Annotated in this window: 53 protein-coding genes and 1 tRNA gene (2 of these 54 cut by a window edge); 11 read left to right on the forward strand and 43 right to left on the reverse strand. The window is 46.5% G+C overall.

What is annotated here, in order from left to right; all coding sequences use genetic code 11:
- From AUP42_RS06910 to dnaJ, 3 genes are all read left to right on the forward strand, one after another.
- On the forward strand, window positions 1–409 hold the 3' portion of the coding sequence (locus AUP42_RS06910) for a DUF2244 domain-containing protein (RefSeq protein ID WP_062950169.1). It extends 101 nt beyond the left edge of the window; only the last 409 of its 510 coding nucleotides appear in the window; the start codon falls outside the window, past its left edge; the stop codon is at window positions 407–409.
- Window positions 410–774: 365 nt separating this feature from the next.
- Window positions 775–2,688: a molecular chaperone DnaK gene (gene dnaK, locus AUP42_RS06915; RefSeq protein WP_062950171.1), complete on the forward strand. Its 1,914-nt coding sequence runs from the start codon at window positions 775–777 to the stop codon at window positions 2,686–2,688.
- 104 nt (window positions 2,689–2,792) lie between these two features.
- The gene (gene dnaJ / locus AUP42_RS06920) at window positions 2,793–3,938 is read left to right on the forward strand and encodes a molecular chaperone DnaJ (RefSeq protein ID WP_007088588.1); all 1,146 of its coding nucleotides are present in this window, start codon (window positions 2,793–2,795) and stop codon (window positions 3,936–3,938) included.
- 55 nt (window positions 3,939–3,993) lie between these two features.
- On the opposite strand, the gene AUP42_RS06925 is transcribed toward dnaJ, so the two are convergent.
- Window positions 3,994–4,932 carry a LysR family transcriptional regulator gene (locus AUP42_RS06925; RefSeq protein ID WP_062950172.1) on the reverse strand — a complete coding sequence of 313 codons (939 nt, stop codon included), beginning with the start codon at window positions 4,930–4,932 and terminating at the stop codon, window positions 3,994–3,996.
- A 108-nt stretch (window positions 4,933–5,040) separates the two neighbouring features.
- On the opposite strand from AUP42_RS06925, the gene AUP42_RS06930 reads away from it, so the two are divergent.
- Both AUP42_RS06930 and dapB read left to right on the forward strand, forming a co-directional pair.
- Entirely contained in the window at window positions 5,041–5,925 is an 885-nt protein-coding gene (locus AUP42_RS06930; protein ID WP_062950173.1) for an aldo/keto reductase family oxidoreductase, read from the forward strand.
- A gap of 104 nt (window positions 5,926–6,029) precedes the next feature.
- Window positions 6,030–6,830, forward strand: coding sequence for a 4-hydroxy-tetrahydrodipicolinate reductase (gene dapB, locus AUP42_RS06935; RefSeq protein WP_062950174.1), 801 nt, complete (start codon window positions 6,030–6,032; stop codon window positions 6,828–6,830).
- An 88-nt stretch (window positions 6,831–6,918) separates the two neighbouring features.
- On the opposite strand, the gene polA is transcribed toward dapB, so the two are convergent.
- Window positions 6,919–9,744 carry a DNA polymerase I gene (gene polA / locus AUP42_RS06940; protein ID WP_062950176.1) on the reverse strand — a complete coding sequence of 942 codons (2,826 nt, stop codon included), beginning with the start codon at window positions 9,742–9,744 and terminating at the stop codon, window positions 6,919–6,921.
- A gap of 315 nt (window positions 9,745–10,059) precedes the next feature.
- On the opposite strand from polA, the gene AUP42_RS06945 reads away from it, so the two are divergent.
- The gene (locus tag AUP42_RS06945) at window positions 10,060–10,842 is read left to right on the forward strand and encodes a hypothetical protein (protein WP_231858185.1); all 783 of its coding nucleotides are present in this window, start codon (window positions 10,060–10,062) and stop codon (window positions 10,840–10,842) included.
- Between the two features lie 17 nt (window positions 10,843–10,859).
- On the opposite strand, the gene AUP42_RS06950 is transcribed toward AUP42_RS06945, so the two are convergent.
- From AUP42_RS06950 to AUP42_RS06970, 5 genes are all read right to left on the reverse strand, one after another.
- Window positions 10,860–12,155: a bifunctional folylpolyglutamate synthase/dihydrofolate synthase gene (locus AUP42_RS06950; RefSeq protein WP_082824684.1), complete on the reverse strand. Its 1,296-nt coding sequence runs from the start codon at window positions 12,153–12,155 to the stop codon at window positions 10,860–10,862.
- Window positions 12,136–13,071, reverse strand: a complete 936-nt coding sequence (gene accD, locus AUP42_RS06955; protein WP_062950184.1) for an acetyl-CoA carboxylase, carboxyltransferase subunit beta — start codon at window positions 13,069–13,071, stop codon at window positions 12,136–12,138. Before accD ends, AUP42_RS06950 begins: the two co-directional genes overlap by 20 nt.
- 57 nt (window positions 13,072–13,128) lie before the next feature.
- Window positions 13,129–13,977: a tryptophan synthase subunit alpha gene (gene trpA / locus AUP42_RS06960; RefSeq protein WP_062950186.1), complete on the reverse strand. Its 849-nt coding sequence runs from the start codon at window positions 13,975–13,977 to the stop codon at window positions 13,129–13,131.
- Window positions 13,974–15,197, reverse strand: coding sequence for a tryptophan synthase subunit beta (gene trpB / locus AUP42_RS06965; RefSeq protein ID WP_062950188.1), 1,224 nt, complete (start codon window positions 15,195–15,197; stop codon window positions 13,974–13,976). The genes trpA and trpB overlap by 4 nt, the downstream gene beginning before the upstream one ends.
- Before the next feature lie 143 nt (window positions 15,198–15,340).
- The gene (locus AUP42_RS06970) at window positions 15,341–15,520 is read right to left on the reverse strand and encodes a zinc-finger domain-containing protein (RefSeq protein ID WP_007088596.1); all 180 of its coding nucleotides are present in this window, start codon (window positions 15,518–15,520) and stop codon (window positions 15,341–15,343) included.
- A gap of 185 nt (window positions 15,521–15,705) precedes the next feature.
- Here AUP42_RS06970 and AUP42_RS06975 point away from each other — a divergent pair, with 185 nt between their 5' ends.
- The 5 genes from AUP42_RS06975 to AUP42_RS06995 all read left to right on the forward strand — a co-directional run bounded on the left by AUP42_RS06975 (window position 15,706) and on the right by AUP42_RS06995 (window position 20,623).
- Window positions 15,706–16,668, forward strand: a complete 963-nt coding sequence (locus tag AUP42_RS06975) for an ABC transporter ATP-binding protein (protein ID WP_156484572.1) — start codon at window positions 15,706–15,708, stop codon at window positions 16,666–16,668.
- A 122-nt stretch (window positions 16,669–16,790) separates the two neighbouring features.
- Window positions 16,791–17,759 (forward strand): alpha/beta hydrolase, encoded by a 969-nt coding sequence (locus AUP42_RS06980; protein WP_231858186.1) that lies wholly within the window; start codon window positions 16,791–16,793, stop codon window positions 17,757–17,759.
- Window positions 17,760–17,918: 159 nt separating this feature from the next.
- The gene (locus AUP42_RS06985) at window positions 17,919–19,655 is read left to right on the forward strand and encodes an adenylate/guanylate cyclase domain-containing protein (protein ID WP_062950194.1); all 1,737 of its coding nucleotides are present in this window, start codon (window positions 17,919–17,921) and stop codon (window positions 19,653–19,655) included.
- Window positions 19,656–19,796: 141 nt separating this feature from the next.
- Window positions 19,797–19,873 (forward strand) — tRNA-Arg (locus tag AUP42_RS06990).
- Between the two features lie 102 nt (window positions 19,874–19,975).
- Window positions 19,976–20,623, forward strand: a complete 648-nt coding sequence (locus tag AUP42_RS06995) for a 5'-methylthioadenosine/S-adenosylhomocysteine nucleosidase (protein WP_062950196.1) — start codon at window positions 19,976–19,978, stop codon at window positions 20,621–20,623.
- Here the strand turns inward: AUP42_RS06995 and AUP42_RS21170 are convergent.
- From AUP42_RS21170 to AUP42_RS07175, 36 genes are all read right to left on the reverse strand, one after another.
- The gene (locus AUP42_RS21170) at window positions 20,612–21,790 is read right to left on the reverse strand and encodes a glycosyltransferase family 4 protein (protein ID WP_082824685.1); all 1,179 of its coding nucleotides are present in this window, start codon (window positions 21,788–21,790) and stop codon (window positions 20,612–20,614) included. The two genes, AUP42_RS06995 and AUP42_RS21170, sit on opposite strands and share 12 nt — an antisense overlap.
- A 253-nt stretch (window positions 21,791–22,043) precedes the next feature.
- Complete coding sequence (locus tag AUP42_RS07005) at window positions 22,044–22,922, reverse strand: alpha-1,2-fucosyltransferase (RefSeq protein WP_062950199.1); 879 nt, start codon at window positions 22,920–22,922, stop codon at window positions 22,044–22,046.
- A complete protein-coding gene (locus AUP42_RS22050; RefSeq protein WP_062950201.1) occupies window positions 22,919–23,752 on the reverse strand; it encodes a glycosyltransferase family 2 protein in 834 nt (277 codons plus the stop codon). The genes AUP42_RS07005 and AUP42_RS22050 overlap by 4 nt, the downstream gene beginning before the upstream one ends.
- Window positions 23,753–23,873: 121 nt before the next feature.
- On the reverse strand, window positions 23,874–24,971 hold the full coding sequence (locus AUP42_RS07015) for a glycosyltransferase family 4 protein (RefSeq protein WP_082824686.1): 1,098 nt from the start codon (window positions 24,969–24,971) through the stop codon (window positions 23,874–23,876).
- Window positions 24,972–24,989: 18 nt separating this feature from the next.
- Window positions 24,990–25,961, reverse strand: a complete 972-nt coding sequence (locus AUP42_RS07020) for a GDP-mannose 4,6-dehydratase (RefSeq protein ID WP_062950565.1) — start codon at window positions 25,959–25,961, stop codon at window positions 24,990–24,992.
- Window positions 25,962–25,966: 5 nt separating this feature from the next.
- Window positions 25,967–26,962: a hypothetical protein gene (locus AUP42_RS07025; RefSeq protein ID WP_062950205.1), complete on the reverse strand. Its 996-nt coding sequence runs from the start codon at window positions 26,960–26,962 to the stop codon at window positions 25,967–25,969.
- Between the two features lie 4 nt (window positions 26,963–26,966).
- Window positions 26,967–27,839, reverse strand: coding sequence for a glycosyltransferase family 2 protein (locus tag AUP42_RS07030; RefSeq protein WP_156484573.1), 873 nt, complete (start codon window positions 27,837–27,839; stop codon window positions 26,967–26,969).
- 22 nt (window positions 27,840–27,861) lie between these two features.
- Window positions 27,862–28,632 (reverse strand): cephalosporin hydroxylase family protein, encoded by a 771-nt coding sequence (locus tag AUP42_RS07035; protein WP_062950212.1) that lies wholly within the window; start codon window positions 28,630–28,632, stop codon window positions 27,862–27,864.
- A complete protein-coding gene (locus AUP42_RS07040) occupies window positions 28,625–29,680 on the reverse strand; it encodes a class I SAM-dependent methyltransferase (protein WP_231858187.1) in 1,056 nt (351 codons plus the stop codon). Before AUP42_RS07040 ends, AUP42_RS07035 begins: the two co-directional genes overlap by 8 nt.
- 58 nt (window positions 29,681–29,738) lie before the next feature.
- Complete coding sequence (locus AUP42_RS07045; protein ID WP_197468250.1) at window positions 29,739–31,373, reverse strand: hypothetical protein; 1,635 nt, start codon at window positions 31,371–31,373, stop codon at window positions 29,739–29,741.
- 38 nt (window positions 31,374–31,411) lie between these two features.
- Window positions 31,412–31,945, reverse strand: a complete 534-nt coding sequence (locus tag AUP42_RS07050; RefSeq protein ID WP_082824687.1) for a GNAT family N-acetyltransferase — start codon at window positions 31,943–31,945, stop codon at window positions 31,412–31,414.
- 22 nt (window positions 31,946–31,967) lie between these two features.
- Window positions 31,968–32,726, reverse strand: coding sequence for an imidazole glycerol phosphate synthase subunit HisF (hisF, locus tag AUP42_RS07055; RefSeq protein WP_062950218.1), 759 nt, complete (start codon window positions 32,724–32,726; stop codon window positions 31,968–31,970).
- Window positions 32,720–33,337: an imidazole glycerol phosphate synthase subunit HisH gene (gene hisH, locus AUP42_RS22055; protein ID WP_062950222.1), complete on the reverse strand. Its 618-nt coding sequence runs from the start codon at window positions 33,335–33,337 to the stop codon at window positions 32,720–32,722. The genes hisF and hisH overlap by 7 nt, the downstream gene beginning before the upstream one ends.
- A gap of 31 nt (window positions 33,338–33,368) precedes the next feature.
- On the reverse strand, window positions 33,369–34,550 hold the full coding sequence (locus AUP42_RS07065; RefSeq protein ID WP_062950225.1) for an N-acetyl sugar amidotransferase: 1,182 nt from the start codon (window positions 34,548–34,550) through the stop codon (window positions 33,369–33,371).
- A gap of 58 nt (window positions 34,551–34,608) precedes the next feature.
- Window positions 34,609–35,505 carry a hypothetical protein gene (locus AUP42_RS07070; protein WP_062950229.1) on the reverse strand — a complete coding sequence of 299 codons (897 nt, stop codon included), beginning with the start codon at window positions 35,503–35,505 and terminating at the stop codon, window positions 34,609–34,611.
- Window positions 35,502–36,050 (reverse strand): GNAT family N-acetyltransferase, encoded by a 549-nt coding sequence (locus AUP42_RS07075; RefSeq protein WP_062950230.1) that lies wholly within the window; start codon window positions 36,048–36,050, stop codon window positions 35,502–35,504. The genes AUP42_RS07070 and AUP42_RS07075 overlap by 4 nt, the downstream gene beginning before the upstream one ends.
- Window positions 36,047–37,339 (reverse strand): DegT/DnrJ/EryC1/StrS family aminotransferase, encoded by a 1,293-nt coding sequence (locus tag AUP42_RS07080; protein ID WP_062950231.1) that lies wholly within the window; start codon window positions 37,337–37,339, stop codon window positions 36,047–36,049. The genes AUP42_RS07075 and AUP42_RS07080 overlap by 4 nt, the downstream gene beginning before the upstream one ends.
- On the reverse strand, window positions 37,336–38,301 hold the full coding sequence (locus AUP42_RS07085; RefSeq protein ID WP_062950232.1) for a Gfo/Idh/MocA family protein: 966 nt from the start codon (window positions 38,299–38,301) through the stop codon (window positions 37,336–37,338). Before AUP42_RS07085 ends, AUP42_RS07080 begins: the two co-directional genes overlap by 4 nt.
- Window positions 38,298–39,038 carry a cytidylyltransferase domain-containing protein gene (locus AUP42_RS07090; RefSeq protein WP_197468251.1) on the reverse strand — a complete coding sequence of 247 codons (741 nt, stop codon included), beginning with the start codon at window positions 39,036–39,038 and terminating at the stop codon, window positions 38,298–38,300. The genes AUP42_RS07085 and AUP42_RS07090 overlap by 4 nt, the downstream gene beginning before the upstream one ends.
- Before the next feature lies 1 nt (window position 39,039).
- Window positions 39,040–39,759, reverse strand: a complete 720-nt coding sequence (locus tag AUP42_RS07095) for a cytidylyltransferase domain-containing protein (RefSeq protein WP_062950235.1) — start codon at window positions 39,757–39,759, stop codon at window positions 39,040–39,042.
- Entirely contained in the window at window positions 39,756–40,460 is a 705-nt protein-coding gene (locus tag AUP42_RS07100) for a WbqC family protein (RefSeq protein WP_062950237.1), read from the reverse strand. Before AUP42_RS07100 ends, AUP42_RS07095 begins: the two co-directional genes overlap by 4 nt.
- Window positions 40,457–41,371, reverse strand: a complete 915-nt coding sequence (locus AUP42_RS07105) for a hypothetical protein (RefSeq protein WP_062950241.1) — start codon at window positions 41,369–41,371, stop codon at window positions 40,457–40,459. The genes AUP42_RS07100 and AUP42_RS07105 overlap by 4 nt, the downstream gene beginning before the upstream one ends.
- A 2-nt stretch (window positions 41,372–41,373) precedes the next feature.
- On the reverse strand, window positions 41,374–42,060 hold the full coding sequence (locus AUP42_RS07110) for an acetyltransferase (protein ID WP_062950243.1): 687 nt from the start codon (window positions 42,058–42,060) through the stop codon (window positions 41,374–41,376).
- Between the two features lie 80 nt (window positions 42,061–42,140).
- A complete protein-coding gene (locus AUP42_RS07115) occupies window positions 42,141–43,163 on the reverse strand; it encodes an N-acetylneuraminate synthase family protein (RefSeq protein WP_062950244.1) in 1,023 nt (340 codons plus the stop codon).
- Entirely contained in the window at window positions 43,157–44,236 is a 1,080-nt protein-coding gene (locus tag AUP42_RS07120; protein ID WP_062950245.1) for a PseG/SpsG family protein, read from the reverse strand. Before AUP42_RS07120 ends, AUP42_RS07115 begins: the two co-directional genes overlap by 7 nt.
- 7 nt (window positions 44,237–44,243) lie before the next feature.
- Window positions 44,244–45,548 carry an aminotransferase class III-fold pyridoxal phosphate-dependent enzyme gene (locus tag AUP42_RS07125; RefSeq protein ID WP_062950246.1) on the reverse strand — a complete coding sequence of 435 codons (1,305 nt, stop codon included), beginning with the start codon at window positions 45,546–45,548 and terminating at the stop codon, window positions 44,244–44,246.
- Window positions 45,549–45,604: 56 nt separating this feature from the next.
- Entirely contained in the window at window positions 45,605–46,492 is an 888-nt protein-coding gene (locus tag AUP42_RS07130) for an aldo/keto reductase (RefSeq protein WP_062950248.1), read from the reverse strand.
- A complete protein-coding gene (pseC, locus tag AUP42_RS07135) occupies window positions 46,492–47,643 on the reverse strand; it encodes a UDP-4-amino-4,6-dideoxy-N-acetyl-beta-L-altrosamine transaminase (RefSeq protein WP_062950250.1) in 1,152 nt (383 codons plus the stop codon). Before pseC ends, AUP42_RS07130 begins: the two co-directional genes overlap by 1 nt.
- Window positions 47,643–48,641, reverse strand: a complete 999-nt coding sequence (gene pseB, locus AUP42_RS07140; protein ID WP_062950252.1) for a UDP-N-acetylglucosamine 4,6-dehydratase (inverting) — start codon at window positions 48,639–48,641, stop codon at window positions 47,643–47,645. The genes pseC and pseB overlap by 1 nt, the downstream gene beginning before the upstream one ends.
- Before the next feature lie 12 nt (window positions 48,642–48,653).
- Window positions 48,654–50,381: an ABC transporter ATP-binding protein gene (locus tag AUP42_RS07145; RefSeq protein WP_197468252.1), complete on the reverse strand. Its 1,728-nt coding sequence runs from the start codon at window positions 50,379–50,381 to the stop codon at window positions 48,654–48,656.
- A gap of 106 nt (window positions 50,382–50,487) precedes the next feature.
- Window positions 50,488–51,582: a GDP-mannose 4,6-dehydratase gene (gene gmd, locus AUP42_RS07150; protein WP_062950255.1), complete on the reverse strand. Its 1,095-nt coding sequence runs from the start codon at window positions 51,580–51,582 to the stop codon at window positions 50,488–50,490.
- A gap of 1 nt (window position 51,583) precedes the next feature.
- Window positions 51,584–52,564 carry a GDP-L-fucose synthase family protein gene (locus AUP42_RS07155; protein ID WP_062950256.1) on the reverse strand — a complete coding sequence of 327 codons (981 nt, stop codon included), beginning with the start codon at window positions 52,562–52,564 and terminating at the stop codon, window positions 51,584–51,586.
- On the reverse strand, window positions 52,565–53,575 hold the full coding sequence (galE, locus tag AUP42_RS07160) for a UDP-glucose 4-epimerase GalE (protein WP_062950257.1): 1,011 nt from the start codon (window positions 53,573–53,575) through the stop codon (window positions 52,565–52,567).
- 198 nt (window positions 53,576–53,773) lie between these two features.
- Window positions 53,774–55,441: a thiamine pyrophosphate-binding protein gene (locus AUP42_RS07165; RefSeq protein ID WP_062950258.1), complete on the reverse strand. Its 1,668-nt coding sequence runs from the start codon at window positions 55,439–55,441 to the stop codon at window positions 53,774–53,776.
- 228 nt (window positions 55,442–55,669) lie between these two features.
- Entirely contained in the window at window positions 55,670–56,608 is a 939-nt protein-coding gene (locus AUP42_RS07170; RefSeq protein ID WP_062950260.1) for an AEC family transporter, read from the reverse strand.
- A gap of 98 nt (window positions 56,609–56,706) precedes the next feature.
- Window positions 56,707–57,671: the 3' portion of a tripartite tricarboxylate transporter permease gene (locus tag AUP42_RS07175; protein WP_062950262.1), read on the reverse strand. Its footprint extends 550 nt past the window's final position; only the last 965 of its 1,515 coding nucleotides appear in the window; its start codon lies beyond the right edge, outside the window — the gene reads right to left on this strand; it ends in the stop codon at window positions 56,707–56,709.

Consider the following 57,671-nt stretch of genomic DNA (forward strand, 5'->3'; position numbering starts at 1 on the left):
TGCATGCGTCACGACATCAATCGGTTTGATTTTCTGGGCTGTTGGTGCGTGGCCGGTAATCGGATTTCTGGGCATTGATGTGATATTGCTGGCGCTGGCTTTTCATTTCAGTTTTCGCGCGGCAAGAGCAGAAGAGCGGATCGAACTCCGTCGGGGCAATTTGCGTGTCATCAGAATTTCTGCGCGGGGTACGCGGCAGGAATTTGATTTTCAGCCCTATTGGCTTCAGGTGGTGCTGGAACGGGGTGAGGATGATCAATGCGAACTTTATTTGCGATCGCACGGCAAGCGTTTCGAGATCGCGGGGTTCTTGGGGGCCGAGGAAAAGACGGATCTGGCCGGAAAGCTTGATCGTTTGCTGCGTCAGGCACGATGCCATCCTGACCTACAGCCCGCGGGATTATCCTGAAATCAAGGCGCGGCGGCGCTTTTCCCCAATTTCCAGACTGCTTTGCAGTCTTGGTATCCCCGATATGCTTTGGGTGAATTCCCCCATAATTAATTGCGAAAACAGTCTGAAAAGATGCAATTTTGGCCGTGAAATCGCTTCGGGAACGGGTTCCGGATACTGGATTCCGCGTTTCAGAGTAAAATTCACCCGAGATTCCCCGTTTTCACCGCTTGCGAGTTTTTGATGACTTTCATATATAGGTGCGCGGGGTAATTACCCCACGAAATTTGAGACTATTACAACCATTGGTCCCAGGAGGTCCTGCGCAGCGCTTAGATCGTGAAGGCTGCGGGACGGACCGGCCGCTAAAAGAGGAACTTACTATGGGCAAGATTATCGGTATCGACCTTGGCACCACCAACTCCTGCGTCGCAGTCATGGACGGCAAAGAAGGCCGCGTGATCGAGAACAGCGAAGGTGCCCGTACCACGCCGTCGATGGTCGCTTTCACCAATGACGGTGAGCGCCTTGTCGGTCAGCCTGCGAAACGTCAGGCTGTGACCAACCCGGAAAACACCCTGTTTGCGATTAAACGTCTGATCGGCCGTCGTTACGGCGACCCGGAAGTCGAAAAAGACAAAGACCTTGTCCCGTATAAAATCGTCGCTGGCGAGAATGGTGACGCATGGGTTGAAGTTAATGGCGAGAAAATGGCACCGAGCCAGATCGCAGCCATGGTGCTTCAGAAAATGAAGGAAACCGCAGAAGCCCATCTGGGTGAGCCGGTAACCGAAGCCGTTATTACCGTTCCGGCATATTTCAACGACAGCCAGCGTCAGGCAACCAAGGATGCCGGTAAAATTGCCGGTCTTGAAGTCAAGCGCATCATCAACGAGCCGACCGCAGCAGCACTGGCTTATGGTCTGGACAAGAAAGATGGTGGCACCGTGGTCGTTTATGACCTTGGTGGCGGTACCTTTGACGTGTCGGTTCTTGAAATCGGTGACGGTGTCTTCGAAGTTAAATCGACCAACGGCGATACCTTCCTTGGTGGTGAAGACTTCGATAAAAACATCATCGATTACCTTGCGGACGAGTTCAAAAAAGAACAGCAGATCGACCTGCGTAAAGATCGTCTTGCCCTGCAGCGTCTGAAAGAAGCCGCAGAGAAAGCCAAGATCGAGCTTTCCTCGTCGATGCAGACCGAAGTGAACCTGCCGTTTATCACCGCTGACGCATCAGGCCCGAAACACCTGAATATCAAGCTGTCGCGTGCGAAGCTTGAAAGCCTTGTTGGTGACCTGATCGAACGCACGATGACCCCGTGCAAAGCGGCCCTGAAAGACGCCGGTATCACCGCAGGTGAAATCGACGACGTGATCCTGGTTGGCGGCATGACCCGTATGCCGAAGGTTCAGGAACGCGTGAAGGAATTCTTTGGCCGTGATCCGCACAAGGGTGTGAACCCGGATGAAGTGGTTGCACTTGGTGCCGCGATTCAGGGCGGTGTCCTGCAGGGTGATGTCAAAGACGTTCTTCTGCTTGACGTGACTCCGCTGTCGCTGGGTATTGAAACCCTTGGTGGCGTATTCACCCGACTGATCGACCGCAACACCACGATCCCGACCCGCAAGTCGCAGACTTTCTCGACCGCGGAAGACAACCAGACGGCTGTTACCATCCGTGTCTTCCAGGGTGAACGCGAAATGGCTGCCGACAACAAGATGCTTGGCCAGTTCGATCTGGTCGGTATCCCGCCGGCACCGCGCGGTGTTCCGCAGATTGAGGTGACTTTCGACATTGATGCCAACGGTATCGTCAACGTGTCTGCCAAAGACAAGGCGACCAACAAGGAACAGCAGATCCGCATTCAGGCATCTGGTGGTCTTGGCGATGACGAAATCGAAAAAATGGTCAAGGACGCCGAAGCCAACGCGGAATCCGATAAAAAGCGTAAAGCGCTTGTCGAAGCCCGTAACCAGGCAGAAGCCGTTATCCATTCGACCGAGAAAAACCTTGCCGAACACGGTGACAAGGTTGATGCCGGTGCGAAATCGATGATCGAAGAGGCTCTGTCGGCGCTTAAAGAAGCCAAGGACGGCGAAGATCCGGAAGCGATCACCGCGAAGGTCAACGAACTTCAGCAGGCTGCGATGAAACTTGGTGAAGCCATGTATCAGGCACAGCAGGCCGAAGAAGGTGGCGAAGGTGAAACTGCCGGCGCATCTGCACAGGCCGATGACGGTGTTGTTGACGCCGACTTTGAAGAAGTCGATGACAGCAAAAAAGACAAGTAAGGCGACCGCAGAGGTCGTCTTGAACGACGCCCTGTAAATAAAAATCGGGCCGTTCCGGACGCAGATAATTGCGGGAACGGCCCGACCGTGTTTCGGAGTTACAGATGGCGAAAGAAGATTATTACGAGCTGTTGGGTGTTGGCAAAGATGCCGACGCAGCCGCGCTCAAAAGCGCCTATCGTAAACAGGCGATGAAGTACCATCCGGATAAAAATCCGGGCGATACCGAAGCCGAAGTAAAATTCAAGCAAGTCAACGAAGCCTATGAAGTCCTGAAAGATCAGGAAAAGCGTGCTGCCTATGACCGGTTTGGTCATGCTGCGTTTGAGCAAGGCGGACCGGGCGGTGCCGGTGGTTTCGGTGGCGGCTTTGGCGGTGGTTTCGGCGGTGGCGGATTTGCCGACGTTTTCGACGAGATTTTCGGGGCCATGGGTGGTGGTCGCCGTGGCGGTGGATCGTCGCGCGGTGCCGACCTTCGTTACAATATGGCCATCTCGCTTGAAGAAGCGTTTGAAGGCAAAAAGGCCGAGATCACCATTCCGGGCTCGGTTGCCTGCGAAGAATGCCATGGCAGCGGTGCGGAGGCAGGTTCTCAGCCGGTAACCTGTCCGACCTGTAATGGTCATGGCAAGGTCCGCGCGCAGCAGGGCTTCTTTACGATCGAGCGTACCTGCCCGAGCTGTCATGGCAAAGGCAAAATCATCAAGAATCCGTGTAAATCCTGCCATGGTGTCGGTCGTGTTGAACAGGAAAAGACCCTGTCGGTGACGATTCCGGCCGGGGTTGAGGATGGAACGCGTATCCGTCTGGCGGGCGAAGGTGAAGCGGGTGCCAATGGCGCACCAGCGGGTGATCTGTATATCTTCCTTGATATCCAGAATCATCGCTTCTTCCAGCGTGATGGGGCGAACCTGTATTGCCGGATTCCGATCCCGATGAGCAAGGCAGCCCTTGGCGGCACCATCGAGGTGCCGACAATTGAGGGAACTCGCACTCGGATCAACATCCCGGAAGGTACGCAATCGGGACAGCAATTGCGTCTGCGTGGCAAGGGCATGACCATCCTGCGGTCGCAGGCACGTGGTGACATGTTCGTTGAAATCAGTGTCGAAACCCCGGTCAGACTGACCGAGCGGCAGAAAGAGCTTTTGAAAGAGTTTGACGAGATTTCGCGCGAAGAAGGCAGTAACCCGGAAAGCGAGGGGTTCTTTTCCAAGATGAAGGAAATCTGGAAAGATCTGACGGATTAGGTGCTGCACCAGATCGTTCCGATTTCGGAACGAAATATATTTTAACCCCGTTCTGTTATTCCGAGCGGGGTTTCTCTTTGGCTTGATCGTTTGGCCACGGACGGCTTTTGACGAAATCGATGAAGGTCCGCAACGGTGTGGGGACAAGGCGTCGCCCCGGATAATACAGTTTGGGACCCGGAAACCGCGGCCACCAGTCCGCAAGCACCGGGACGAGCGCACCGCTATCAAAATAGGGCTGAAGCCAGTCTTCAAACAGGTAAACGATGCCCGTGCCCATACAGGCGGCGTGAGTCGCAAGGTCAGTTCCCCCGCCGGGGCGCACAAGCAACGGCCCGCCGGGGTTTAGTTCAATGGTTTCATCACCGCGCTCAAATTCCCACGAGATCATGGTCCCGCTTGCAAAGCGTCCGCGCAGGCAGGCATGTTCGAGAAGATCGCGGGGATGTTCTGGCATACCGTGTTTTTCCAGATATCCGGGTGACGCCGCGGCAGCAAAACGCTGGGTGCGCGGGCCAATCGGAACTGCGATCATGTCCAGTTCCAGACTTTCGTCATAACGAATACCGGCATCGCATCCTTCGGCCAGAACATCGACGAAGTTTTCCTCGGTAATGACCTCGACGCGGATATCGGGATAGGCAGCAAGAAAAGGTGGAATAAAGTGTGGTAGAACAAGGCGTGCCGCACTTACAGGCACGTTCAGTTTCAGAGTCCCTGTCGGACGGCTGCGGAAGCTGTTCACCACATCAAGAGCCAGTTCCATTTCATCAAGGGCAGGAGAAAGCCGGTTTAACAATCCTTCACCGGCTTCGGTCAGCGCAACACTGCGTGTGCTGCGGTTAAACAGCCTTACGCCAAGCTCGGCTTCCAGTCGTCTGACCTGATCGCTTAGACGTGACGCACTGCCACCACTGATACGGGCACCTTCACGGAAACCGCCTGCTCGGGCGACGGTGACGAATGCGGTGATATTGGGCAGATCAAGTTTCATTGTTTTGAATCCCGTACAGCTTGTTCTGATTGTACCGGATTGTTGATCAAAACAGTAGGGTCTAGCTTCGGGACAGAGATCGGATGTCTGACATGAAAGGAGATTTCCATGTCCAGTATAGAGCAGGCCGGAAATTTTAAGATCGGTGATCTAAGCGTTAAACGTATGGGCTATGGCGCGATGCAGTTGGCCGGGCCTGGTGTTTATGGCCCACCCAAAGATCGCGACAGTGCGATCAGGGTGCTGCGCAAGGCGGTCGAAGCGGGCGTCAATCATATTGATACCAGCGACTTTTATGGCCCGCACATTACCAACCAGCTGATTCGTGAAGCCCTTCGTCCTTATCAAGATGATCTTGTGATCGTGACAAAGATCAGTGCAAAGCGTGGCGATGACGGGTCGTGGTTGCCGGCACTGTCGGCTGCTGAATTGACATCCGCAGTGCATGATAATCTTCGCAATCTGGGGATTGATGTGATTGATGTTGTCAATTTTCGATCAATGCACGGGCTGCACGGACCAGCGGAAGGTTCAATTGAAGAACAGCTTAGCGTTTTGGCCAAATTGCAGCAGCAGGGATTGATCCGACATATCGGATTGTCGAATGTGACACCGATCCAGATCGAGGAAGGGCGCAAGATTTGTGACATCGTCTGTGTGCAGAATCAGTACAATCTGGCGCATCGCGATGATGACGGATTGATCGATAGCCTTGCGGCTGATGGCATTCCCTATGTGCCGTTTTTCCCACTTGGCGGTTTTTCGCCATTACAGTCAGAAACCCTTTCACAGGTTGCCAGGCGCCTTGACGCAACGCCGATGCAGGTTGCCCTTGCCTGGTTGTTGCAGCGTTCGGCCAATATCCTGTTGATTCCGGGAACGTCATCGTTCGAGCATTTGATGCAGAACCTTGCGGCGGCCAGCCTTAAGCTTCCGGTTGACGCCGTTGCCGAACTTGACGGGATTGCAGCGCAATCCGCGACAATAGGCTGAATGTTGATTTGTCCGACATTTGGACATTTCCGATGATTTCATCGCAGGGCGGCATGTGCTAAAGCAATGACACGTTTGAAATTGCTTGCCGGAGGAGACCGGAAATGAAAATCGGGATTGTCGGATGTGCCGGCCGTATGGGGCGCATGCTGGTCAATGAAACGTTCAAAACCAACGGCTGCGAGGTTGGCGGTGGTACCGATCTGCCAGACAGCCCGTTTGTCGGCAAGGACGTCACCCTGATTGCTGGTCTGGAAGAAAGTGGCGTTCTGGTCGGTGACGATCCCAGGGCATTGTTTAAAGCTGTTGATGCGGTGATTGATTTCACCGCACCGGCTGCGACCATGAACCATGCCAAACTGGCAGCTGAAACCGGCAAAATCCTGGTGATCGGTACGACCGGGCTTTCAAACGATCAGAAAGCGGAGCTTAAGGCTGCAGCCAAAACAGCAACCATCATTTTCGCACCGAATATGAGTGTCGGTGTGAACCTTGCCTTTGCACTGGTCGAGAAGGTTGCAGCGGTCCTCGATAAGGATACGGCTGATATCGAAATCGTCGAAATGCATCACAAACATAAAGTTGATGCACCATCAGGCACGGCACTTGGCCTTGGTGAAGCGGCGGCAAAGGGTCGTGGGGTCGATCTGGATGCGGTTTCGGTGCGGTCACGCGACGGGCATACCGGTGCACGTGAAAACGGCACCATCGGCTTTGCAACACTGCGTGGTGGCGATGTTGTGGGCGATCACACGGTTGTTTTTGCCTGCGAGGGAGAGCGGATCGAAATTACACACAAGGCATCATCACGCGAAGTTTTCGCCAAAGGTGCGGTGCGTGCCGCGAAATGGGCCGAAGGCAAGAAACCTGGTCTTTATTCGATGCGCGACGTTCTGGGCCTTTAAGCCAGTTCTGATCCAGTCACTTTATGCAAAAGCCCCGGCAGCACTGCCGGGGCTTCTGTTTTGCTGAAGTATCGGGATATTGATCCGATCAATGGGCATCCGCCCAGCTATCCCCGATACCGGCATCCGCGATAAGCGGTACGGACAGCTGTGCGGCATTTTCCATGACCTCACGGATCACCTTGACGGCCTTTTCTGTTTCGTCTTCAGGGGCTTCAAAGATCAATTCATCGTGGACCTGAAGCAGCATGCGGGTTTTAAGCCCCGCATCAAGAAGCGCACCCGGAACGGCAATCATCGCGCGTTTGATGATGTCAGCAGCACCGCCCTGAATCGGGGCGTTGATTGCGGCACGTTCGCCAAAGCTTCGGCGCATGCCGTTTTTATCATTGATGCCGTTGATATGAATCTGGCGGCCAAACAGGGTTCTGACAAAGCCATGCTTCTTGGCGAAGTCTTTGGCCTGTTCCATGTAATCGCGAATGCCGGGATAGATTTCGAAATAGGCTTCGATAAACGCCTTGGCTTCTTTTTGCGGGATACCAAGCTGATTGGCGAGGCCAAAGGCTGAAATCCCGTAAATGATGCCGAAATTGATGGCCTTGGCTTTCCGGCGGACCATCGGATCCATGCCTTCGATTGGTACGCCGAATACCTTGGATGCCGTCGCGGCGTGGATATCCTCACCATCTTTGAACGCATCGCGTAGGGTGTCGATTTCGGCGACATGCGCCAGAAGACGCAATTCAATCTGCGAATAGTCGGCAGAAATCAGTTTGCAACCGGGTTCCGAGATAAAGGCAGTGCGGATTTTACGGCCTTCCTCGCTTCTGATCGGAATGTTTTGCAGGTTCGGGTCGTTTGACGACAGACGACCGGTATTCACATTGGTCTGGCCGTAACTTGTGTGGACGCGGCCAGTCTCCGGATTAATATGATGGGCAAGCGCGTCGGTATAAGTGCTTTTAAGCTTTGAAAGCTGCCGCCATTCAAGGATTTTGGTCGGCAGGTCATGTCCCTGGGCCGCCAATGCTTCAAGAACATCCGCGCCGGTCTGCCACGCACCGGTTTTGGTCTTTTTCCCGCCCGGCAGGCTCATCTTTTCAAACAGGATTTCGCCAAGCTGTTTGGGGCTGCCCAGATTGAACGGTTCACCGGCCATTTCATGGATGGTTTCTTCAAGGGCGGCCATCCGTTTGGCAAAATCGTTCGATAGGGTTTTGAGCTTGTCCGCGTCAATACGGATGCCGAGGCTTTCCATTTTGGCCAGTACCGGTACAAGCGGCCGATCCAGCGTTTCATAGACGCTGGCCATATGTTCCTGCGCAATGCGGGGTTTCAGAAGCCGGTGCAGGCGCAATGTGATATCGGCGTCTTCGGCAGCGTAATCAAGCGCCTTGTCGAGCGGGACCTGATCAAAGGTGATCTGGGTCTTGCCCGATCCGCAAACATCGGAAAACTTGATTGGTTTGTAATCCAGATGCAGTTCGGCCAATTCATCCATGCCATGGCCGTGGCTTGTGCCGTCCAGAACATAGGACAGCACCATGGTGTCGTCTATCGGGGCGACATTGATGCCATGACGGGACAATACGATCATATCGTATTTCAGGTTCTGGCCGACCTTAAGAACGCCCGGGTCTTCCAGAAGGGGTTTGAGTAAGGCAATCGCGCGATCAAGCGGGATTTGCTTTGGGACATCTATTTTTGCCGGTGCCTCGGCAGGGGCATCGAAATCGAAACCACCCTGTGCTTCGCCACTTTCGCCATGACCCTGTCCGTGCCCGACAGGGATATAACAGCCATTGCCCGGTTCGGTCGAAAGCGAAATGCCAACCAGCTTGGCCTGATGGGCATTAAGCGATGTGGTTTCGGTATCGACAGCAACCGTACCGGCATATTCAGCCATTGAAATCCAGTGCCTTAGGCGGTCTTCATCCTGCACCAGTTCATATTCTGCCTTTTCAACACTGATATTATTGACACCGGTTCCGGGTTCGACAATGCCGTCGGCATCAACAGAACCACCGAATTTCGCCTTTATTTTAGAAATCAGTGATTTAAAGCCGTGTGTTGAAACAAAGCTTAAAAGAACATCCGGATCAGGTTCGCGCAGTTCGAAACCATCAAGTTTCTCGACAACCGGAACGTCGGTTTTGAGGGTCACCAGATCGCGCGAAATGCGGGCCAGTTCGGCATTCTCGATCAGTTTCTCACGGCGTTTGGGTTGCTTGATTTCTCCTGCACGTTCCAGCAAACCATCCAGATCGCCATATTCATCAATCAGTTGGGCTGCGGTTTTGATACCGATGCCAGGTACACCGGGTACGTTATCAACGGAATCGCCAGCCAATGCCTGAATATCTATGACCTTATCCGGTGTGACGCCGAATTTTTCCAGAACCTCTGGTGCGCCAATGGTGCGATTCTTCATCGCATCAAACATTTGCACCCGGTCCGTGACAAGTTGCATCAGGTCCTTGTCCGAAGACACGATAATCACATCGGAACCTTCGGCCTCAGCCTGTCGGGCGTAGGTCGCGATCAGATCATCGGCCTCGTATCCTTCGAGTTCGATCGAAGGCAGGTTGAAGGCACGCGTCGCATCACGGATAAGCCCGAACTGGGGGACCAGTTCTTCGGGCGGCGGCGGACGGTGCGCTTTGTATTCGGGATAGAAGTCGTTTCTGAACGACTTACCCTTGGTATCGAAGATAACCGCCATATGATCGGGCTTGGTATCTTCGCGCAATTTCATCAGCATTGTACAGAAACCATACACCGCATTCACCGGCGTACCATCCGGACTGGTCATCGGTGGCAAGGCATGGAAGGCCCGGAAAATAAAGCCCGATCCGTCAACCAGAACAACGCGACGGGGGGATTTACCGGTGGATGGCGCAGAATCTGTCATGCGTCTAATGCTCATTTATTCGTGTGATTTGATGGCCCGCAGAATGCCCGATCCAGCGGGCTAAGTCGAGTGGGGCATCGCCGAAAGCGGGAATATATTGGCTGTTTCCGGCTTTACTACTGACAGGAGACTGTCAGGAGAGAGCAAGAATTTTGATTATCGTGTCGATATCAAAATGAAAACTTCGATCATGATCGTATTCTGAGCATTTATGGCAGGATGTCGCTTTGGGCTTATCAGGACGCACAGGGATTGATATGGTCTATCGCAGTGCAACTTCCCTTCGGGAAACGGGAGAACCGGTCATTGCCGGCGATGGAAGATAAACCGGTTTTCAAGCCACAAGGCATCGGCATTGAAACCGCAGAACCGACGCGCGAGCTGCATGACGACATGAAGCTGGCAACTCGGCGCAAGAAGGCCAAAAAAGCCGAACGGGTTGCGCGGTCTAACGGATCGGGATGGCGCAGGTTCTTTCGTGCGTCCTCATGGATGCGCTTTCTTATTACGTTCGGAATTTTCGGGCTTTTCCTGCACGGTTTGTTCGTTGTCTTTGGCGTTTATGACCGTAACCAGCGTCTTCCGGCGGTCGACCATTTCGTGCTGCTGATCAAACTCGTGGTGTTCATCGCACTGATGTACCTGTTTTACGCGATGCTGATGCATTACGGGCCGATCCGCCACAAGGTGCGCGGGATATTCTTCCTTGCACTCGCCCCCGTGGCGGCGGTTTGCATTTTCATGATTTATGGCGGTGGGCAGCTATTCGGCAGTTTCCTTCCGGTTTTACAGTTCCTGACCCTTACCATTGGCGTAGGGGGATTCCTGCTTTATGTGTTGGGTTACACATGGGTTACCGGTCGCACTGTTCGGCGCGAAGCAGATCGTTATGACCGGATGGAGCATGTAGGGAACCAGATTTCGAAAGAGGGTGCCTCTGCCGGATTGCCGCCCGGTGTGGCCGGGGATCGGCGCAAGGTGCACAAAGCTGGCAGTCTTCGCCTGCGCAAGGATGATGACGGATCATCCAACGGCAGTGGCACGGGGGGTGGCAGTTCGTCAGCAGTAAACAATAAAGTGCGGTTACCGGAAATCTGATCGCGAGACGCGCCAGATCAGGCGTGATTTTCCAGTACAACACCTGCCAGATAAAGCGACCCCAAAATCAAAACTCTTTTGGGTTTTGCAACAGCGTTCTTCAGAACGGCCAACGCATCATCCAGGGTTTCGCAGGCATGTGCATTTGCGATTCCTGCCTTGGCGGCAGCATCACGCAACGTATCGGCGCTGTGAACTTCGTGATCTCCCGGTATCGGAATGCCGGCAAATGATGTGATATGAGGGGCCAGCGGTTGGAGAAATGCGACCGGGTCCCTGTTATCAAGCATTCCCATGATCGCGACGGTATCGCCTTTGGGCTGCCGGGACAGCCAGTCTGCGATGACTTCGGCAGCTGCGATATTGTGTCCCCCATCCAGAATAAGCTCGCACCCCTCAGGCAGGGCATCACAAAGTGGTCCGGTGATCAGCTTCTGAAGGCGTGCGGGCCAGCTGGCTTGGCTGATTCCGCGCGCTACTATTGCCAAATCCGGGCCTGTGATGTCGGGAATACCGGCGTAGCGTGCAGCGGTTATGGCGGTCGCGGCATTGATAAATTGATGGCGCCCCGGCAAGGCAGGCAAAGGCAAATCAAATTCTTCTTCGGTAATGCGAAGCGTAAAGCCGTCCTCGCGTTCGGCGGTGATGCCGAAATTCGTGATCAGGGGGCTGCCGATATCGTTGGCGTGGCGGGCAAGCGTATCAAAGGCCTCAAGGCTTTGAGGTGCAAGCACACACGGTACACCCGGCTTCATGATCCCGGCCTTTTCAAAGGCGATCTTGGCAATGGTATCGCCAAGGAAGCCCTGATGATCAAGCGAGATTGGTGTAATAACGGTCAGAGCCGGTTTATCAATCACGTTTGATGCATCAACCCGCCCGCCAAGACCGGTTTCAAGCAGGACAACGTCTGCCGGAACCCGTGAATAGGCCAGAAAAGCTGCTGCCTGGGTGATTTCAAAAAATGTTATCTGTTCGCCGTCATTGATTGCTTCGACTTCTTCAAGAAGGTCGCACAGCACGTCTTCGGTGATCAGTTCACCGGCCAGACGTATGCGTTCGTGAAAGCGAACAAGATGGGGGGAAGTCGATGTATGAACACGAAGACCCGCAGCCTCATAGATGGCACGCAGGTAGGCCAATGTCGATCCCTTGCCATTGGTTCCGGCCAGATGAATGACGGGTGGCAAATTCAGGTGCGGATTACCCAGCTTGGCGAGCAAGCGGGTAATCCGACCCAATGAAAGATCGATCACTTTTGGATGAAGCTGGCCCAGACGCGCAAGAATCGCGTCACTTCTTGGCGTTGTCACCTTCGGTCTCGGCCTTTTTCGCGGGTTTCTTCTTCGCATCCTTGATCGGAACGATCGCGGCACCCGGCTTGGTGCGGCGGATCATATCGATCAGGTGACCGATGGTTTCATTCAGTTCACCGCGCGGTACGACCATATCGACCATCCCGTGTTCCAGAAGATATTCGGCTGTCTGGAAATCATCGGGAAGTTTTTCACGAATGGTATTTTCAATCACGCGACGACCGGCAAAACCGATCTGTGCACCCGGCTCGGCAATCTGGATATCACCCAGCATGGCGAAGGATGCCGAAACACCACCGGTGGTCGGATCGGTTAGAAGGACGAAATAGGGCAGACCCTTTTCCTTGACCTTCTCGATCGCGGCCGTGGTGCGCGCCATTTGCATCAGGCTTAGAATGCCTTCCTGCATACGTGCACCGCCCGACGCCGGAACGATGATAAGGGCCGCATCCTGAACCGTTGCGAGCTCGGCCGCGGCAACGATGCCTTCGCCAACGGCGGTGCCCATCGATCCGCCCATGAAGGAAAAATCAAAGACCGCAACGACGGTTGCATGACCGCCGACATCGCCATGGGCAACAGCCAGGGCATCCTTGTAGGTTGCCTTGGCCTGTGCCGCTTTCAGGCGATCGGTGTATTTTTTCTGGTCGCGGAATTTCAGCGGATCGACCGGAACGCTCGGCAGTTCTATGAGCTGATATTTGCCCTCATCGAACAGGAGTTCAAGACGGTCCTTGGCTGAAATGCGCATATGATGGCCGCAATGCTGGCAAACATGTTTGTTCTTTGCCAGGTCACGGTGGAAGATCATCTGTTCGCACGACGGGCACTTATGCCAGAGATTTTCGGGCACATCGGTGCGGCGAACAAGTTTCTGAATCTTGGGACGGACGAATTCTGTCAGCCACGACATATCGGATACTGATCCTTGGTTTTGCCTATATCGGTCATTTCACAGTAACGCACAGCATTAGTTGCGCGCGTTGCGTACCCCGTCTGCAAGTTCGCGAACAAGGCCTGTGACCATAGAGGCGGTCTTATCGGTGGCCTTGCCGTTTTCGTCAAGACTTTCGGCAATTTTTGATACGATTGCCGACCCGACCACAGCAGCATCCGCCTGCCGGGCAACTTCTGCGGCCTGGGTCGCGTTCTTGATACCGAAACCAACGGCAATCGGCAAATCTGTATGGCGACGCAGGCGTGCCATGGCTTCGACAATCTGGTCATTGGTTGCCGACCCAGCACCTGTAACACCAGCAACCGAGACATAATAAACAAAGCCTGACGTATTCTGAACGAGTTTCGGCAGGCGTTTGTCATCGGATGTCGGGGTTGTCAGTCGAATGAAGGACAAACCTTTTTCCACGGTCGGGACACAAAGTTCGGCATCCTCTTCGGGCGGCAGATCTACGACAATCAGGCCATCAACCCCTGCATTGCGTGCATCTTCAAGGAATTCGGTAACGCCATAGATATAGATCGGGTTATAATAGCCCATCAGAATAATGGGCGTTTCGTGATCCTGATCGCGGAAACCGCGAACCAGCGACAGGGTCTTGCGCATATGCATGCCGGCTGCCAATGCACGGATTGAGGCTTCCTGAATTGCCGGGCCATCGGCCATCGGATCGGTAAATGGCATACCAAGTTCGATCACATCCGCACCGGCTTCGGGCAGGGCTTTGAGGATTTCGAACGATGCTTCCGGGTCCGGGTCACCTGCGGTGATAAAGGTCACCAGACCGGCACGACCTTCTTCCCTGAGCTTGGCGAAACGTTTGGCAATGCGGTCCTGGCCGCCGATGATTGCGTCGCTCACAGTTCTACTCCCAGTGCTTCGGCCACGGTAAAGATGTCCTTGTCACCCCGGCCACTCAGACACATGAGGATGATCTTGTCCTTGCCCATTTTCGGTGCTTCTTTCATCACCTGAGCAATGGCATGGCTGCATTCCAGCGCCGGAATGATGCCTTCGAGTTCGGAACAGAGCTTAAAGGCCTCAAGCGCCTCTTTGTCTCCAATCGGCTCGTACCGAGCGCGCCCGATATCCTTGAGCCAGCTATGTTCGGGGCCGATACCTGGATAATCCAGACCGGCAGAAATCGAATCGGCTTCCTTGATCTGGCCGTCGTCATCCATCAGCAAATAGGTACGATTGCCATGAAGAACGCCGGGTTTACCGGCACTCAGGCTGGCGGCATGCTTTCCGGTATGAATACCGTGACCGGCTGCTTCGACACCGACAACCTCGATATCCTTGTCATCTAGGAACGGGTGGAACAGGCCGATCGCGTTTGAGCCGCCACCGACCGCCGCGATTACCTGATCGGGCAGGCGGCCTTCCTGTTCAAGGATCTGTTCTTTGGCTTCGTTGCCGATCACGCACTGGAAATCGCGGACCAGTTCCGGATAGGGGTGTGGACCTGCAGCGGTACCAATGATGTAGAAAGTATCTTCGACATTGGTGACCCAGTCCCGAAGGGCTTCGTTCATCGCATCTTTAAGCGAGCAGGAACCGGATTTGACCGGTTTGACCTCGGCCCCCAGAAGCCGCATGCGGAAAACGTTGGGCGACTGGCGCTCGATATCCTTCGAACCCATGTAAACCGTGCAGGGCAGTCCAAAACGTGCACATACCGTCGCGGTTGCCACACCGTGCTGGCCGGCGCCGGTTTCGGCAATGATACGGGTTTTGCCCATGCGCTTGGCCAGAAGGATTTGGCCAATACAGTTGTTGATCTTGTGCGCGCCGGTATGGTTCAGGTCCTCGCGCTTGAAATAAATCTTGGCACCGCCCAGATGTTCGGTCAGGCGTTCGGCGTAATAAAGCGGGTTCGCACGACCGACATAGTGTTTCAGATAATAATCGAGTTCTTTCTGAAACGCCGGGTCTTTCTTGGCATCCTTGTAGGCCTGCTCCAGCTCGAGAATCAGCGGCATCAGGGTTTCGGCGACAAAGCGGCCCCCGAAATTGCCGAAATGTCCATCCGGATCCGGAAGGGCACGATAGCTGTTAAGCGCGGTTGGTGCAGACGTCATAGGATTTCCCCGTGGATGGGCCGCGAACGGTGCCGCGACGGCAAAGACATGCGACAGTCATTGGATCAGCGAGAAGCCGCTGGTGTTAACGGGATTGGCAGCCTTAAAGCTGGTTCCTTCTACCCGTGGCCGGGCAAAACGGATTAATGGGCTGCGTGCTCGGCCTGGGATTTGTCGAAAATATATTTCTTCGAGCAATAAGGGCAGACCACCTCGCCCTTTTCCTCAAGATTGAGGTAAACGGTGGGATGACCAAGGTGGCCTTTGCCGCCGTCACAGGCAACATTCAGGCTGCCGACTTTGATTTCTTCGGTGATCTTCATATATCCAGCTTCCCAGTTAGCACAGGCATAGGTGTTGCCATCGGTTGATCATCGGCCTGAAGCAGGGCCAAGAGCCATTGACCCAGCTTTGATGGGGATGATACCGATTGCGCATATTCAATCAACACTTCCGCATGGTCTTAGCGCAAACAAGCCACGCGGAAAAGAGCGGAGATCACGCATTCATGACTGCAATGCCCGACTACGCCATCGAAGTCGAAGGGCTGACCAAGCTCTACAAGGGTGCGAACGGCGAAAAACTGGCACTGGATAACGTGTCGTTGAAAATTCCACGCGGTTCATTTTTCGCCCTTCTTGGTCCGAATGGCGCCGGAAAGTCCACATTTATCAATATTCTGGCCGGTCTTGTCACCAAGACAAGCGGTACGGCAAAAATCTGGGGCCATGATATCGAAACCGAAATGCGCGCTGCGCGTTGTTCGATCGGGATCGTGCCGCAGGAACTTAATCTGGATGCATTTTTCACGCCGCGTCAGGCGATGGAATTGCAGGCAGGCCTGTATGGTGTCCCCAAACCGGAACGGCGTACGGACGAGATTCTTGCCGCTCTTGGCCTGTTAGATAAGGCCGATTCCTATTCCCGCTCGCTTTCGGGTGGGATGCGTCGGCGTCTTCTGGTCGGCAAGGCGATGGTCCATATGCCGCCGGTTCTGGTGCTAGATGAACCAACTGCCGGGGTCGATATCGAACTGCGTCAACAGCTTTGGGCTTATGTGAAGGAACTGAACAAGGCAGGTGTTACGATTGTTCTGACCACGCATTATCTTGAAGAAGCCGAAGAGCTGTGTGACGAGATTGCGATCATCAATAAGGGCAATGTGATTGCCCATGAAGACAAGCGCAGTCTTCTGCGCCGGATCGACCACAAAACGCTGGTTCTCACAGTTAAAAACGAACTCAATGCCGTGCCCGAGGAACTCACCCCTTGGGGGGCGGAGCTTAAGGCCGCAAACCAGATCGCGCTGAATTACCGGCCCAGCAATACCCAGATGGCTGAAATCCTTAACGCCATTCAGGGTTGCGGTCTCGCAATTACCGACCTGTCGACCGAGGAAGGCGATCTTGAAGATATCTTCCTGATGCTGACACGCGATAATGACAAGGCCCGTGCGGGTAAGGCTGCCTGATTTTCAAGCAGTTGCCAGATCATTCAAAACCCTGCAAGTTTCTTGCAGGGTTTTGTTTTTTTTCCCCATAACTTGGCTTTCAAACGCAAACCAGAATGACTTCGGGAGCGGCAATTAACCACATGTCGAAAACATTGTTGCGGTTTGTCGGGCTCGGGTTCTCGTTTTTGCTGGTGGCTTGCGCACCGACTGTCAAGCCTGCCGGTGATCCGGTTGGCAGCGTTAAAATTACCCAAAATGCGTTCATTGCATCTGACGGGGAATCGTTACCCTTGCAGCATTGGGGCCCGGTTGACGATCCGGATGCGGTGATCCTTGGCCTGCACGGATTTGGCGATTACGCCAATGCATTTGACGAAGCCGGAACGACGCTGGCGTCTGATAATATTGTGCTTTTTGCTTATGACCAGCGCGGCTTTGGGCGCACTGCGACGCGACCTTTCTGGTCGGGAATACAAAGCCTCGTCAATGATGCCGCTGACATGCTGGTCACACTGCGTACGCAATATCCGGGTCGGCCGATCTATCTGATGGGGGACTCGATGGGCGGTGCGGTTGCGATTGTGACGGCGGCATCGCGGCCCCGGTGGATGGACGGGGTTATTCTGGTGGCTCCGGCAGTATGGAACCGCGACATGATGCCGTGGTATCAGACCGCACCGCTTTCTGTCATCTCACACAGTTTGCCTTGGTTGCTCCTGTCTGGGCAGGGACTTGATATCTGGCCCTCGGACAATATTGAAATGCTCCGTCGTCTGTCACGTGATCCGCATATGATGAAATCGGTACGGGTTGATATGGTTGCCGGTTTGGCTGGTTTGATGGATTTGGCTCATCAACGGGCAGGAGAAATTGATATTCCAACGCTTTTATTGTCCGGCGAACAGGATCAGGTGATTCCACCGGCGGCGATTGGCTCAATTGCGAAGGACATCAGGGCATCAAACCCGGACCGGAGTGTGGTTTGCCTGTTTCCTGATGGCTACCACATGTTGCTGCGTGACCTGAACGGACCAACGGTGATCGGCGATATCAGACGCTGGATCAAGGGCGGTGCGGCTGCTCGGGATTTTTCGTGTACGCTCAATTGATTGCGTTTTGACCGCTGATCCCTGATCAGGTAGCATTTTTAATCAGTTGCATATGATAGCCAAGGTTGTTACCCGAGGCGACCGTCACGATATGGCACCTATTGCCTTTGTGTATTCGGTGGCATTTTCAGCTACGTTTTTCGGAGGATCAGGACCGGCATGCTAAGGACCGTTCGGGCGAAGTTCCTGGGTGTCGCGGCCTTTTTTGTCGTGTGGCTTGTGGTGGCTACCGGGTTCTCCGTTATCCAGTCACTTGGAATCAATGGCGATCTTGAAGCAGTGTCGCGCTATGTGACGCCGGTCAAGGATGCGCTTTCCGATGTTCGTTCCCGTCAGCTTGAACAGATTTCGCTGATCGACCGTTACATGCGTGTTGTCGAAAATGAAGGCCCGGATGCTCCCCTGTTAAGTGGTATCGAAATCGAGATTGATGCCAAGCAAACCCAGATCGAGCAGGCCTTTCGCAAGGCTTTCACCTCGGCAGCACTTGGCCGGGCACAGGCATCGGGCCATTTCGAACAAGGTGTGTTGCTTGATCTTGATGTCCGTATGCGCGAATTCGCCGATATTGCCGCCCAATTCAATCTGGGCGTTGAAAGGTTACTGAGCCGGGTGCGTGAAGGCGATCTTTATGATGCGCAACGTCAGGAAAATCTGGTGCGTGGTATTCATCGCAACATTGTGCTTGATCTGCGCAGCGAGATTTTGCTGCTGGAAAAATATTCCAGCGAAACAGTCGAAAATGTCTCGGAGCGCGAAGATTTTCTGATCCAGGCCGAATTTATCATGATGCTGGCTGCGGTGGTGATCGGCATTTCCTTTGCCTATTATCTGGCGCAAGCGGTGGTCAAAGCAGTTCGCGATACGACCAATGCGTTGAACAGCGTGCAGTCAGGCAAGCTTGATACAAGCCTTGATTTCAAGGGCAAGGGCGATTTTGCCCGGCTGGCGGATGCCTTTAACCGCATGACGCGCGAATTGCGCGTACGGTTCCGTATGCGTGAACGGTTTGGCAAATATATTGATCCAAAGATCATCAATAACCTGCTGTCACAGGAAACCGCGCTTGAAACCTCGCAAAAGCGGGTGATGACGGTCAGTGTTGTGAACCTGACCAATTTTGACTGGATGGCGGAACATATCCCGCCCGAGAAACTTGTCGATTTTCTGAATGACTATCTGACGGCAATGACCGAACCGATTGCCAATCATAGCGGCATTATCGACAATTTTGTCGGGGATAGGGTGATCGGTTTCTGGGGGCCGCCCTTCTGCGGGGAAAAAAGCCACGCGGGGCATGCCTGTCTGGCAGCGTTGGAGCAGGTGGCACGGTTTAATGCGCTGAAGACCAAATATGCCGACCTGATTGGCGATCACGGGCTTGATATTCGTATTGGTATTGCGACCGGCGAAGTTGTTGTCGGATCAATCGGAACGGATAAATCACGCGCTTATACGGTGGTTGGCGATTGCGTGAACTATGCCAACCGCCTTGAAAAGGCCAATCGTATTTACGGTACCCAGATTCTGGCTTCACATGAAACGGCCAGCATGGCAGCCGGCGAGATTGAGATGCGCGATCTGGACCATGTTGTACTGCTCGGGACCGAGCATGTGGTTTATCTTTATGAAGTGCTGGCACAGTCCGGGCAGCTAAGCGATGAACGTCGCGACTGGCGCAAAACCTATGAAACTGCGATTGCGTCTTATCGCGAGGGTGATTTTGACAAGGCCCAACCTCTATTCGAGAAAGTTCAGGAAGGCATCGGCAGCGATTTTGCCGCTCAGCTTATGCTCAATCGTATGGAACGCCTGCAGCGCCGCGAACAGGACCGGGAATGGAACGGGACGTGGATCGTTCGGGATCCCTATGAGCGACGTGACGTCGAAAGCTGATCGCAGTGATATGTCGCAACCAGAAATTAACCGAATGGGCGGCAAGGTGCTGATTGGCAGGGGCCGTCAAAAATCCTTGCCCGCGACGGACAAAACCTGTATCACCCAACCGCTCGGGCCGTGCTGCCCGATGTCTATTGCGCACCCGTAGCTCAGCTGGATAGAGCGTTGCCCTCCGAAGGCAAAGGCCACAGGTTCGAATCCTGTCGGGTGCGCCAATTTCCCAAGAATATTTTCAAGTCCGCCCAATTAAGGGCTGGCAAAGCGTTTTCTGACCACTAATCTGCATCTTGATCAATCGCAGATGAGATGGATGAGACATGCGCGGATATCTTCATGATTTTGCCGGAACCAATGTGCTGTTCGCAATGGCAGCAAATCAGGAATATGGCCCCCATCTTGAAAAACTGTTCAAACCGCTGATGATCGGTATTGGTCCGGTTGAGGCCGCAATTAATCTAAGCATAGCCTTGACCGAACTGAAATTGGCGAACGATTTGCCTGATCTGGTGGTAACTCTTGGATCAGCTGGGTCGCGCACACTTGATCAGGCCAAGGTTTATCAGGTTTCGTCAGTGTCCTATCGGGATATGGATTGCTCGGCACTTGGATTCGAGAGGGGGATCACGCCCTATCTTAATCTTCCAGCAGTTCTCGATTTACCCTACCGTATCCCCACTTTACCGGAAGCACGTTTGTCTACTGGGGCAAACGTTGTATCAGGTGACGCATATAATGCGATCGATGCTGATATGGTGGATATGGAAACCTACGCTGTTCTGCGCGTTTGTCAGAAGTTTGATGTACCGGTAATCGGCCTACGCGGAATTTCTGACGGTAAAGAAGAACTCAATACTCTCTCTGACTGGACTACCTATCTGCACGTCGTTGACGAAAATTTGGCAAAATCGGTGGATATTATAAAGGGTCAAATAAATTTAAAAAAATTGAACAAGTTAAGAAGGTAACTTTTCGTGTTTATGTTCATTTTTATAAACAATTTCAATTGATTTGATCAACTCTCTTGAAACATTATCGGGTGAATATTCTTGGTGGGAAGATCTTAGGCCTTTATTGCTCAGGTTTTCCCATATGGCGTCATTCTTATCCAGTAAGTTAATTTTTTCTGACATATCTTGCCATCGTTTCACAGAAATCCCGCCTTTCATCTCTGAAATGCATCCGGTAGATCTTGCGATGAATGGTGTACCGGTTGCTGTAGCATCAATTAGCACCAAAGGCTGGCATTCGGTGTGTGAGCCTAAAAGTATAAGTCGGCTGCGCTTATACTGCTCAAGAAGTTCGTCGCCAGAAATGTTTTCGTGAAAGACAACATAATTTGAATTGATACCAAGTTTTTTGCTGAGCTCGACCAAAATCTTGTGAAAGTGCGTCTTCTTCTGTCCGAAAAAATGCAAGGTAACTTTATTGCATGCTGAGGAGCGTGCGTATGCTTTAAGTACGAAGTCAAAGCCTTTCTGCCATTCGTAAGAGCCAACCGCGATAAAAATTTCGCGCTCATGTTTTTTCAAATAGTCTGAATTGCGTGCGTCGACTGCAGCTTTGGATAGGCAGTTAGGTACAATATAATAAGGAATTTCATTCTTCTCGGCCAAGCGCAAGTCATCAAACCTGCAGTCTGTCCCAGACCGTGCAAGGAAGAAAATAGCATCCAGTTTCTTCATCACAGCTTTCAATCGCCACCAGTAAGGTCTCCAGGCGAGGTATCTCACTAGAGACCGTAAAGGTCGATTCAGGAAAAAATTGTTGGTTGAAATTCCATGACTGTAAACGATCTTTTTTCCGGAGATATGATCTAAATGATTTAATGCAATATCAGTTGCCCAATTTTGCCAAGCATTCATTAATACAATGTCCCAAGAATGACTTATTAGAAAATCTACATAAATACTTTTTTTTCCTTGAATTGGATCAAGAAAAAGATTTGATCCATTTATAGGAAAGGTTTCCACCTTGATTTTATTTGAAATATCGTATGACTCTCGTTTCTCTCCGCCAGTTGCAACAATAACTTTATGGCCAGCCTGAGAAATGATTTCTGTCTGTTTAAAGACAGCGTTCCCTAATCCACTATTAGATGGGGGGAAAGTCGGGCAGGTTATTAATATTAGCAATGTTTTATGCTCTTGCTTATACTCACAGAGAAAAATAAATAATATATCTAATAGTGTTATATTTTTTGCCTAAAATCTGTGACGACACACACGAGATTCATTAGTTTTTACATTAGGAATCTGTGTTAGAAATCTATGAAATTTATCAGAGCCTCCCGCAGGTTGGTATGTAATCATCATGTGTCACTAGGTATAAATATGTATAAATATGTTCGCAAATTATCTTTAATTTGTATTTGTCTACCAGAATAACTTAAGGCATTTCTATCCAATTGTCTGGTATCAGATCTCTGGTATCGACGTGCGTTACGTTGAACCACTTTTTAGGATGCACTATGATTTTACTAGGGTTTTTGTTCATCCACGCTGCCCACCAACTAAATGAACTGTTAGATATGATGTTGTGCTTGCAAAGAGACATAATATAAAGATCTTCAAAATCTTTTCCATCATTCTGGTTTTCAACATAATTAATAGAATGATTTGAACTTATATTTTGCTTTGCCCAGTCCAAATCGTCGCTAAAAATAAAATAATTTGGGTTTGAGATGCTTCTCTCAATGAATTTCATCGAGTTTTTATACCACTCTAAAGAACATGTTCCATGATAAGAATTCGTTTTTGGGTCAGATACATAGTCTCCCCTCCGGATGTGTATGGATACTGAGTTCTCGTTCAATATTTTGTTGGAAATCATACGTCTATAATGCGAAATTTTTTTCTTTAAACTAAATTCTTTTAACAATTCACTTTCAATGAACTGAAAATACTTCGGCGATTGCCAGTATCCTTCAAGACAAATATCGCCACGAATGCTGAATACACTTTTGTCATAAAAAAAAGATTTCTCGCGCACATATCTTGTATATGACTTAGGGTGAGGCAGCTTCGGGAAGCGTCTTGTCAATTTAATGGGCCAAAACATTTTTTTTTCTAAAAACTGCTCATTTACAAAAGTGCAATTGATGTTGAAATTTTGTATAAGGCTCTCTCTAAGAGAGTCTCTCTCAAGGTTCCCTGTTTCTAAATATAATTCTCTACCTGTACATAAAGATATTGCCCGGCCAACTGAATATTGAAACATCTGGTTTCCAAGTCCGCCATTTAGTCGAGACACAATAATATTTTTCATTTTTTTCCCAGAATAAAGTTTACTGTCAATGATATATATTTTCTCATTTTAAAATAAAATATTAACAAAATAAGTCTAAAAATCAATAATTGATCTCTTTTTTTATATTCCTTAAGTATCCATAATCTTAAATCATCTACAACATTGATCTTTTCTTGCCACCCGTTTAGGCTTTTCGATCTAATGCTATTAATCGGGTCGTCTAAGTAAATTACGCTTGGCTCGCCTATGTAAATTATATCTGTTAATTTTGATACTCGCAACCAAAGTGCATAATCTTCCCCCACGGTAAGCGACCGAGATTCTGGAAATCCACCCGTCTTTTCAAGTATATCTCGATGTACCAATGCTGAGCTGCAATGGACAAGATTTATGTTCAGTAGGTCGTTAAACGTGATTAGTTTTGACTTCTGCGAGAGAAGCAAATCTTTTTCCGATTTGTTCGGTTTTATTCTCCAACTATTTGTGCATACTGCGGAGCAGTTATATTTAGACGTAGCTTCCAACTGCATTGCTAGTTTATTGGGTAGCCAGATATCATCGCTATCTAGAAAGGCTATCCATTGTCCGTTGGCGACCTTCAGTCCGCGATTTCTCGGAGCCGCTGGTCTACCAGACCTCGGGCCTGACACCCAAATTACTTTAGGGTGAGTTTGAGAGATTCCATGGATTATTTCGGCAGTAGAGTCCGTTGACCCGTCATCACAAACTAGAATCTCAGTAACTTCAAATGTCTGTGAGAGTACACTCTCAATAGCAGCCCTGATTGACGACGCTCGATTCCACGTCGGAATTATTACGCTAACTGAATTCGAACCTCTATCGATCATACGCCAGTTATTCCATTATGCAGTGCAGACAAAATGTTAATTAAAGAGTCTCGTCATTAGACTGATTTATATACCTTTCGAGATTTGTACACTGCTATAACTCCACAAAATCGTGTTAACTTCAAAATTGAAGAATACGCTCGTAAGCATGTAATGTTTTTTTTGCGCATTCTTCCCAAGAAAATAATTTTAGTCGTTCTTTCGCGAAGTCATTAAGTTTATCTCTTACTTCTGTCGAACTCGCAATTTCTTCCATTCTATACCTTAGCTCATCGACGTTTAAGGGGTCGAACAACAAGGCAGCATCTCCAACAACTTCTGGGAGAGACGAGCTGTTGCTACAAATTACTGGACAATTTGCGGACATCGCTTCCAGAGGGGGGATGCCAAAGCCTTCATATTGAGATGGATAAATAAACGCCAAGGCTCCTGCATAGGCAATTCCCAACATACTGTCCGGTCCATTTGCAGGAACTATCTGATCTCGATTTAACCCTAGGCTTTTGATTTGACTAGATTCATCTTCGCTGAATTCTCCACCGCCAAAAGCAACGATTTTTGAGTTGTTGCGAAGGTAAGGCGATACTGAATAGGCCTCTAGTAAAGCAGAAAAATTTTTATATCCTCCTCGATTCCCAACATAAAGAAAATAAGGTTTATCTTTTAAGAAACTGTTATTCTTTGTCTCAATGTACTGAGAGAAATCCTGATAAGATAAATGGGTCACAGTTGTTTTTTCGATTGGGAAGTCCAGTATTTGACATAAATCTCTTTGCGTATTTTCAGAAATGCAAAATACATGATCGCATCGTTTAAGCGTTTCAATTTTGTTGCGCGCAGTTTCGCATCCAGGAAAATATAATTCGTGAATCATATCATAAATGGTTGTCACACGTTTCTTTGCGTTAACCAAATAACTTTTTGGCGAAAAATATGTTTCATGTACGATGTCTGGCTGGCACAAATAGCTTATAGGGGGAGAAACAGCTCTTAGGGCTCCCCAAGAAATTCGGCCTGTTCGCCAATTTGACGGAGAGCGTACACCGGCGCATAGGTTGAATGAATAATCTGCCAAATGTTCATTTCGATGCAAGGGGGCAATAATACGTGCGCTTACATTGGGAATATTCGAAAGACTATGAGCAAGATTGCAGAAGTACCGACTTATTCCACCGCTTGTCTGTTCAATGAAAATCTGTCCGTCGAAATATATTTTCATTTTATATCATTCAGTAAATCAAAGGTCTTTACGACGAAGTAATTCAGCCTCAACCAGGAGTGTAACAACGTCCCTGGGTTCCGTTCTTGCGCGCCATCCGAGGTCAACTAAGGCTTTCTGAGGATCACCAACCGTAACGGATATGTCATAGGGCCTGAACAAAGTCGCATCGTAGGTCACATAATCCTCCCAATTAAGGTTGAGGCATTTAAATGTAAGGGCCGTAAATTCTTTAAGTGACATCGGCTTTCCCGTCGCCAAAACGAAGTCCGTCGGCCTGTCGTGTTGCAAAATATGCCACATTCCTTCGACATACTCTGGCGCCCAGCCCCAATCCCGTATGATGTCTGAATTTCCCAATGAAAGTGTAAGCGATTTTCCCTCCAAGATATCTACCGCGCCGCGAACGATCTTTTGGGTTACAAAATGCTCATCTCTCAAAGGAGATTCGTGGTTAAAAAGAATTCCGGAGCAGGCAAACATCCCATAACCTGAACGGTAGCTCTTCACTAACCAGTGTGCAGCTGCTTTGGCAACTCCGTATGGGCTATGCGGTCTTAGGGGAGTACATTCATTTGCGGGCTGTCCTGCTGTATCACCGAACATCTCGCTGGATGAAGCGTTATAAAGTTTGGATTTGCTTTTAAGTTCTCGAAGAACTTCAAGAACATTCAATGTTACCGATGTTATGCTATTTAAAGTATCGATAGGTTCTTGGAATGACTGTCCCACAGATGATTGTGCAGATAGATTATATATTTCATCTGGATTTATAGTAGAAATCAGTTCTATTAAATCTTTATAGTTTTGAGGATTTATTGAGTGCAGTTGAACACGCTCACTTATCGCGAGATGTTGTAATCGACAATATTTTTCTGCACTAACATTTCTCGTGGTCCCATGGACCTCGTAACCTTTTTCGAGCAAAAATTGCCCAAGGTAAGAGCCGTCTTGCCCTCTTATGCCAATTATTAGCGCGCGCTTTGTCAATGGTTTCAACTTAATTGTGAGTTAAAATAATGCAATTTGGGAAGGCCGTTTAACCATTCTTCAGAGTAGATGGTTTCAAACTCGCAAAGTCTTTTCGTTTTTTTTGTCTCTATATCAAAGACATCCATATGCTTAATTTTTTCAAATCTTTCAATTCCCGCTAAATAGAGTAGCTCGCCAAATTCATTTTGAGCTTCCCGGAACTTTGATGGAAATGAAACCGGTCCCTTAATTTTTCCTAAAACATAATGTGCAGCATCGTTAATCACAAAAAATGCATTACACCCAGAGGAGTTTGTACCCAAAAAGGTGTATCCTTTTTCCTCTGCTAAATGTATTAATGCAGGCAATGATGTTCCAAAATAAAGATTTGAAAAGTGAGAGTTTTTTCTTGTGAAATCATCCTTATACGGAACAGTTATTCTGTTGATGTCGCCAAATACAGCATTGTATTCACATATTATTATTTTTGGATTAACTGCATCTATCTGGTCCCATATCCAATAATCATTTCCATCTAAATCTATACTTAATAACCCTATTTCTTTTTTGCTAAATTTACTTGATATTAAATCATTAATGTTTCCTTTTGTGATAAATGAGTTAATGGCTGTTAGGTCGTGTCGCCAATATATACTGTCATTATTGATGAATTTGATGTTTTCGATTGATCCATCTATCACCAATCCCGACCAGTTATGTACTTTAAGCAAGTACCGTGTATTTGATTCAAGATAATTCTCTACGCCAAATTCAACAAAAGACTTTGGAATGTCGGGAATCTGATTGACAATCCAGTCTATGATACCATCTTCACCCCACTGAGAGTATACGCTGAATTCTAAGTCTCTCAGGGAGGTGATTTTTTCCAAAAAAGCGTTTTTATGAGATAGAATCTGAGAGTTTAGGATTAATAAATGCTCTGTTTTATCATTTAATTGATGTTGTGATGATACTAATACTTTGTATACACGATTTTTGATGTTTTCCAAAAATTTCATATTATTACTTTCTCTTTATCAATGGTCGAATATAATTAAGGTAATACGGAAAGAGTTCGCTATATAACTGGTGATACGCAGAAGATATATTAAGCTTAATTATATTAATTACTATATTAATTCTCTCTTCAATAGGAATTTTCGCTATGTTTGATAAATAATATAAACTGAAGTCGTAAAATGGGGCTATCCAGTGAATTGTAGACTTCCTAAACATGCGCCATATATTTCCATTGTTGCTAATTCCTTTCCGGCCAAGTATCAACAATCCCTTGTCGGTTCTATTGATGTTGCCATTTTTCGCAAGGAATAGATTTATCGCCCAGTCAAAACCGAGAAACGGATGATTGGGGACATCGCAATTCTTAATTATGTCTGCTCGCATTACGGAATAAAATATGGCATGGGAATCCCAGCAATTGTCGAGAATTTGACACATGCGATTCCCCAACGAGCCAAATATCGAAAAATCAATATGACAGGTAGGGTCATCCTCCTCCCCTTCAAAACAATTAGGGCTGGTGGAAGCGACGCATTCCGGATGAGATTCAAGATAAGTAATATTGACTTCAAGATACTCTGGAGTTCGAACATCATCAACTGCCGCCCACATAAAATAAGGTGCATCAGCATGTTCAACCAGTGACATGAAGTTTCTATGTGCGCCTAGATTGATGGGGTGCCGAACGTAATATATTCTACTGTCGGCCTTGGCATAATCTTGGCAAATCTTGCCAGTGTTATCATTCGAGCAATTATCAAAAATAAGGAGCTTGAAGTCTCCAAATGTCTGATTTCGGATAGATTCTATCGCGCGGCCAACTTCTTTCTCACCATTGAAGACGGGCATCCCAATTAGCAATTTACAGCTATTCACGAGTGCTCCTCTTGTTCGGAAATTAATCGCGACGTTTTAAATATCCATCAGGCGCGACTGTTAATAACAGCTTGTTCTCCAAGGTGGTATCAATTTCGAAATTGGGGTTTGATTTGATATATTCCCACACTGCCGTTTTGGGATTATCACCGGGGCCCCAAGGGCGATCAGAAAAGTCGCCTTTGGGAAGGTCCTCGACGATGGTATCGAAAACTACACAGTAACTATCTGTCGATACAAGAGGAGCATAAGCTTTCAGTTCTGCAAGAACATGCTCATGTGTGTGATTACTATCCAGAAAAACCAGAATTTTCTGATGATTCTCCGCAATTGAACAGACTTTCTTGACCATCTCGGGATCGATACTCGAACCCTCCAGCATTTCAATATAAGCAGCCAATGGATGATCTTCTATAGCCTCTTTGTTGTGTGGGCGGATGTCTATATCTATCCCCACTACTTTACGGGCTGAATTTCCAGGAGTTAGTGTCCCCTTTTTTTTCGCTGCATCACAAACATCCAGTAGGGCAAGCATTGATGCGCTAAGTATCAATGAACCACCGTGAGCAATGCCTGTCTCAATAATAAGGTCTGGCTTTATCGTCCATATCAGTTCCTGTACCGCTACGATATCTTGAGGATACTGAATTATTGGTCGACCCATCCATGAAAAGTTATATGAATATTTTGCCGATATAGACATTTCCATGAATTTTTGGCCTGAATTCTGAAGATCAATATTTTTAGATATTTCTTCTATTCGAAAATCAGTTTCATTCTTGAAATTATTCATTATCAACTCCGATCAGGGAAAAATTATTTTTTGTTTGATTTCGAATTTCTTCAATGTAGTTTGAGTTCATTACATAAATAGTAGATCCAGGGTCGAGAAGTTTTATGCCATCTTCTGGCGATAATACTTTAAGTCCTGTTCCAGCCAAGTATTTTCCTTGTTTGGCCGGGTTGATGTCAATAACTATGTCTACAGGCTTTTTTGTCAGGTTTCGGTAAAATGAGAAGATAGTTCCTTTGGACGCCCCCCCCCAAATGGCAACTTTTGAGCTTTCCGTACTGCGGTTTATACCACTTGTGAAATCACTCGGTAGCTCAACGAGGTCGGTTGGATTAGCGACAGGCTCCCTTAGAGTGCTAATATCAGCCACAACATATATGTATTGGCCCCCAAAAATGTGGCCAATTTCCAAAACACCATCAAACATATGATGAAAATCTGATGTTCTAAAGTAATTAACGTGTTCGTAAAAAATATCAAACCAAGCTTTGTGGGAAATAATCCAATCAAAGCATGGAACTTCTATATATATTAACCCACTACCACCATTAGACTCTTTTAAAAAATTTAAAAATTTAACTGGATTTTCAATGTGCTCTAAGACGTGCCGAAGAATTATACCTTCCCTAGAAATGCCCGCATCTTTAGAGAAATAGGTTTTATATACACTTGAATTTGATCCTTCGTAGGTAGGGTCAAATCCCACCACGTCGTACCCGCAAGATTGTAACATTTCGAGGAAGTAACCTTTTCCGCAGCCTACTTCGAGGATAGAAATGTCACCAAACGTCTGGCTAATAATCTGTACAACATTTTCTAGATGATTTCTGAATTCTGCACTGCATGCCTGCTCGTTCTGATAGTTAGAGTCATAGACCATAACTTCAGGCTGGAATGCCCGATTATAAATTAGTCCGGTACCTTCATTTTGAACCAAGCGCATGTGACCGCGAACACAATTAATGCCGTCGAGAGCAGAATCATACATCCTATTTTGAAATATAGGTAGGTGGTCAATACGATAAAGTTCGCGTTCGATAGAGGTCACGGTTTCTTCCTCACAAAAGACTACGCTATGATGTAGTATATCTAATATCGCTTTCTATTCATTTAGAATAATTTAAGTCGTGAAGCGATATTTCTCTTCCGAAATGAGAATAATTCATTCGGAAGTCATTTGAGTTGATAAATTTTTCGATAGCATTAATTATATTAACATGTTTATCCTTAGTTAATTCATGCTCCCAATATGAATATATTGATGGATTAAATTGATTATAATACCCCCCAATTCTTTCTATCATATCTTGGTAATTCGAAAAGAATATTCCTTCTGTGTTGAATATAAATCTCATGAAATAATATTCGTATATTTCTTTTTTGTCGATATCGACTGAAATGTTTTTTATGTCTGATAATAAGTGTTTGTATTCTTTCTCCGATTTGACGTGAATATTGAAGTTATATGCTGTATGAGGATTGTTTGTCGAAGCATTTATTACAGGTATTCCGAGTGCTGCATATTCAAAGCCTAGTGTTCCATATACCGTGAGTGCAACATCTATCCCTTCCGCAATAATTTGCAGATGCGAAGAGTTGGCGGGAAGGAGTTGAAATCGCGGATATCTCGAAACAAAGTTATCTACGATATCTTTGGTGCCAGGCAAGTAATCTGGGTGAGTTTTAATATACCAATCATAATCTGTTTCTTCGCTAATTTTTCCTAAAAATTCCAACCACTCATAAAAATCAGGAAAAACGTTATCACCGTAACTGTGGGGACTATCAAAAAAGCAGTGTGTCGCAACTAGGATCTTCGGCCGGGGGCTTTTTTTGATGAGCGTTGCGTGGCGTGGTGCACCATAGGCTGATTTCGAAGAATAAGACATGTCGACGCCAACTTCCCCTGAAAATCGACGTTCAATTCTTCTTTTCGCTTCCTCTAATCCGTCGTCTCTAATTTTGTTTGGTAGTGAAGAAAATATTTCTGGGAATTTTTTAAAGTCATTGTACGCAAACATCTCTGAAGGCGTAAGTTTATATAGGTGTGTTACATTTGCTTGAAATGCATCTATGTTTTTACTTATCGCAATTCTTAGGGGTATAGCAATGTTGTATACACAGTGGCTTACATTAATAGCTTTAACATTTTTAATATTAAAGTAATCATCCCAGTAATAGTAAATAGATATAGAATCTAAAAGGAAATCCTGAAAGATTTTTGTTGAAACATCTATTGTCGGTAGCTTCTTTTCCATAAGATAAGTGTCATATATTAAGTCTCCTATTTTCACTCCATCGATAGTAATGTTCTCGATGTCGCGTTTTGATGATAAAGATGCATAAACCGATTCAAAAATAGACTTTGCTTTGTTTCGATGTTTTCTCGATGGAGAAACCATTAGAAATCTTGTGCAATTAAAAGAGCGATATACGTTGAATGGTTCACGTAAGGTCAGTCGTCTGACACAAAAAGAAATCTTATTTTTTATCCCACGAATGGCTAACGGACTATATCCCACGATATTTGCATTATATTTATCTTTAAGAACATTTGAAAGATAACTGTAGGATATGTGCGCAGATCTAGTAAGATTTAATTCCATTAAAATAATGGAAGATTTTTCTTGATTTGTTTTAATTTTTGGGAACATATTATTATTAAGTATTATGTATCTTTTTACATGCTCACTCACGCGCCATTGATCTAATCTAGACTTTATTTTTCTGAAAACACTCATTTTTTTCCAGGCATAAAATTAATTATTCGACACTATTCTTATACATTACGAGAAAATATAAGAGAAGATATGCGGCGACCTTCGTATATACAGTCGTAAGGTATCGTAGCTTCATGTGTAAATCCGGATCTCATCAGAGCTTTCGCCGATCCTACATTTAACTCATAACATCCTGCTTTGATTTTTTTTAAGTTTAAATGTTCAATAGCATATTGAGTGGCTGCTTTAATTGCTTCAGTCGCATAGCCTTTTCGCCAACTTGATTTATCACCCAATATATAACCGATATCGGTGCGCGCATGCTCTGTCTGAATTGGGCCTATTTTAATATTCCCAATATGGGAGTGTTTTCCCTTAATGAAAATTCCCAGCAGAATAGTATTATGACTTTTGTTGTTAGTGTTTACGAAGTCAAATAAATCCCCAGTATTCGTTGGGGGCGAAAAGCGTGCTTCAAGATATTGGGTGACTTCGGGATCTTGCATCCAGGAGAGGTACTGATTTCCAATATCCTGTGGCTCTAGAGTGCGAAGTATTAATCGTTCTGTGATTATCGGTTTTGTTAAGATCATAATTTAAGCCAATTCGAAAATACTATACTACTTTGAAATTGAGCCCATAATTACTAAGAAAAGCTTTTGCTCTCATCGGGTTGCTGTCAGAGAAATTGAACAGGCTGCCACAGGCAAGGGCGCTCACCTCAGTTTCGAGAAAAGCTTGTTTTAAGTGATTGTATTGGCCGCAACCGCCACATCCTATTATTGGCACGCTGGCGGTTGAGCAAGCCAGTTTAAGTAGGTTGATGTCGTATCCATTCATCATGCCGTCTTGATCGATTGATTGGATGAGAATTTCACCTGCACCTGCTTTTTCGCAGTTCCTGATATGCTCTTGCAGTCCGACAGATGTTTGAACTTTCCCACAATCAGATACTGTTTTGTACCCAGATTCATGGCGTCTTGCATCGATGCCAATTACTACTGCTTGTGTGCCAAAACGATCCGCTATTCTTCTAACAAGGTTCGGGTCTTTGTAAGAGGAGCTATTTATAACTACTTTATCGGCACCATTCTTAATTAGAAACTCTGCGTCATCAAACGTTCTGATTCCTCCACCAACCGTTAACGGCATGAAGCATACCTCGGAAACTTTGAGCAAAAGATCCGCTAGCTGGTGAACAGAGTTTCCACTTCTCGATATATTCAAAAAAATTAACTCATCTGCGTATTGCGCGTTGTATACAGCAGAACTTTTCACCGGATCACCGACGTCACGCCAAGTTCCAAATTGGACGGTTTTTACTAATCTATTTTCCATCAGTAGCTGAATGGGAATTATGCGACGCTTCAGCATCTTCCATCCCACAAGCAAAAATTCTCTATCACGCGCATTCCGTTAACTTGACTCTTCTCTGGATGAAACTGTACGCCGATTACGTTCTCTTTACCGATTACCGCAGCTACCGGATGTCCATAATCGGTTTCACCAATCACATGTACGTTGTCCGAGCAAATGACCTCATACGAATGGACGAAATAAAAATCACACATGGTCTTGATACCTGTGAAAACAGGGTGCGGGCGGGTTAAGTTTAGAATGTTCCAGCCAACATGTGGGATTCTTAAGTTCTCATGCGTATGTAACCGCTCCACTCTTCCGGGTATTAGGCCTAATCCGTTCGATTTTCCTCCTTCACTCCCAAGTTCCATTAGGAGCTGCATGCCCAAGCAGGTGCCAAGTATGGGGCGCTTACTGATTGCAAAATCAATGACCCCTTTTCGTAAATTTCGACGATCTAGCTCGGGGACTGCCGCCCCAAAATTTCCGACGCCTGGGACGATTAGGTGGCTTAGATCATCTAGGCAGTCAGGAGAGTCGACAACTACTGGATCGAATCCGTTCTGGTACACTGCGTTGAACACTGACCTGATATTCCCCATGTTAAGGTCAAGTATGCCAATCATGTAGCATTAGCCTTTGCGCGTTCTGAGGACGTTAGTCGACTTTTTTTCGTATTCCACGCATGTCCTCACTCTCTCGGAACCAATTGTCGAAGTCCGAAGTCTTGGGGGCATATTCGGCATCAAAATTTGGAACATGCGGTGGAACTACTGTTTTCGCTACTATATCGTTGAACTCTGATTCGCTGATCCCAATGTATTCAAGGAAGAGAGTTAACGATGGTGGTTTACGCCCTTCGTATTTGTCGATCAGTTCTCTTGCTTTTTCCTGTGTGATCCTTTTGTTGCGTAAATCCAAAGCAGTCATTTGTGTGACTCTTCCATATCCACGCTTCAAGTATTTAATATAGTCTCGAACACCTTGCATGTGGCATTCAATTTTCTCGTAAGGGTATTCATCCCAAGGCATGCCTTCAACCTGGTCTCCTTCCCAGCCCAATTCAGATTGAATTAGCGCCACCTGCTTTTTAACATCCCATGGAATATAGGACCCTAGACAAACAGAACGATAGCGAAGCTTCTTGAGATCACGCATTGCTGGATACGAAAAGGGTTTAAGATCTCTTGGATCGAAATCAAAGTCATTCGAAATCATTCCGGCCATATCTTCTGCAGTTATGCCTAAATTCGTTGATCGATTGAACTTTTCTTCGTCTACTTCTTCTATCTCGTTGTCACGATAATCGTAATATGCAGTATATTCAGACGACGGTTCGCCCCAGAAAATAAGAGGAACTTGTTGCTGAATGGCGACGTGCATAGGATAAGAATATATGCCTGTGTGGCAGTGCCAGCAGAAGTCGCCTTTGCGAATGAGTGCTTCTAGCATCAGGCGTTTTACGAGTTGCCAGTTTGGCGTGAAGTTTATTACATCTACACCAAGTTTTTTAAAGGTCCGCTCATTGTTTTTCAGCAGTCCTTCACGCATAAATCCATGATTAAATTGAACAACCAATGGTTTTATTTTGTACTCTTTAACTAGATAATGAAGGGTGAATGTACTATCTTTTCCGCCAGAAAAAGGAACTATGCAATCGTAGGCATACTTACCACGATATTGTTCGATAAGTTCGGTTAGCTGGTGTTTTCTGTCTACCCAGTCAATATTTGTGTCTTTAAATTCTTTTTGCTGACAAATGTTGCATACATTATTTTTGTCAAACTCAATTGTTTCGTAGGTTTCTGGCAAGTTGCATGCATTGCAATGTTTTAGCATGAGCTATCTCCATTATGCGGCCTTTGCTACAAGCCAACATGTTGTCTTCAATATAGATTTATTTTCTAAAAGCTTGAACCAATAAGTTCATGTTTTCGATCTGGGGATGGGGTAAAGGTATAGTTGACCCACCGGGTGGAATGCAACTAACAACTCGCTTTTTGGCGATTAATCCGACAACCATTGCCATAGTCGCACATCCTGCCACGATATGATTTTCAGCTACTTGTTTGAAAAGTAAAGATTCTTTGTCACAATTTATCGGAAGGTCGAATTCTGTTTTGACCCAATTGTACTTGTCCATATCCTCCTGGGGGTGGGGACGGATCGTAATGTTATCAATCTTAGGGCAAATGCATTCAACGTTCTTAAGGAAGTAAATTATAGCTTCCTCCTCTGTATAGCCCCAGTGACGCTCATTGTTATAAAGTTTTTTGCCGTCTTCTCTAAGGGGTTCGCAAGCATACAGGATATTTTTTCCTTTATCAGAACATGATGATGCCTGCGGAAATTTTGCGATTGATTCTCTTATGTCTTCAAAGTAGGCGTTTGGTACGAGCTTTACAGGGACTTCAGGCAATATCTCTTCTGCTATACGAGCAGAAACATTGTCTCCTGCCCACAGCTCGTCAGGCCAATGCCACTCCCCTTGGCGGACAAATCGTTGTCGGTAGTTAACCCAGTGATCTAACATAACGGCGCATCGTTTGCCTGATTTTCTCGCTAGGCTAATCGCCGTCCACTCCAGCTCCGAAAGGAAACTGGTTCCGCACAGAAGCCAAGAACATGAAACGATCAATTCTCTCAAAGGCATCCTTTTGACAGGGCCTAGCTTTCGTTGAACGACTTCAGAAGCTGGTCCTTCTACGCAAAAGGCACATTCTAACTTGTTGCGCTGAACATAACTGGTGATGATTTCTGCGCCGCCTGCATCGTGCGAGACAATGCCAATCATTTCTCGATACTTTCCGCTACTACGAATTCTTCGCGTAGGACCCCATACTCAAGCATGTCTAACCATTTTCCATTTAAGTAGATGTGTTTGCGCCTTCTACCCTCTTCTTTCATTCCAAGATTTAAAGCAAGTTTCTGCATACCAAAATTCGTCTCTGCCGTTCCGCAATAAATACGCGTCAGGTTTAGTTTGCAAAAACCATGAGTCAGTAGAATTTTTGCCGCATTCAATCCGACTGACTTGCGCCAATGCTTTTTCTCACCAATCAAAATGGCGAATTCTGCATTCCTGTTGATAAACGACATCCCCTGAAGGCTAACATTGCCAATATGACCATCTTTGTGATGGCAGATAGCCCACACAATTTGATCTTCTGCATTCAGGTTGAGATAGAAGTTGCGAAACCATTCTTTGTTTTTGAAAGTTTTGCCGTGGGAATTGAATGCGCATACCTCTTGGTCTTCAAACCACGATGGATATGATCCTTCTATGTCTTCCTGTTGAAGGCCTCTTACATAATACCCGTCGGCTAACTTATAAATCATCGCAAAGCCTCTAAATTACTCCATACCTTATGGAAGGCTTCAATCACGAGATTCACTTCTTCATCAGTGAACTCATGAGAACAAATGCCAAAGCCAAGGAAGCTAGATTCATGTAAATTTTCAGCAACAGGACAAATTCCCTTGCTATAACTGACTTCACGCTTGCAAACGCTTGATGCCCAGGGAAAACCATTACTCCCGTATGCAATTTTTTGTTGATACATTGGGAGCAGATGAAGGTTTTGATAGCTTGATGCGAGTGCCGGCACGCCTTCGGCTGTCAACGCCTCTACTATTGTTTGGCGGCTGGTGCCAAGTTTAGGAATATCCAACTTCATCGCATAAACATAATACACATGAGTGCAATCATCGAGGACGGAAGGAAGTTGCAATCCTTCTAATCCAGAGAGTCCTGAATTCAGTTTTGCTGCTATGCGTTGGCGAGATGCAACCATTCTATCAAGTTTTTTTAGTTGCTCTATGCCAATGGCACATTCAATCTCGCCAAGGCGAAAGTTGTGGCCGATCATGTTATTTAAATTCGTAACACCCTTATCTTCTACCACTACTTCGGCATGATTACGTATAAGGCGAAGGCGATCAGCCAGATCGTCATCGTCTGTTACCGCGATTCCTCCTTCGCCAGTGTGAATATGCTTATGGTAATTTAGGCTAAATCCACCAATGTCCGCCAAAGTTCCTGCATACTTTCCCTTATATTTCGCGGCGGGAGCCTGAGCAGTGTCTGATATTATTTTTAAATTATGCTTTCTGGCGATTTCGCAAAGCGCGTCCATGTTCGCCGAGTGACCTGCAATATCGACAGACATGATAGCACGGGTCTGCGGACTGATATTTCGCTCGACGGATATGGGGTCAAGGCAGAATGTTTCCGGTTCGATATCAGCAAATACAGGAATAGCATTCCAGTGTAGTATCGCTGTTGCACTTGCGGCCATGGTCCAGGGGCTTACGATAATTTCATCACCCGGTTCGGTGCCGATTGCTCCCACTGCTGCAACCAATCCTGACGTCCAAGAATTGAACGTAATGGCGTGTTTAACCTTGAAATAATCTTCGCAACTGCGCTCAAATGCCTGAACTTTTGGACCTCCGAAGAAATCAGGATCCCAACATCCGAGATACTGCGATAAAATTCCACTCTCAACTACCTCTTTCGCCGCGATTACTTCTTCTTGGCCAATCGGGTTGTATCGGGAAAATGCATGGTTGATGTGCTTTGGCCCACCGTGTAACGCCAAAGTATTAACGCTGCTTCTTTTATTCATCGCGCTGCCCTAATTTTCAAAAGCCAGTTTAAAGATCTCAGGGCACTTTCACCCGAGCATAATTTTGTTTCACCGCCTGCGAGATAGATGAGAATCTCTTCTGCTACCAATAACGGCAGTTTATCTGATGCAGTAACTATTTTCTCATCGTGTTTTGAGAGCACTGTGTATTCGTCTGAATCGGAGTCCTGAACAGCAGCTTGCCAAGTGATTTTACTGCCGCCATGCTCATATCTTAGGCATCCGTTGGATGCCAAGAGCTGTATTTCGTAATGCGAGAAATTCTCTTCAGTTCCTGCCAGAAACGTTACGGTTCCTAAATCAAATTCTAGTTGTACGTCTGGCTCAGGATCGTTCTCATCCCATATTCTTCCAGCATTAATAATTTTAAAATCTTTGATTGGGCCTAGCCAGAGTTCTAATAAATTTGAGAAATGAGAGCCATTTCTAATCAGCCCCTTCGTATACCAAGTTACTCCTTTTATTGGTGGTTTTATCTCATTAGATAAAATTCGTCTTCTTACTTCTAAAGCCCCTGGTTCAACTCGGCGAAGGTAGTTGACAAACAGTTCACAACCGGCGTCCCGACAAGCCAAAACCATTTTTTCAGCACAAGTAAAATTATCCGATAGTGGTTTTTCGCAAATTATGACTTTTGGTTTACCGTAGGCTAAAGTTTCCATCATACATCTATGATGGTCAGCTGTCGGCGACGCGATTATGACAACGTCCGGGGATGTTTCACGCATGGCTGTGGCAATATCTTCCCCCACCCAGCCTTTATAGTAGGCGCTATATAAATCGCGGCGATTTTCATCTGGATCAACACCACCAGATAACTCAAAACCGGGATGGGTGGAAAAAGCTTTGGCATGGCTCAAAATAGCTCCATCCTTGGCGCTGGTTAAGTCGTAACCCATACCTATCCGCCCCAGACCAATGATCAGTACTTTGTGCTTCACGTTGGTCTGGCATCCTTTCTTGCAACATTTTGGTTTATCGCAAGTATCTCGGGATTTTCTTGAAGATATTTGATAATGGCATTGCATCCAAACATCGGATTCTCAGGGCTTAATCGTTCGATTAATGTTCGGATCAGATCGAAATCAGCTTGTTCGTCTAATGTCAGACCAAGACCAGGCCAATGTAATGAAGGAGGAGCAATTAAGTATACGTGTTTAAATATCTGATCATTGTTGACGATATGTCTCGAAACATGCTCCCTATCAAGCGGATCGCTGGTCATTGATGCCGACTTTTTCAAGGAAGCTGTGCTAATTACCTGAGTGTCCATTCCATCGGGATAGCTGCTGAAGAAAGAATTCGCTGCGTAATCGGCTTTGTTCTTTTTATATAATAAGATTGTTTGTTCAACGATATCTGGATCAATTATTGGGCAGTCGCCAGTAATTTCCACAATAGCGTCGGCATCTACCGAGTCTGCAGCCTCGATAACTCTCGACATTACATCATTTTCACTTCCTCTGAAAACGTGTATGTCTTCTGAATTGGCAAAATCAACCAATATGTTATCGACTTCATTTGTTGTTGTTGCCAGCACAATTCCATCTAAAGATGGAACCGCTTTTAGTCTGTCAATCAGATATCCAATCATTGGGCGATTCAGGACGGGCATCATTACCTTGCCCGGTAACCTAGAAGAATTCATTCTTGCTTCTATTGTTGCAAATATTTTCATGTCAATCTCTTGAATTTCGATCTAAACGCTCAGAGCGTGCAAGGAATATGGCTTCTGCCTGCTTCCAGTCTTGTTCTTCGTCGATATCTATTGCACTTCCCTTGGGGAGAACAAAACCAACAAACCCTTCGTCTGAACCCGCACCCGTTGAATTAGTTATTCTCTCTGGAAAAAATGCTGCGAAGCTTCCTGCATCGAAGTATTTCTTCTCGAGATCCTGAGAGCGAACAGCAAACATACCAGATTGTTCTGGGATAAGTGTGCCGTCTTCAGATCTGGAAAATGCCCATTCAATGGGCGCTTGGTATTCTGACACTGCAAGTAATGCTTTGCGTTTGTCTGATTTCCCGAAAAGCTTAGCGGCCTGCACTAAATCGTTTTCGGTTATCAGCGGCGCACATGCCATTATCAACCATATCTCATCAAATTTCTGGTCGCGCTTTGCATATTCTTCTACGACATAGCGAAGAACAGGCATAATGGGAGTAACATCGTCTGCTAAGAATTCCGGCCGCGCAAAATCAGGGGGAAAGCCATATTGTGTGGCCACAGAACTAATTTCGTTGTCATCGGTAGAAACGTGAATAACGTTAAAAAGATTGCTTCTGGCAGCCGTGTCTAGTACGTGCGAAATCATGGGTTTTCCGCAGAAGTCACGCACATTCTTGCGCGGTATGCGTTTTGAGCCACCACGGGCTGGGATGATTGCCAGTCGCTTCATTTGTTTCTTATAATTCCGTTTTGAATGATTGTGGAGCTTTGTGAACCGCAATTGAACAACATGTCGACTACAGACATATAGGGTAGGAATTCACCAAAAAGTTGGGGGTATTCCGGATGTATGTAATTAAAATAGCTCACTGGTATCCCCGCATCGATGAATGCGTCAGATTTATCTAGGTAATCGCTTGATCCTGGTACCGAGATATATTCAGTTGCCCCCACCTCCTGACAGATTGCTGCCAGCAGGTCGGCTTTCTTTCCCGAGGAATTTAATTCACTAGATCTTATGGTTTTTGTTTTAATTTCCAAAATATCAGATATGTATTTTATTATCTCTATATTGTATTCGCATAGAGATGAATTGGTATTTCTAATCCTAGAAAAAATTCCATCAGAGTAATCATCAAAAAAAATTGATTTTTTATAATTTAGCACCATCGATCTGACATGAGATTCGGAAAAAGATGCACTATGATCTATTTGAACCTCATGTATTAACTGGTCTCTTTTTCCCTTTTTTAAAACGGGGATGCTCAACCAATTTGGACCATTAGAGGTTTTGATTTGATTCCTTTGTTGCCAGGAGCGCCTGGAGAATTGAACAGAGTCAAGATATATGAATATATCTACATCATTCATTAATCCGAAATATCCACTCCATGGCAGGTAAGTCGGCTGCATTATTGCGACACGTGTCATTGTTCTATTGCCAAACCAATACCGTCAAAACCATAATTATTTCCATTGTAAAACATATAATACTTTCCATTATACTTTACGATTGCTGCATACTCGACCATATCGCTATCGAATCCATCATCACTTACGCTTAGGCCTGCAAATTCGTCCCGTCGCTCCCAAAGAAAGCCATCTTCGGACTCTGCATAACCAAGACGATATGCGTCACCCTTATGCGCAAACCACATCTTCCATATATTGTCATCAAATAGAACGAATGGCCGCGCTAACGCATTCTCTGAGGAGTTTGCAAAATCAATGCAAACGTGGCCATCCCGCTCCCAAACTTTTCCATCTTTCGAGAGCGCTAATTTGATGTTGTATCTAGGAAGGTCTTTTCCGAGCCAAGCTGTACCGGAAACGTAATACATCCGATATTGATCTTCGTGCTTTACGACAAAGGGGGCAGTATTGAGAAACGGATCCGTTGGGCATCGTTCAATTATTGGAGCTCTGGACCAACGCTCAAATGTTTGTCCTTCGTCCTGGCTGATAGCCAAGCCTCCAAAAAGATGCATCCTCACAGTTGAGCCTGGATTCCAACCGATATAATAAAGTGCCTTTTCGCCTCCCGATAGATTCAGGATACATGAGGGAGTGACGCCATTATCATCGAAGCATCCTAAAGCTCCTGGCTTTAATACCGGTCCACTGCTGTATTCCAGAATATGCGGAGTTGGATTGAGACTGATGTCTGCCCAAGCAATGTGGGACTGATTATCGTTATTTCTTCCCGAATAATATATCCGATACTTTCCATTACCCAGATCTTCCGGTGTCGGGATCATAGCGTGGCTTATGGACCACCAGTTTTCAGTTTGCGGGCGGATGAAAAGCCCATTTTTTTTCCATAAAATTTTATTTTTAAACATTGCTAAACCTTGAAGTACATTTTTTTTAGTGCTTTGGCCCGGCGATCATCCGTATTGAAAACTTCTGCGGGAGAACCAAGCGCGACGGATCCGTCAAGCATATCTTTTGTTACGGATGCATCCATTGAAATAAAGCAATCATCGCCAATCTTTGTGAAATCTTTAATGGTTGCATTAACACCGAGAAAGCATCTCTGGCCGACAATGCTATGACCAGAAATTACAACGTGCGATGCAATATACGTATGGTCTTTAACGCAGCTGCCGTGTCCCAAATGATTTCCAGACCAAATCATTACATTGTTGCCAATTGTAACGCCTGGTTGGATCGTCTGGTTCTCCAGAATAAAGCAATTGTCTCCAATACGCAGATCAGGCCATGTAACAGATTTGCTGCAGACATAAGATGTTAAGGTGTACCCTGCTTGTTTTGCTTGTTCGTACTTATCTTGTCTAAGACGATTAAGTCTGTTGTATGACAGGGCTACGTGCATTTCATATTTTTCTGCGGGATATTTTTTAACCGTTTCAGAGAACGGCAGTAATGGTAGCCCTTCGAAACTATCTTTGTTCGCGAATTCATTATCGACCGTAAAAGCAACAACATTTCGATCGCTATCCTGCTCGAAGTAAAACTTCGCCAGACTTGCCATCTCAGCCGATCCAAAAATCACTATTGGCTTTGACATTTTCTACTACCGACAAATTGCGATAAGAAACTCTAGTGGGAGATTCCAAGAGTCCTTTACGTTCACCAAATTATTTTGATTCATTTTAAATCTCCGAAAATTATCGCTTCCCAAGTAATGGGTTGATCTTTTTCAACATCTTTACTTAGTTTGGCGCCGACAATCGAATTGGAGTATCGAGAGCGCAAGCCCAAAGCAGGCCTTTTAATTTCTATATCCGAGCTACTAATTGTCTCTCCGCTTTTTAGGGAGCGAGAAAAATATAAGCCTTCGCGGCGACCGATTTCTCGTTCCTTGGGCAGCATTTCTTTATCAAAGCTGCCAAGTGCCTGATGTGACTGACGGATCGTTTCTATATAAGCTTTCAAATCCTCGGGTTCCAAAGCATAGAAGTGATCTGGTCCGGCTGATGAGCGGTCTAAGGTGATGTGTTTCTCAAAAATACAAGCTCCCAAGCCGATTGCAGTACTGGCAGCCACGTGTCCGGTTGTATGATCGGAGAAACCGACTGGGCAGCCAAATTGAGCAGAAAATGAACGAATGACGTTCAAGTTGCTAAGGTCTATCGGTAATGGGTAGAGTGCACCGCATTGCATTAGTGCTATGTTTCTGTTGCCTGCTGCTATGCAAGTGTTCACTGCTTCCAGCACATCGACAAAGTCACACATTCCGGTTGATATAATTAATGGCTTCTGGGTTTTCGCAATTTGATGCAGGAAACCCAGATTGGTCGTTTCTGAAGATGCAATCTTGTGAGCAGGTACTTTGGCATCTTCCAAAACATTCAACGAATCAAAGTCAAATGCTGATGCCATAAAGTGCACGTTTCTGCTGCTTGCGTGATCTCTAAGTTTGGGAACCCAGTTTGGATCAAGTTCTATTGATTTGAATATGTCGTATAGCTCTCCGCCATTCGGGTATAATTTATTTGCACGAAAGAGCTGAAATTTTACAGCATCTGCACCGGCTTCTGCAGCAACGTCAATTAGCCGAAGCGCTTTGTCAAAATCTTTGTCAAAGTTTGACCCAATCTCTGCGATTATATAAGGGGATGTTTCTGTGCCAATTGTCTTATTAGCAATTACCAGATTATTATTTAACAAAATAACACCTTTTTAATTTCATTTATTAAACGTTGGGTTCCGAGCCCATCTATCAGCTCTTGGCCAGAGCGGGATATTTGTTTCCGCAACTCTATATCTGATAACAGTTTTCGTGTCTCTGATGCTACTAAATCGCGGGATATTCCAACACCGATGTCTATCGCAGTTTTTTTTTCGGAAAATGGGCGATTAATTTCAGCATGGACTAAGTCTATTGAGAATATTAATGCCGGTGTGCCGGTTGCGGCCAATTCGTACTTGGTCAAACCGCTTGCACTAATCGCCATATCGCAGGAGAGCATTTGACTTCGTAAATTTTCCGGAGCGTTGTGCAGTTTTATGCGATTAGTTGATGAGTCCAAAACATCTTCAATCTGGTGGATCAGTTTGTCAGAAAAAAGAGGCCCAATAATTACCGAAATATCCAGTGTTGGTTCAAAATTTTCCAAGGCCTCAAGAATTTTCAGAGTGAATGCGTCTCGATCTGATCCACCACTGAGTACGAGAACGTGATTTGCATGTTTTCGGTGCCGACGACGAATCAGTTGTGCGTATTCGGGGGGCAATATCGCATATTGTGCTCCGGCCAACAGGTTTTTTCCGGCTGAGGAGCGATTGGTTGTAATTAAAGAGACATATGGATGAACAATAAGATCAAACAGGGGCTCGTCTGTGTTCTTGGAAACGGAGTTGTGGTCGAGGACGTCGATTGCAACAACAAATCTTCCAAGACTTCTCATCTTCCGGAAGAACGCTAGAGTATTTTTACATTCTTCCGAAAATTTTGGATAAAGAACATCAACAATAACTAAGTCGGCGCTCTCGGGTAACTTCGATAAAGATGAATAACACTCATCTTTATCGAGGTAATCGGACTGAACGTGCGAATATCCGGAGTCAATAATCACTCTAGGAAGTTGCGGATCGCGGCTTATAATTAGAAACGATATCTCCGTTTCTTTCCTCGAAAACGAGTTTGCCAATGTAAGGCAACGACGGAGGTGCCCCAATCCAATATCATTTCCGGATGCGGTAACAAAAATTATTTTTAGGATTTTTCCAGGAATTATCATGGAAAGACTAATTCAATCTTTTGAATCCTGCGTGACATACCGGGCCCTTGAGTAAAGTACTAATATCCCTTCCCTCCTCACACTCTTTGATCAGTGAGAAGACGGATTCTAGAGCCTCAAAATAGCCATCAATTATTTCTGGCGTATGAGCGGTGCTTGAGAATAGCAAATTACTTGCTAAATAGCCTCTAGAGAGCATTTCTTGAGTAATCAATGTTTTATAAGCCAGAGAGTTAGGGCCAGTGAAGCCAAAACTAGCTATTGCGGGCAACCCGGATGTCGTAATGCTAAGTCCATGCTTATCTGCGAGCAATTTCCAGCGTTTGGTGACTTCTGTGCCTGTTTCCGTAATCTTTTCCCAAGATTTTTCCCGCTCCATTATCTCAAGCGTTTTCAGTGCAGCTGTTGATCCGATGCGTTCTGTCCAGAACGTGCTGCTAATAAACGTTGACTGTGCTGCCTCCATGACTTCTCTGCGCCCAATGATGGCGGTAACCGCATAGCCGTTTCCAAGCGCTTTTCCAAACATCGCGATATCGGGTTCGACGCCAAACATCTTGTGTATGCCGCCAAAGGTTTGCCTAAAACCGGAAGTGCATTCATCAAAAATAAGAACAATTCCGCGTCGTGTGGCAAGTTCTCTTACTTTATAAAGAAAATCGTTTTGCGGACCTTGATTTCGCATGACTTCCATCTTGATCACACCAATGTCATGAGTGTTCACAAGGTTTTCTAGTTCATCGTAGTCGTTGTAATTGAATGGGAATACTGATCCCTTAAGATTCTGGGGGACTCCTTTGGGGTCAAGTCCGGGCAAGAGATGTCCTGCAAGGTGATTGTCGTCACCGAGATTTGCTGCCAGATACCAGTCGTGCCAGCCGTGATAACCACAGATTGCGACTTTGTCTTTGTTCGAGGCTGCACGTGCGATACGGATTGCGATTGCATTCGCTTCCCCCCCTGAACGTGCGAACCTTGCCATGTCTGCCCAAGGATGAATTTCTATCAACTTTTCCGCTAAGTATACTTCTTCTGCAGCATTCAATGTTGACATGTTGCCAGATGCGACAGTTGCCGTAACAGCAGCGTCAACTTCTTCATGGCTGTAGCCCAGAGTGTTTGTGCCAATCCCCATGATGCACATGTCAATATACTCTTTGCCATCGAGGTCCCAAATTTTACAGCCTTTTGCCTTACTGTAATAAGCGGGCCACTGTTCCGGCAGAAACATTTCTGCTCTCTTGGAGAGAAGCATATTGCCTCCGGGGATGATGTTTTTGGCACGCTGCCACAGTTTTTGGCCTGAACGCATTTTGCATCTCATTTAAGATAAGGGGAGGAGGCTTGACTTAGTGGAAAATTTTAGAACTAAATTGTTTCCCAGCGAGATGGATTGATTAAATCTTCATCTGTACATGCCAAATCCGGATACGAAATACTGCTAGAAAGCTCGGCGAATTTCAAGTTTTCTTCTAACTGGTTTAGATTTGTTGCGCCAATTAGTACTCGATCAATTGAGCTAGTTGAAAGTGCGAGGGCAAGGCATGTTTGTGCCGGTAACTGGCCATATTCTTCCAGCCAATTGTGCCATTTTTCCAGAATAGGTGCCCATCTATCGAATTTCCTGGGAATGGCGCTTTTGGGCATTAACAGCAAGCCTTGTAGAAAAACAGATCTTGTGTGAATTTCTATATTTAACTTTTTAAGATTTAAATCCCAGTTATTTAGCAACATTCGCCTGTCCATTATATTGAATGGGCACTGTACTAAATCGATGTCTATTTTTTCAGAGAGTTCATTAAAATTATCCGGAGAGTATATTGATACCCCTAATTTTCTGATTATCCCTTCAGATCTAATCTCTGTGAGGGCGAGGGCTATATCTTTCCCGTGTTCTCCAAGTAAATCATCTGGTTTATGAAGTAATAATGCATATATATGATCTAAATTTAAGTTGGATAGTGACTGATCAATTTGTCTTTTGACCCATGACTTTACATCTGCTTCTCTTTCCGGGATGGGGGGCAATTTACTTACGATCTGGAAGGTGCCTACGCCGGCTCTCCCCAGTACTTTTTCGCTGTCTCCATATCCTATCGCAGTATCAAGCGTGTTTACTCCCTTCTCTGAAGCGAAATCGAGCATTCTCTCAACTTCACTAAAGGGTACTTTCCCTGATGTGTTGGATATCCCGTAGGGCATGCCAAACTGTACTGTGCCCAGTGCAATGCGATTTCTCTGAGGCCTTGCGTTCATTATGACAATGCCGAAGCTAATCTACTAGCTATAAACTGTAGCTCATGGTCTTTCAGTTTTGGGTAAATAGGAAGGGTCATTGCTTCCAAATAATACTTTTCTGCTGCAGGAAAATCGCCGGATTTGAACCCGAGCTTGCGATAATAGGGGTGAAAATGAACTGGTATGTAATGTACATTTACTCCAACACCATGCTGACGCATTCTTTTGAAGACCTCGTTTCTGTTCGTCTGAGAAAATTTGTCATCAATGCGTACGGTGTATAAATGATAAGATGAATTATCAGCGTATTCGAAAAGTGAAATTGGAAGGCTTTTTAATAATATATCATAATTCTTGGCAATATCTCTCCTTCGATTTATGTAGCTATCAAGTCTTTCAATTTGACTGCTGCCGAGAGCTGCCTGGATGTCATTCATCCGATAATTAAATCCCAAGGTTATTTGCTCATAATACCAGTCCCCCTGTGGTATTTCTTCCATTTGCTTGGGATCCCGAGTAATGCCATGGCTACGAAGAAGTCTTAGGCGCTCTGCCAGTTTCCCGCTATTTGTTAGGGCCGCTCCACCTTCGGCTGTCGTTATAATCTTGACAGGATGGAAGCTGAAGATGGTTATGTCACTGTACCGACAGTCTCCGACTGATGTGTTCATGTACTGAGCACCCACTGCGTGAGATGCGTCTTCGATCACACTAAAGCCGAACCGCTTCCCTAAAGCGTGAATAGTTCTCATTTCGCAAGGGCGGCCTGCCAAATGAACGGGCATAACAATTTTGGGTAGGGTCCCGGTTTTTTCCGCGAGCAACAGTTTTTTCTCAAGTGCGAGAACGCAAATATTGCCGGTGTCCGGATCTATATCGACAAAATCAACTCTTGCCCCGCAATAAAGGGCGCAATTTGCGGAAGCGGCAAAAGTAATAGGCGTTGTCCATAAATAGTCACCCGGTCCCAAACCAAGAGCTAGGCAAGAAATATGGAGCGCAGAGGTCGCGCTGTTAACCGCTATCGCGTGTTTAACCCCTGTATAAGTTATCAGTTTATTTTCAAAGTGAGGTACCTGAGGACCTTGAGTCAGAAAATCTGATTGTAGAACGCCTACGACAGCATCTATGTCCTCTGAGGTAATATCTTGTCGACCATAAGGTATCATTAGATATTCCCGATCTTTTCTCTGTTATCGGTAATCCATTTTCTCAAATAATCTATGCTCATTCGTTCTGGATTGCTATCAGATGAATATATGAAATCTGATTCTACTTTTTTTCCATTTCTAATTCGCATTGGATCGGTGTCCCACCCGTGTATAGCAGGAAGAATTTTGTAGTAGTCATTGTATTCGTAAGTGTAGAGAACATCCTCAACGCCAATCATTTGCTCATGTAGTTTTTCACCGGGCCTGATGCCGATAATTTCATGTTTTGCTTGAGGGGCAACGGCTGTCGCTATTTCAGTAATGCTCATTGATGGTATTTTTTTTACGTATATTTCTCCTCCAACCATATCGTTAAATGCGTGCCATACCAGTTCTACCCCTTGCTCCAAAGTAATCATGAAGCGCGTCATTCTGGGGTCAGTGATCGGCAGTGTGCCTTTGTCGACCAGGCTTGCAAAGAAAGGTATTACCGATCCACGTGAGCCCATAACGTTTCCATAGCGAACCACACCAAAGCGAGCATCACCGCCTCCAGAATAAGCATTTCCGGCAACAAAAAGTTTGTCTGAGGCAAGTTTTGTTGCTCCGTATAAGTTGGCGGGAGCGCTTGCCTTGTCTGTCGATAAGGCTACAACGCGCTTTACTCCCCGGTCTATGCTGGCATCAATTAAGTTCATCGCTCCAATAATATTGGTCTTTACGCACTCAAACGGGTTGTACTCTGCGGTTGGTACAATTTTTGTCGCTGCTGCATGTACGACAAAGTCAATTCCGTCTAGGGCACGAATCAGTCGGTCCTTGTCGCGAATGTCACCAATAAAAAAACGGACCCTGTCATCATCACCATATATTTTGGCCATTTCCCATTGCTTCATTTCATCGCGAGAAAAGATAACCAATCTACGTGGATTATATTTGGCAAGAGTCATTGGTACAAATGTATGACCAAAGGATCCTGTACCGCCGGTAATGAGAATCGAGGAATTTTTAAGCATGTTTTCTTTGCATCATTGCGTTGTTTCTAAATCTTGGTATCGGATTTTTCGACATGTCCCATTTGGTTGCATAGATATGATAAAATCGCAATTTCTTAGAGTTGTTGTGCGGTGGGCAATGATCAAGATGGTTATCCCGTTTCCCAAATTCTCTATTGCATCCATAACAGCACGCTCTGTTACGCTATCGAGAGCGCTTGTTGCTTCATCAAGAATAATTGTGTCGGCTTTCTTATAGAGTGCTCTTGCGATGCCAACGCGTTGTCTTTGGCCTCCTGATAGACGAACTCCTCTTTCTCCAACAACTGTTGAGTATTGACGAGGCAGGGCTTCTATTACAGATGCAATTTGCGCCTTTTTTGCCGCTTCCCTGACGCGATTCATATCAATTTTGTCTTGAGGTGTGCCAAATGCGATGTTTTCCGCTATGGTGGTGTCAGACAAAAATATGCTTTGAGGTACATGGGCAAGCCGAGATTGCCAGCTCCGAAAGTTCTCTTGGGTGATTGCCTGGTCGTCGATGAATATTTCGCCTTCTGTCGGGCTCAGGAGCGCCATTATGAGATCTATCAGAGTGCTTTTCCCGGCTCCGGTTTCTCCAATAAAGCCAACTTTGCTGCCTTTAGGGATGTTGATGTTGATGCCTCTTACGGCCCATAAATTATTATTGCCGTATTGGAAACCGACATTTTCGAGCAAAATTCTTTTGTCGAACTTGATCGTAGTGGAATGAGAGTGATCTGCGTATTCGGGAATGGGTTGATTAAGTAGGGCCAATGCATCTCGGAGTGACGCTTCGGCCCCTACTATCGTTGCATAAGCATTGTAAACTTGTTGCAGGAGCGGCAATAATCGTTGAGCTCCAAGCGCAAGAGCTCCTAATACCGGGAGGGCATCCGAGATGCCGCCGGATTGGCTTTGAGTCATACTTGCAGCAAGGGTGGCGATTACGATCATGCCGAGCATTTCCATGAAGTATCGGGGGCTTGTGCTGGCGAATGTATTCCTTGCTTGCGCCAATCTTAGTGGTCGATCAGCGTTTCTATATACATCGCAGTAAGCATCTTGCGTGCCGTCAATGAGTACATCACGGATTCCGCCTAGGCCTTCTTGTAGCGCTTGAATTACTCGGGTTGACTCGCGAGCAATGCATTCACTGTTTTCGCGAAGGTGGCGCTTAAATGTAAAGGCCACCGCTACATATATTGCACCTATGGATGCGCCTGAAGTTATTGCTATAATCGGGTCTATTGCTATTAATGTGACAAATATTCCAGTCAATATAGACATCGAACTTATGAGATTGAGGAAAGGTGTCAGTATTGAGGAAATAAGCATTGCTATCTTTCCCGTGATACCGTTGATTATTTCACTGCTATTTCTGGATACATGAACAATATATGGCTGATACATTGTCCTTCTGTATACATCGATGCTTAAATCTGCTCCAACAGAGAATGAGAATCGTGTCGATGCATATAGAAGTAATATTCTAAATATACCGGCAACTACGGCAAATATACAGAAAACTATTGTGAGAGGGACGATTATTTGTTTCGGATGTTGCAGATCAAGAGCTGAAATAATTGGCTGTGATAATGGATGTGAGAAAACTTTCTCCGGATTTACCAAAGCGCTAATGAAAGGAACAACTGCGCCGATGCTGAACATCTCTGCTACTGATCCTAATGCAATCATGACAAGAAGAAGAAGAAATTGAATTTTTCTTCTTCTTGTCATGTGTTTCCACAGGTTCGTGATAAGTGAAGTAAATGAATTTAAGTTCATTTTCCGCCTGTGGTTTATTGTTCGTAATTTATTGAATTCTCTAGATTAATTTTTTAACTTATTCATGATAGTTCATGTTTCTATATCCATGTTTCTTTATTAACTCATCTCTTTCGGCCGATTTTAAATCTTCTGATACCATCTCTGATACTAATTCTTCAAAAGAGATCTTTGGTTCCCAATTTAACTTTTCTTTTGCTTTAGTCGCGTCCCCAAGTAATGTTTCTACTTCTGTTGGGCGAAAATAAGATGGATCAACGGATACAATGCATTTTCCTGAAGAATCAAAACCTTTTTCGTTAATCCCTTCTCCTTTCCAATTAATTTCGATGCCTAGTTTTTTCGAGGCAGTGTTAATAAAATCTCTAACGCTATACTGGACGCCGGTAGCAATTACAAAGTCCTCGGGAGATTTTTGCTGCATCATCATCCATTGCATTTCCACGTAATCCTTTGCATGCCCCCAGTCTCGTTTAGCGTCAAGGTTTCCTAAATATAGGCAGTCTTGCAGGCCAAGTTTTATCCTAGCTAGTCCACGCGTGATTTTTCTTGTCACAAAGGTTTCGCCGCGAATTGGGCTCTCATGGTTAAATAGAATGCCGTTACATGCAAAAATGCCATGCGCTTCTCTATAGTTTACTACAATCCAGTATCCATATAGTTTTGCCACAGCATAAGGGCTTCGTGGATAAAATGGAGTTGTTTCTTTCTGTGGTGTTTCTTGTACCAAGCCATATAGTTCAGATGTGCTGGCTTGATAAAACTTTGTCTTTTTCTCTAAGCCTAATATGCGAATGGCTTCAAGGATTCTCAGTACTCCTAGTGCGTCCGAATTTGCAGTATATTCAGGCTCTTCGAAGCTGACGGCGACATGGCTTTGTGCGGCTAAGTTGTATATCTCATCGGGCTGTGTCTGTTTGATGATGCGAATTAGGCTGGAACTATCGGTTAAATCGCCATGATGGAGAAAGAATCTCACATCAGTTTCGTGCCTGTCTTTGTATAAATGATCTATGCGATCCGTGTTGAACAGGCTGGTTCGGCGTTTGATGCCGTGAACTATGTAACCTTTCTCTAGTAAAAGCTCTGCAAGGTAGGCACCATCTTGGCCCGTGATACCTGTGATAAGGGCTACTTTGGTTGATGCTGTCATTTTATATTTCCTTGTGGCCTTCATTCGAGATTGTATGCAAAAAGTCTTCGTAAGCGTTTTTTATACCAGATTCAAATTCGAAAGCTGGTTTCCAGCCGAGAGATTTGAGTAGCGAGCTGTCCAGCAATTTTCGGGGAGTGCCGTCGGGCATTTTTTTGTCGAAGACAATTTCACCTTTGAAGTCTACGATATTGCCTATTATGTGAGCTAGTTCACGAATTGTTATTTCAAAACCGCTACCTGCATTGATATGGCTAAGTGAAGCTACGCGAGTATATTTCTCAAGGTTCATGACGTGAATGCATGCGGAAGCCATGTCATCGACGTGAAGAAATTCTCTTAGCGGGCTGCCGGTGCCCCAAACCGTAACAGTCGGCGATTTCTCCGCTTTGGCTTGATGAAACCGTCGTATTAGGGCGGGGATTACATGCGAATTTGTTGGGTGGTAGTTGTCGCCAGGGCCATACAAGTTTGTCGGCATAATGCTTCTATATTCAATGCCGTGGCTGTCTCCATATTGTCGATTGTAGCTTTCGCAAAGTTTAATACCAGCGATCTTTGCGATAGCGTATGGCTCGTTAGTTGCTTCAAGCGGGCCAGTCAATAATGAGCTCTCTGGGATCGGTTGAGGTGCATGTTTGGGGTATATGCAACTTGATCCAAGAAAGAGCAGCTTTTTGACGCCGCTTTGAAAAGCTGCGTCAATGACATTCGATTGAATCATTAAGTTGTCATATATGAAGTCGGCTGGATATGTATTGTTTGCATGAATTCCCCCAACCTTTGCTGCTGCGATATATACGTGTGTTGGCTTTTCTTTTTTAAAGAATTCCTGGACTTTTTTTTGATCTTTAAGATCTAGTTCCGAGTGTGATCTCGTAATTATCACGTTCTTCCGGTTCTTGGTCGATAATTTGCGAAGAATGGCAGCGCCAACCATTCCGTTGTGGCCTGCGATGTAAATTCTGTTCGGTTCAGCCATTTAATTCCTCGGATTTTCTAACATTTTCTGGAAGTTCCAAGAGCTTTCGCACATTTCCTCTAGGCTTCGCTTGGGGTGCCAGCCAAGATGGGTTTTTGCTTTTTCAGTTGCAGCGTAGCATTCTGCTACGTCGCCGGGGCGGCGAGCTAGGAATCGATGGGGAATTGTTTTTCCGCACGCTATTTCAAAACAATTCAGTAATTCTAAAACGCTGTAGCCCCTCCCGGTTCCCAGATTGAAGGTGTGAAAGCTTGCTTGCGCTGCGAGGAAGTCGAGCGCTGCAATATGCCCCTCTGCTAAGTCCATTATGTGAATGTAATCTCTGACCCCGGTGCCGTCCGTGGTGTTATAATCATTCCCGTATATGTTCAGTTCCGGGCGCATTCCTGCGGCAACTTGTGCGAGGTATGGCATTAAATTTTGTGGGGTGCCATTTGGCTCGTCACCTATTATGCCGCTTTCGTGGGACCCAACGGGATTGAAGTAGCGTAGGCAAGCTATACGCCAATCTGGGTTTGAATGTGCTGTGTCCCGAAGGATTTCTTCAATATGTAGTTTACTTCGGCCATAGGGATTTATTGCGGCAGTGGGGTGGGCTTCGTCTAGGGGGAGGTATTGTGGGGCCCCATAAACGGTGGCGCTGCTGCTGAATACGAGGCTTTTAACATTTGCTAAATTCATAGCTTGAAGAAGACTTATAGTCCCGCTCACATTGTTGTCGTAGTATTCGATTGGGAATTCAGTCGAGTTACTGACGGATTTCAATCCGGCCAAGTGTATGACGTGATTTATTTTATTTTCTTTTATAGTTTTATATACAAGATTTGTATCCCTTACATCTCCAGCAATAAAATTTATTGGATTTTTAGATATTTTTTTCAAATTATGAATTGTTTTCATTTTGCTATTTGATAAATTATCGATTATGGTTGTGTTTTTGAATTCATCCATTAAAACAGAGCATATATGACTCCCTATGTATCCGGTGCCGCCGGTAATTAATACATTCATTCTGGAGTCCCTTTTGTTTGAAGTGCTACTTTCTGAAAATATATTTTCAAATTCATTTAGGTGACTTCGGTTTTCAGATACTTGTATCGTCACACTTTTGATGAATATTGGTATTCATTCTTTTGGAATGAAAGCTCTAGATTGAACGAATTTTTTTAAGTTTTTCTGAGACTAATTTTGCTTTCCCAATCGTGCCTTTTAACGGTCGGCGCGAATCTGATCCAGTGTTTTGATTGGTGTCAGGGCCTGCGGATCAACCTGCACCTCTATAATCGCCGGTTTTCCCGAATTCATGGCACGTTCAAAAGCCGGGCCGAAATCTTCGGTTTTGGTGACGGTTTCGCCATGCCCGCCAAAGGCAACAGCGTAGGCCGCAAAATCCGGGTTGTGCAATTGGGTACCGGAAACGCGACCGGGATAATTGCGTTCCTGATGCATGCGGATGGTGCCGAACATACCGTTATTGACCACGATTACGATGATGTTCGCACCATACTGAACTGCTGTTGCGAATTCCTGGCCGTGCATCAAAAAGCATCCGTCACCGGCAAGGCAGATCGACGGCCGGTCCGGATGGGTCAGCTTGGCGGCCACAGATGCAGGAAGGCCATATCCCATCGAGCCCGAAGTCGGTGCAAGTTCGGTACGATATTTGCCATACCGGAAGAATCGATGCAGGAAGGCGGCATAGTTGCCGGCCCCGTTGGTCACAATGGCGTCTTCGGGCAGGATTTCGCGAAGCTTTGCGACAACATGCGCCATCTTTACATCGCCTGGCGTATCAAGCGGCGTCGAGAATTTCAGATATGAAGCGTGGGCCGTTTCAATCTGTTCTTCCCGTCCACTTCCATCCACCGGTTCCATCATGGTAATCGCACGGATGAATGATCGTTGGGATGCATTGATTGCGATATCAGGACGATAAACACGACCCAGTTCATCCGGGCCAGCATAAACATGGATCAGTTTCTGTTTCGGGCAGGGAATTTCAAGCAGGCTGTAACCGCTACTGGTCATTTCCCCCATGCGCGATCCGACAAGGATCACAAGGTCGCTTTCGCGAATGAATTTCGCCAGTTCCGGATTGATCCCGATGCCGACATCGCCAATGAAATGGCTGTGCGTGTTTGGGATATAGTCCTGACAGCGGAAACTGGTGGCGATCGCAACATTGTTTCGTTTTGCAAACGATTTAAGGTTTTCAGTGGTTTCTGCGGTCCAACCACCACCACCAACGATCATGATCGGCCGCTTTGCATCTGCCAGTGCGCCACGGAAACGGGCGACGTCTTCTGGGGCGGTTTTGGCTTCGATCGGGACATAGGGTTTGGCATTGGCAACCTCGGCTGCCGATGACAGCATGTCTTCCGGAAGGGCAAGCACGACCGGTCCGGGGCGACCGGAGGTCGCGATATGATAGGCGTGGCTGATATATTCAGGGATGCGGTTGATGTCATCGATCTGGGCGACCCACTTGCAAAGCGGTTCGAACATCTTACGATAGTCGACTTCCTGGAATGCTTCACGGTCGACCATGTCCCGTCCGATTTGCCCGACGAGAAGGATCATCGGGGTGCTGTCCTGATGGGCGACATGCACACCTGCTGATGCATTGGTGGCACCTGGTCCGCGGGTGACCATGCAAATGCCGGGCTTTCCGGTCAGTTTTCCGTGTGCCTCGGCCATGATGGCGGCACCACCTTCCTGACGGCAGATGATTGGTTCGATATCGGGATGGTCGACCAGACCGTCCAGAACGGCCAGATAGCTTTCACCGGGAACAAGATAAACCCGTTCGCAGCCGTGAAGAGCAAGTTGATCGACCAGTATGCGTCCGCCGTGACGCATTTCCGCAGTATTAGACATTCGGGGCTCCATGAAGATGGCGCATTGTCATGGTGGGGCGCTTTTGCGCGTGGCTGGATTTCAGCATGGTTAAACCTGCCCGTAAAGATGTGCGGAACGCCAAAACAAGGTTTTTTTTGGCAATTATTGCAATCTTTCCAGATAGGATGAACCACAGATAAGAATTATGGGGTGATTTTAAGCTGCCGGGGCTTGTTTCCATCATGTCTTAATGCGAACGTAGGTTGCCTATTTAAAGGCGAGCATAAAAGCGAGTAGGGGGAGGATCGCAACCGACAGCAGTGTCGCAACCAGCATTGTTGTTGCCGTTCGTTCCCGCGCGATTTCGTAGCTTGACGCCATCAGAACAGAGTTCACTCCCGGGGGCAGTGCGGCAATCATGATCGCGGGTGCCAGTGTACGGAGCGGCAAATGCAATGCAGTACCAATCAGGAATACAAGTCCTGGCATCATGCAAACCTTTGCAATTGCACCGGTTATACTGGTGCCCAGATTTCCGCGCAATTTTTGTCCGTAGATTCTTGCACCGATCAGCATCAGTGCAATAGGTGGCATCGCAGCTTTGAGCATGCCGAAGAATGTCAACGCGACCGTTGGCAGGACGACACCCGATGCGGCAACAACAATGCCGCAGATAATGGCTATGATGATTGGATTACATATCTGCGCGCGCAGGGTTTTACCAAGAATGGTTGCCGGGTTGCCAGTTCTGTTGCGGCTCCATTCGAGAAGCAGGATGGTTGAAGTCAAAAGGCTGACGGCATGAATGCACAATATGGTTGCCAGTACGAGCAACCCCTCATGCCCGAACAGGATATCGACAACCGGAATGCCGAGCATGCCGATATTGGAAAATATCGCGCCAAAGGCCAGAACAATGGCTTCGGGTGTGCTGTTTTTTCGGCCTGTTTTCAACAAAACAAAAACGGAAATCGCGGTGATGACAACAGCACCGTAATAGGCGATCCATATTGATAAATTGAATAGCTCTGAAACCCTGTTTGCCGAGATTGTCAGGAACAATGTTGCCGGGATCAGCGTCCAGAACGTCATCTTGGTCAGCCCGTCAATTGCGGTAGCCCCGATCAAACCGATTTTGGCGAGAGCAAATCCCGCTGCTACCAGCAGAAAAATGGGTCCGAGCTGATCAATAAGGTTCAGCAGCATTGTGTTTCCTGATCTGGGCTTTTTGAAATCCGGGGCGAAAAAATGCCACCCGCCCCGGGAGGAGGATGAGGAAGGTGGCAAGTTCGGCAATCAATAGATCAGGTTTTTGGTGTCTTTGGTACGCGGATGACCATGAAGTAGAAAAAGATAACCGTTAGAACGAGGAAGAAAAGACTGTCCGGGCTGGTCAGGAATGTTAAGGGGTTTCCGTCGTTTAAGGACAGCGCCCGTCTCAGATACTGTTCAAGATCCGGCCCCAGAATAAAGCCCAGCAGCAAGGTGACGGTGGGGTAATTCTGTTTGCGCAGGAAAAATGCCAGAATCCCGAAAACAAGTGCCAGCATCATCTGGAATGGTGAATAGGTCGCAACGTAGCTTCCGACCAATGCGACAACTGCGATGCACGAATAAAGCAGTGCCTTGCGGATCGAGACGATTTTAACGAAGTACGGACCCAGCAAATACAGTGTCAGCGGGATAAGGATCAATGCACTGATCAGAAGCGACGCAAACATCGGCGCAATGAGATCAAGCTGCGTATCCAGAAGCCGTGGTCCTGGCTGAAGGCCGTTGATAATCAAAACTCCCAGCACGATTGCCGTTGTCGGGTCGCCCGGAATACCGAACATCAACATCGGCACAAACGCCCCGCCGCACATGGAATTGTTCGCGGTTTCAGCCGCGGCAATGCCTTCGCGCGAACCCTTGCCATATTCCCCGGGCTTTTTGGATTTGCGCATGGCTTCGGCATAGGAGACAAAGGCTGCCATTGATCCGCCGGCACCCGGAAGGATGCCGATAAAGTATCCGATCAATGCGCTTTTCAGATATGTGAAAAACCCGATTTCGCGGATTTCATGCCAGCTCGGTAAGAAGTCTTTTCGACGGATAGGCGACAGATTGCGGGTATCGGCATCAATTGTCAGAGGATCGCGGCTTTGCTGCGCCTGATACAGGATCTCGCTTATGGCAAAGGTGCCGATGATCAGAGGCATCATGTCGATGCCCTCGACCAGCGTTTCCGTGCCAAAGTTAAATCGTGCAATCGGCTGCATGACATCAA

The sequence above is a fragment of the Thalassospira lucentensis genome (assembly GCF_001613805.1).
GTDB lineage: Bacteria > Pseudomonadota > Alphaproteobacteria > Rhodospirillales > Thalassospiraceae > Thalassospira > Thalassospira lucentensis_A.

Bases quoted from the DNA above. Each gene is read 5' to 3' on its own strand.
- pseB (WP_062950252.1), bottom strand. From the start codon at position 48,641: ATGCTTAAAAATTCCTCGATTCTCATTACCGGCGGTACAGGATCCTTT.
- AUP42_RS07070 (WP_062950229.1), bottom strand. From the start codon at position 35,505: ATGATTGGCATTGTCTCGCACGATGCAGGCGGCGCAGAAATCATCACC.
- AUP42_RS07015 (WP_082824686.1), bottom strand. From the start codon at position 24,971: ATGAAAATATATTTCGACGGACAGATTTTCATTGAACAGACAAGCGGT.
- AUP42_RS07095 (WP_062950235.1), bottom strand. From the start codon at position 39,759: ATGAAGCGACTGGCAATCATCCCAGCCCGTGGTGGCTCAAAACGCATA.
- AUP42_RS06930 (WP_062950173.1), top strand. From the start codon at position 5,041: ATGTCCAGTATAGAGCAGGCCGGAAATTTTAAGATCGGTGATCTAAGC.
- AUP42_RS07155 (WP_062950256.1), bottom strand. From the start codon at position 52,564: ATGGCTGAACCGAACAGAATTTACATCGCAGGCCACAACGGAATGGTT.
- AUP42_RS22050 (WP_062950201.1), bottom strand. From the start codon at position 23,752: ATGATCGATAGAGGTTCGAATTCAGTTAGCGTAATAATTCCGACGTGG.
- AUP42_RS07125 (WP_062950246.1), bottom strand. From the start codon at position 45,548: ATGCGTTCAGGCCAAAAACTGTGGCAGCGTGCCAAAAACATCATCCCC.
- AUP42_RS07130 (WP_062950248.1), bottom strand. From the start codon at position 46,492: ATGAACGCAAGGCCTCAGAGAAATCGCATTGCACTGGGCACAGTACAG.
- AUP42_RS06985 (WP_062950194.1), top strand. From the start codon at position 17,919: ATGCTAAGGACCGTTCGGGCGAAGTTCCTGGGTGTCGCGGCCTTTTTT.
- hisF (WP_062950218.1), bottom strand. From the start codon at position 32,726: ATGCTGAAGCGTCGCATAATTCCCATTCAGCTACTGATGGAAAATAGA.
- AUP42_RS06995 (WP_062950196.1), top strand. From the start codon at position 19,976: ATGCGCGGATATCTTCATGATTTTGCCGGAACCAATGTGCTGTTCGCA.
- AUP42_RS06975 (WP_156484572.1), top strand. From the start codon at position 15,706: ATGACTGCAATGCCCGACTACGCCATCGAAGTCGAAGGGCTGACCAAG.
- AUP42_RS07045 (WP_197468250.1), bottom strand. From the start codon at position 31,373: ATGAGTGTTTTCAGAAAAATAAAGTCTAGATTAGATCAATGGCGCGTG.
- AUP42_RS07170 (WP_062950260.1), bottom strand. From the start codon at position 56,608: ATGCTGCTGAACCTTATTGATCAGCTCGGACCCATTTTTCTGCTGGTA.
- AUP42_RS07035 (WP_062950212.1), bottom strand. From the start codon at position 28,632: ATGAATAATTTCAAGAATGAAACTGATTTTCGAATAGAAGAAATATCT.
- AUP42_RS06925 (WP_062950172.1), bottom strand. From the start codon at position 4,932: ATGAAACTTGATCTGCCCAATATCACCGCATTCGTCACCGTCGCCCGA.
- dnaK (WP_062950171.1), top strand. From the start codon at position 775: ATGGGCAAGATTATCGGTATCGACCTTGGCACCACCAACTCCTGCGTC.
- trpB (WP_062950188.1), bottom strand. From the start codon at position 15,197: ATGACGTCTGCACCAACCGCGCTTAACAGCTATCGTGCCCTTCCGGAT.
- pseC (WP_062950250.1), bottom strand. From the start codon at position 47,643: ATGATACCTTATGGTCGACAAGATATTACCTCAGAGGACATAGATGCT.
- AUP42_RS07065 (WP_062950225.1), bottom strand. From the start codon at position 34,550: ATGCTAAAACATTGCAATGCATGCAACTTGCCAGAAACCTACGAAACA.
- AUP42_RS07025 (WP_062950205.1), bottom strand. From the start codon at position 26,962: ATGAAATTTTTGGAAAACATCAAAAATCGTGTATACAAAGTATTAGTA.
- AUP42_RS07110 (WP_062950243.1), bottom strand. From the start codon at position 42,060: ATGTCAAAGCCAATAGTGATTTTTGGATCGGCTGAGATGGCAAGTCTG.
- AUP42_RS06980 (WP_231858186.1), top strand. From the start codon at position 16,791: ATGTCGAAAACATTGTTGCGGTTTGTCGGGCTCGGGTTCTCGTTTTTG.
- AUP42_RS07100 (WP_062950237.1), bottom strand. From the start codon at position 40,460: ATGACACGTGTCGCAATAATGCAGCCGACTTACCTGCCATGGAGTGGA.
- AUP42_RS07080 (WP_062950231.1), bottom strand. From the start codon at position 37,339: ATGAATAAAAGAAGCAGCGTTAATACTTTGGCGTTACACGGTGGGCCA.
- dapB (WP_062950174.1), top strand. From the start codon at position 6,030: ATGAAAATCGGGATTGTCGGATGTGCCGGCCGTATGGGGCGCATGCTG.
- AUP42_RS07105 (WP_062950241.1), bottom strand. From the start codon at position 41,371: ATGTTTAAAAATAAAATTTTATGGAAAAAAAATGGGCTTTTCATCCGC.
- galE (WP_062950257.1), bottom strand. From the start codon at position 53,575: ATGAATGTATTAATTACCGGCGGCACCGGATACATAGGGAGTCATATA.
- AUP42_RS07050 (WP_082824687.1), bottom strand. From the start codon at position 31,945: ATGATCTTAACAAAACCGATAATCACAGAACGATTAATACTTCGCACT.
- AUP42_RS07120 (WP_062950245.1), bottom strand. From the start codon at position 44,236: ATGATAATTCCTGGAAAAATCCTAAAAATAATTTTTGTTACCGCATCC.
- AUP42_RS06970 (WP_007088596.1), bottom strand. From the start codon at position 15,520: ATGAAGATCACCGAAGAAATCAAAGTCGGCAGCCTGAATGTTGCCTGT.
- gmd (WP_062950255.1), bottom strand. From the start codon at position 51,582: ATGACAGCATCAACCAAAGTAGCCCTTATCACAGGTATCACGGGCCAA.
- AUP42_RS07165 (WP_062950258.1), bottom strand. From the start codon at position 55,441: ATGTCTAATACTGCGGAAATGCGTCACGGCGGACGCATACTGGTCGAT.
- dnaJ (WP_007088588.1), top strand. From the start codon at position 2,793: ATGGCGAAAGAAGATTATTACGAGCTGTTGGGTGTTGGCAAAGATGCC.
- AUP42_RS07090 (WP_197468251.1), bottom strand. From the start codon at position 39,038: ATGAAAATATTTGCAACAATAGAAGCAAGAATGAATTCTTCTAGGTTA.
- polA (WP_062950176.1), bottom strand. From the start codon at position 9,744: ATGACAGATTCTGCGCCATCCACCGGTAAATCCCCCCGTCGCGTTGTT.
- accD (WP_062950184.1), bottom strand. From the start codon at position 13,071: ATGTCGTGGCTGACAGAATTCGTCCGTCCCAAGATTCAGAAACTTGTT.
- AUP42_RS07075 (WP_062950230.1), bottom strand. From the start codon at position 36,050: ATGATTTATAAGTTAGCCGACGGGTATTATGTAAGAGGCCTTCAACAG.
- hisH (WP_062950222.1), bottom strand. From the start codon at position 33,337: ATGATTGGCATACTTGACCTTAACATGGGGAATATCAGGTCAGTGTTC.
- AUP42_RS07005 (WP_062950199.1), bottom strand. From the start codon at position 22,922: ATGAAAAATATTATTGTGTCTCGACTAAATGGCGGACTTGGAAACCAG.
- AUP42_RS07145 (WP_197468252.1), bottom strand. From the start codon at position 50,381: ATGACAAGAAGAAGAAAAATTCAATTTCTTCTTCTTCTTGTCATGATT.
- AUP42_RS06945 (WP_231858185.1), top strand. From the start codon at position 10,060: ATGGAAGATAAACCGGTTTTCAAGCCACAAGGCATCGGCATTGAAACC.